Origin of the sequence: Candidatus Kurthia intestinigallinarum, from assembly GCF_003991225.1 — a bacterium.
Taxonomy (GTDB): Bacteria; Bacillota; Bacilli; order Bacillales_A; family Planococcaceae; genus Kurthia; species Kurthia populi.
Genome location: NZ_JTFC01000006.1, coordinates 1 through 57,671, shown reverse-complemented (window position 1 = coordinate 57,671; position 57,671 = coordinate 1). Strand labels below are relative to the sequence as shown.

Annotated in this window: 54 protein-coding genes, 1 rRNA gene, 1 pseudogene and 2 riboswitches (1 of these 58 running past the window's edge); of the genes and pseudogenes, 11 read left to right on the top strand and 45 right to left on the bottom strand. The window is 40.2% G+C overall.

The genetic code is table 11. The annotated features are described in order from the left end of the window. Both QI30_RS01455 and QI30_RS01450 read right to left on the bottom strand, forming a co-directional pair. On the bottom strand, window positions 1-812 hold the 5' portion of the coding sequence (locus tag QI30_RS01455) for a YihY/virulence factor BrkB family protein (protein ID WP_126989175.1). The gene continues 163 nt to the left of window position 1, outside the view; the window shows 812 of its 975 coding nt (coding positions 1-812); its start codon is at window positions 810-812; its stop codon lies beyond the left edge, outside the window. A gap of 52 nt (window positions 813-864) precedes the next feature. Continuing rightward, window positions 865-1,212: a YtxH domain-containing protein gene (locus QI30_RS01450; protein ID WP_126989174.1), complete on the bottom strand. Its 348-nt coding sequence runs from the start codon at window positions 1,210-1,212 to the stop codon at window positions 865-867. Window positions 1,213-1,401: 189 nt separating this feature from the next. On the opposite strand from QI30_RS01450, the gene QI30_RS01445 reads away from it, so the two are divergent. From QI30_RS01445 to dhaM, 4 genes are all read left to right on the top strand, one after another. Further along, on the top strand, window positions 1,402-1,623 hold the full coding sequence (locus tag QI30_RS01445; protein WP_126989173.1) for a DUF1128 domain-containing protein: 222 nt from the start codon (window positions 1,402-1,404) through the stop codon (window positions 1,621-1,623). Between the two features lie 126 nt (window positions 1,624-1,749). After that, the gene (dhaK, locus tag QI30_RS01440; RefSeq protein WP_126989172.1) at window positions 1,750-2,733 is read left to right on the top strand and encodes a dihydroxyacetone kinase subunit DhaK; all 984 of its coding nucleotides are present in this window, start codon (window positions 1,750-1,752) and stop codon (window positions 2,731-2,733) included. Window positions 2,734-2,744: 11 nt separating this feature from the next. Beyond that, the gene (gene dhaL, locus QI30_RS01435; RefSeq protein WP_126989171.1) at window positions 2,745-3,317 is read left to right on the top strand and encodes a dihydroxyacetone kinase subunit DhaL; all 573 of its coding nucleotides are present in this window, start codon (window positions 2,745-2,747) and stop codon (window positions 3,315-3,317) included. Then, window positions 3,314-3,676 carry a dihydroxyacetone kinase phosphoryl donor subunit DhaM gene (dhaM, locus tag QI30_RS01430; RefSeq protein WP_126989170.1) on the top strand — a complete coding sequence of 121 codons (363 nt, stop codon included), beginning with the start codon at window positions 3,314-3,316 and terminating at the stop codon, window positions 3,674-3,676. Before dhaL ends, dhaM begins: the two co-directional genes overlap by 4 nt. 44 nt (window positions 3,677-3,720) lie before the next feature. Here the strand turns inward: dhaM and motB are convergent, their stop codons facing one another. Further along, window positions 3,721-4,506, bottom strand: a complete 786-nt coding sequence (gene motB / locus QI30_RS01425; RefSeq protein ID WP_126989169.1) for a flagellar motor protein MotB — start codon at window positions 4,504-4,506, stop codon at window positions 3,721-3,723. Beyond that, window positions 4,490-5,293, bottom strand: coding sequence for a flagellar motor stator protein MotA (motA, locus tag QI30_RS01420; protein WP_126989168.1), 804 nt, complete (start codon window positions 5,291-5,293; stop codon window positions 4,490-4,492). The genes motB and motA overlap by 17 nt, the downstream gene beginning before the upstream one ends. A gap of 217 nt (window positions 5,294-5,510) precedes the next feature. On the opposite strand from motA, the gene QI30_RS01415 reads away from it, so the two are divergent. The 3 genes from QI30_RS01415 (at window position 5,511) to QI30_RS01405 (ending at window position 8,815) form a co-directional block, all read left to right on the top strand. After that, entirely contained in the window at window positions 5,511-6,743 is a 1,233-nt protein-coding gene (locus tag QI30_RS01415) for an aminopeptidase (protein ID WP_126989167.1), read from the top strand. Window positions 6,744-7,024: 281 nt separating this feature from the next. Beyond that, a complete protein-coding gene (gene mreBH, locus QI30_RS01410) occupies window positions 7,025-8,032 on the top strand; it encodes a rod-share determining protein MreBH (RefSeq protein ID WP_126989166.1) in 1,008 nt (335 codons plus the stop codon). A 219-nt stretch (window positions 8,033-8,251) separates the two neighbouring features. Next, window positions 8,252-8,815 carry a beta-class carbonic anhydrase gene (locus QI30_RS01405; RefSeq protein WP_126989165.1) on the top strand — a complete coding sequence of 188 codons (564 nt, stop codon included), beginning with the start codon at window positions 8,252-8,254 and terminating at the stop codon, window positions 8,813-8,815. A 231-nt stretch (window positions 8,816-9,046) separates the two neighbouring features. On the opposite strand, the gene QI30_RS01400 is transcribed toward QI30_RS01405, so the two are convergent. Beyond that, window positions 9,047-9,592, bottom strand: a complete 546-nt coding sequence (locus QI30_RS01400; protein WP_126989164.1) for a GNAT family N-acetyltransferase — start codon at window positions 9,590-9,592, stop codon at window positions 9,047-9,049. 34 nt (window positions 9,593-9,626) lie between these two features. Beyond that, window positions 9,627-10,403, bottom strand: coding sequence for a polyphosphate kinase 2 family protein (locus QI30_RS01395; RefSeq protein ID WP_126989163.1), 777 nt, complete (start codon window positions 10,401-10,403; stop codon window positions 9,627-9,629). Window positions 10,404-10,562: 159 nt separating this feature from the next. On the opposite strand from QI30_RS01395, the gene QI30_RS01390 reads away from it, so the two are divergent. Then, window positions 10,563-11,309, top strand: a complete 747-nt coding sequence (locus QI30_RS01390) for a tryptophan-rich sensory protein (RefSeq protein WP_126989162.1) — start codon at window positions 10,563-10,565, stop codon at window positions 11,307-11,309. A 39-nt stretch (window positions 11,310-11,348) separates the two neighbouring features. On the opposite strand, the gene map is transcribed toward QI30_RS01390, so the two are convergent. Further along, window positions 11,349-12,101 (bottom strand): type I methionyl aminopeptidase, encoded by a 753-nt coding sequence (gene map, locus QI30_RS01385; RefSeq protein WP_126989161.1) that lies wholly within the window; start codon window positions 12,099-12,101, stop codon window positions 11,349-11,351. A 95-nt stretch (window positions 12,102-12,196) separates the two neighbouring features. After that, window positions 12,197-12,751 carry an energy-coupled thiamine transporter ThiT gene (thiT, locus tag QI30_RS01380; protein ID WP_126989160.1) on the bottom strand — a complete coding sequence of 185 codons (555 nt, stop codon included), beginning with the start codon at window positions 12,749-12,751 and terminating at the stop codon, window positions 12,197-12,199. Window positions 12,752-12,850: 99 nt separating this feature from the next. Beyond that, a riboswitch (TPP riboswitch) is annotated at window positions 12,851-12,955 on the bottom strand. A 199-nt stretch (window positions 12,956-13,154) separates the two neighbouring features. Between thiT and QI30_RS20880 the strand changes: the two genes are divergently transcribed. Then, on the top strand, window positions 13,155-13,268 hold the full coding sequence (locus QI30_RS20880) for a hypothetical protein (protein ID WP_233600500.1): 114 nt from the start codon (window positions 13,155-13,157) through the stop codon (window positions 13,266-13,268). Between the two features lie 141 nt (window positions 13,269-13,409). Here the strand turns inward: QI30_RS20880 and QI30_RS01375 are convergent, their stop codons facing one another. The 4 genes and pseudogenes from QI30_RS01375 to QI30_RS01360 form a co-directional block, all read right to left on the bottom strand. Then, a complete protein-coding gene (locus tag QI30_RS01375) occupies window positions 13,410-14,639 on the bottom strand; it encodes an aminopeptidase (protein WP_126989193.1) in 1,230 nt (409 codons plus the stop codon). A 353-nt stretch (window positions 14,640-14,992) separates the two neighbouring features. Then, window positions 14,993-16,105 (bottom strand): annotated as a pseudogene (locus QI30_RS01370) (DEAD/DEAH box helicase); the annotation flags it as partial. Between the two features lie 152 nt (window positions 16,106-16,257). Then, complete coding sequence (locus QI30_RS01365) at window positions 16,258-16,422, bottom strand: Fur-regulated basic protein FbpA (RefSeq protein ID WP_126989158.1); 165 nt, start codon at window positions 16,420-16,422, stop codon at window positions 16,258-16,260. A 251-nt stretch (window positions 16,423-16,673) separates the two neighbouring features. After that, complete coding sequence (locus tag QI30_RS01360; protein WP_126989157.1) at window positions 16,674-18,428, bottom strand: methyl-accepting chemotaxis protein; 1,755 nt, start codon at window positions 18,426-18,428, stop codon at window positions 16,674-16,676. Between the two features lie 175 nt (window positions 18,429-18,603). Between QI30_RS01360 and QI30_RS01355 the strand changes: the two genes are divergently transcribed. Continuing rightward, complete coding sequence (locus QI30_RS01355) at window positions 18,604-19,464, top strand: YncE family protein (protein ID WP_126989156.1); 861 nt, start codon at window positions 18,604-18,606, stop codon at window positions 19,462-19,464. Between the two features lie 128 nt (window positions 19,465-19,592). Here QI30_RS01355 and QI30_RS01350 read toward each other — a convergent pair whose 3' ends face one another. The 9 genes from QI30_RS01350 to QI30_RS01310 all read right to left on the bottom strand — a co-directional run bounded on the left by QI30_RS01350 (window position 19,593) and on the right by QI30_RS01310 (window position 28,583). Beyond that, on the bottom strand, window positions 19,593-20,078 hold the full coding sequence (locus QI30_RS01350; protein WP_126989155.1) for a DUF1456 family protein: 486 nt from the start codon (window positions 20,076-20,078) through the stop codon (window positions 19,593-19,595). A gap of 136 nt (window positions 20,079-20,214) precedes the next feature. Continuing rightward, entirely contained in the window at window positions 20,215-20,586 is a 372-nt protein-coding gene (locus QI30_RS01345; protein WP_126989154.1) for a hypothetical protein, read from the bottom strand. Window positions 20,587-20,829: 243 nt separating this feature from the next. Next, window positions 20,830-21,339 carry a YfiT family bacillithiol transferase gene (locus tag QI30_RS01340; protein WP_126989153.1) on the bottom strand — a complete coding sequence of 170 codons (510 nt, stop codon included), beginning with the start codon at window positions 21,337-21,339 and terminating at the stop codon, window positions 20,830-20,832. 289 nt (window positions 21,340-21,628) lie between these two features. After that, complete coding sequence (locus tag QI30_RS01335) at window positions 21,629-23,554, bottom strand: PTS fructose transporter subunit IIABC (protein WP_126989152.1); 1,926 nt, start codon at window positions 23,552-23,554, stop codon at window positions 21,629-21,631. A 12-nt stretch (window positions 23,555-23,566) separates the two neighbouring features. After that, entirely contained in the window at window positions 23,567-24,469 is a 903-nt protein-coding gene (pfkB, locus tag QI30_RS01330; RefSeq protein WP_126989151.1) for a 1-phosphofructokinase, read from the bottom strand. Then, window positions 24,466-25,212, bottom strand: coding sequence for a DeoR/GlpR family DNA-binding transcription regulator (locus QI30_RS01325; protein WP_126989150.1), 747 nt, complete (start codon window positions 25,210-25,212; stop codon window positions 24,466-24,468). Before QI30_RS01325 ends, pfkB begins: the two co-directional genes overlap by 4 nt. Window positions 25,213-25,490: 278 nt before the next feature. Then, entirely contained in the window at window positions 25,491-26,852 is a 1,362-nt protein-coding gene (gene rlmD, locus QI30_RS01320; RefSeq protein WP_126989149.1) for a 23S rRNA (uracil(1939)-C(5))-methyltransferase RlmD, read from the bottom strand. A gap of 91 nt (window positions 26,853-26,943) precedes the next feature. Further along, complete coding sequence (locus tag QI30_RS01315) at window positions 26,944-27,870, bottom strand: diacylglycerol kinase (protein WP_126989148.1); 927 nt, start codon at window positions 27,868-27,870, stop codon at window positions 26,944-26,946. Between the two features lie 155 nt (window positions 27,871-28,025). Next, a complete protein-coding gene (locus QI30_RS01310; RefSeq protein ID WP_126989147.1) occupies window positions 28,026-28,583 on the bottom strand; it encodes a thioredoxin family protein in 558 nt (185 codons plus the stop codon). A 113-nt stretch (window positions 28,584-28,696) separates the two neighbouring features. Here QI30_RS01310 and QI30_RS01305 point away from each other — a divergent pair, with 113 nt between their 5' ends. After that, window positions 28,697-29,851 (top strand): MFS transporter, encoded by a 1,155-nt coding sequence (locus QI30_RS01305; RefSeq protein WP_233600501.1) that lies wholly within the window; start codon window positions 28,697-28,699, stop codon window positions 29,849-29,851. A 362-nt stretch (window positions 29,852-30,213) separates the two neighbouring features. Here the strand turns inward: QI30_RS01305 and gatB are convergent, their stop codons facing one another. From gatB to rrf, 24 genes are all read right to left on the bottom strand, one after another. Then, window positions 30,214-31,650, bottom strand: a complete 1,437-nt coding sequence (gatB, locus tag QI30_RS01300; protein ID WP_126989145.1) for an Asp-tRNA(Asn)/Glu-tRNA(Gln) amidotransferase subunit GatB — start codon at window positions 31,648-31,650, stop codon at window positions 30,214-30,216. Between the two features lie 2 nt (window positions 31,651-31,652). Beyond that, a complete protein-coding gene (gene gatA, locus QI30_RS01295; protein WP_126989144.1) occupies window positions 31,653-33,113 on the bottom strand; it encodes an Asp-tRNA(Asn)/Glu-tRNA(Gln) amidotransferase subunit GatA in 1,461 nt (486 codons plus the stop codon). A 20-nt stretch (window positions 33,114-33,133) separates the two neighbouring features. After that, on the bottom strand, window positions 33,134-33,427 hold the full coding sequence (gene gatC, locus QI30_RS01290) for an Asp-tRNA(Asn)/Glu-tRNA(Gln) amidotransferase subunit GatC (RefSeq protein ID WP_029500785.1): 294 nt from the start codon (window positions 33,425-33,427) through the stop codon (window positions 33,134-33,136). 302 nt (window positions 33,428-33,729) lie between these two features. Further along, window positions 33,730-34,878 (bottom strand): CamS family sex pheromone protein, encoded by a 1,149-nt coding sequence (locus tag QI30_RS01285; RefSeq protein WP_126989143.1) that lies wholly within the window; start codon window positions 34,876-34,878, stop codon window positions 33,730-33,732. Window positions 34,879-34,893: 15 nt separating this feature from the next. After that, a complete protein-coding gene (gene ligA / locus QI30_RS01280; protein WP_126989142.1) occupies window positions 34,894-36,900 on the bottom strand; it encodes an NAD-dependent DNA ligase LigA in 2,007 nt (668 codons plus the stop codon). Window positions 36,901-36,912: 12 nt separating this feature from the next. Further along, window positions 36,913-39,165, bottom strand: coding sequence for a DNA helicase PcrA (gene pcrA / locus QI30_RS01275; RefSeq protein ID WP_126989141.1), 2,253 nt, complete (start codon window positions 39,163-39,165; stop codon window positions 36,913-36,915). Window positions 39,166-39,199: 34 nt separating this feature from the next. Beyond that, complete coding sequence (locus QI30_RS01270) at window positions 39,200-39,889, bottom strand: heptaprenylglyceryl phosphate synthase (RefSeq protein ID WP_126989140.1); 690 nt, start codon at window positions 39,887-39,889, stop codon at window positions 39,200-39,202. Between the two features lie 119 nt (window positions 39,890-40,008). Beyond that, window positions 40,009-40,332: a YerC/YecD family TrpR-related protein gene (locus QI30_RS01265; RefSeq protein ID WP_126989139.1), complete on the bottom strand. Its 324-nt coding sequence runs from the start codon at window positions 40,330-40,332 to the stop codon at window positions 40,009-40,011. Between the two features lie 134 nt (window positions 40,333-40,466). Beyond that, window positions 40,467-42,200 carry an adenine deaminase C-terminal domain-containing protein gene (locus QI30_RS01260; protein ID WP_126989138.1) on the bottom strand — a complete coding sequence of 578 codons (1,734 nt, stop codon included), beginning with the start codon at window positions 42,198-42,200 and terminating at the stop codon, window positions 40,467-40,469. Between the two features lie 240 nt (window positions 42,201-42,440). After that, a complete protein-coding gene (purD, locus tag QI30_RS01255) occupies window positions 42,441-43,697 on the bottom strand; it encodes a phosphoribosylamine--glycine ligase (RefSeq protein ID WP_126989137.1) in 1,257 nt (418 codons plus the stop codon). Between the two features lie 96 nt (window positions 43,698-43,793). Continuing rightward, the gene (purH, locus tag QI30_RS01250) at window positions 43,794-45,329 is read right to left on the bottom strand and encodes a bifunctional phosphoribosylaminoimidazolecarboxamide formyltransferase/IMP cyclohydrolase (protein ID WP_126989136.1); all 1,536 of its coding nucleotides are present in this window, start codon (window positions 45,327-45,329) and stop codon (window positions 43,794-43,796) included. Window positions 45,330-45,428: 99 nt separating this feature from the next. After that, on the bottom strand, window positions 45,429-46,010 hold the full coding sequence (gene purN, locus QI30_RS01245) for a phosphoribosylglycinamide formyltransferase (RefSeq protein ID WP_126989135.1): 582 nt from the start codon (window positions 46,008-46,010) through the stop codon (window positions 45,429-45,431). Further along, window positions 46,010-47,065 (bottom strand): phosphoribosylformylglycinamidine cyclo-ligase, encoded by a 1,056-nt coding sequence (purM, locus tag QI30_RS01240; RefSeq protein WP_126989134.1) that lies wholly within the window; start codon window positions 47,063-47,065, stop codon window positions 46,010-46,012. The genes purN and purM overlap by 1 nt, the downstream gene beginning before the upstream one ends. 13 nt (window positions 47,066-47,078) lie before the next feature. Further along, on the bottom strand, window positions 47,079-48,503 hold the full coding sequence (gene purF, locus QI30_RS01235; RefSeq protein WP_126989133.1) for an amidophosphoribosyltransferase: 1,425 nt from the start codon (window positions 48,501-48,503) through the stop codon (window positions 47,079-47,081). Then, on the bottom strand, window positions 48,479-50,713 hold the full coding sequence (purL, locus tag QI30_RS01230; protein ID WP_126989132.1) for a phosphoribosylformylglycinamidine synthase subunit PurL: 2,235 nt from the start codon (window positions 50,711-50,713) through the stop codon (window positions 48,479-48,481). The genes purF and purL overlap by 25 nt, the downstream gene beginning before the upstream one ends. Beyond that, complete coding sequence (purQ, locus tag QI30_RS01225) at window positions 50,703-51,383, bottom strand: phosphoribosylformylglycinamidine synthase subunit PurQ (RefSeq protein WP_126989131.1); 681 nt, start codon at window positions 51,381-51,383, stop codon at window positions 50,703-50,705. The genes purL and purQ overlap by 11 nt, the downstream gene beginning before the upstream one ends. Before the next feature lies 1 nt (window position 51,384). Next, on the bottom strand, window positions 51,385-51,633 hold the full coding sequence (gene purS / locus QI30_RS01220; RefSeq protein ID WP_126989130.1) for a phosphoribosylformylglycinamidine synthase subunit PurS: 249 nt from the start codon (window positions 51,631-51,633) through the stop codon (window positions 51,385-51,387). Window position 51,634: 1 nt separating this feature from the next. Further along, window positions 51,635-52,348 (bottom strand): phosphoribosylaminoimidazolesuccinocarboxamide synthase, encoded by a 714-nt coding sequence (purC, locus tag QI30_RS01215; protein ID WP_126989129.1) that lies wholly within the window; start codon window positions 52,346-52,348, stop codon window positions 51,635-51,637. Between the two features lie 99 nt (window positions 52,349-52,447). Then, entirely contained in the window at window positions 52,448-53,746 is a 1,299-nt protein-coding gene (purB, locus tag QI30_RS01210) for an adenylosuccinate lyase (protein ID WP_126989128.1), read from the bottom strand. A gap of 18 nt (window positions 53,747-53,764) precedes the next feature. After that, entirely contained in the window at window positions 53,765-54,889 is a 1,125-nt protein-coding gene (gene purK, locus QI30_RS01205) for a 5-(carboxyamino)imidazole ribonucleotide synthase (RefSeq protein ID WP_126989127.1), read from the bottom strand. Further along, entirely contained in the window at window positions 54,886-55,374 is a 489-nt protein-coding gene (purE, locus tag QI30_RS01200) for a 5-(carboxyamino)imidazole ribonucleotide mutase (protein ID WP_126989126.1), read from the bottom strand. The genes purK and purE overlap by 4 nt, the downstream gene beginning before the upstream one ends. 134 nt (window positions 55,375-55,508) lie before the next feature. Then, window positions 55,509-55,607: riboswitch (purine riboswitch) on the bottom strand. 82 nt (window positions 55,608-55,689) lie between these two features. Beyond that, a complete protein-coding gene (locus QI30_RS01195; RefSeq protein ID WP_126989125.1) occupies window positions 55,690-55,887 on the bottom strand; it encodes an NETI motif-containing protein in 198 nt (65 codons plus the stop codon). 114 nt (window positions 55,888-56,001) lie between these two features. Beyond that, entirely contained in the window at window positions 56,002-57,207 is a 1,206-nt protein-coding gene (locus QI30_RS01190) for an NAD(P)-dependent malic enzyme (RefSeq protein ID WP_126989124.1), read from the bottom strand. Between the two features lie 264 nt (window positions 57,208-57,471). Next, window positions 57,472-57,587: ribosomal RNA gene (gene rrf / locus QI30_RS01185) — 5S ribosomal RNA — on the bottom strand. Window positions 57,588-57,671 lie beyond the last annotated feature (84 nt).

Genomic DNA, 57,671 nt, shown 5'->3' with positions numbered 1-57,671 from the left:
GAGAAGTTATTAATATAAATTGAGAAGACATATGAAATGACTAACCAGCAAACCGTCGAAACGATAGCTCCTGGAATAGCACTACGTAAGTACATCTTCACATTCGGTCCTAACCAATACATAAATACAAGACCACAGAAAATGACAAGTGGTGGTAGTAAAATACGGAACTTATCAAAGATAGCGCCGAACTGTTCACCAAGGCCGATTGTATTTGCTAGGAAATGACCGATTTGTGAACCAAACACTGGTAAAATTAACGCAACAACGACTAATAGAATAAGTACGAGTGTAAACACAACCGACATCGAACGAGCGATGATAAATGGTCGTGTTTCTGCCTTACCATAAGATTGATTCAATGATTTAATTAATGCATTCACACCGTTTGAAGCAGACCATAATGTCGCTAAAATACCGACTGATAATAAGCCACCATTACGGTTTTCAAGTACATCTTTTAATGTATCACCAATGAGCGAATACACTTGCTCTGGTAATAACTCTTTCATCATCGTATACACTTGCTCTTGTGGTAAATTTAAAAACGGCACAAGTGTCATGACGAAAATCAATAATGGAAAAAGCGATAATAAGAAGAAGTATGCGAGCTGCGCACCCATGCCAGATAAATCGGCTTGCGTGACTTTTTGAATAAAGCCCTGTATAAATCCTTTCCATGTGGTTAGGTCGTATTGAGGCTTATGCACATCTTGTAGATGTTTTTTTTCAATTTGCAGCATTTTTACTTTATCGAATACTTCAGATGATGGTCCTTTACGCTTTTTCACGTTTTTCTTTTTCTTCCCCACCGGCACTCCTCCTTCTATTCAGAATGACAGGTGAATCGCATTATTCGCTACATTATTTCGCTGTGTCATCTGAAGTGACCGTTGGTGCCTCTTCAGCAAAAGCTTCTTTCGTGTCCGAAACAAACGCTTTTACTTGTGGCGTCAGCGCCTTCACTTCTTCGATTTTTTCTAAGTAGTAATCTTTATCTTCTGCAATGCGGTTGTACACTGTTTGCACAGCATCCACCTTCGCTAAAAGATTGTCTTTCAGTTCATCACGGTTAGCAGCGTAATGTTGAATAGTTGCTGAAGCACTTTTCAGCTTTTGTGTAGTTTCTTGTCGTGTTTGACGGTCCAGTAAGCTGATTACTGCTCCTGCTACTGCTCCTAATGCAATACCTGCTACAAATTTGTTCGCCATAATTGCTTCCTCCAAACTTTTCCAAAATATTCTACTATGTAGTAGTTTACCCTTCTACTTTACCAATAAAACGCTTGCTCTGTCCTCTGAAAGTCATATTTCACGCAAGAAAGATTTGCGTTAAGACGTTGACATTCTTTTTCGAGCGTGAAATGATACATATAGCTAAAATGAAAGGATGAGATTCGAGTGAATTTAAACGAACCATCAGTGGAAAATATCCATCATATTATTGATGCATTAAAAGACAAATTACGTATGGTAAATGCCGATGCAATGCGTCCTGAAAGCTTTGACCAATCAAACTACGAGGATTTATTAGATTTATACAATCTAGTTATGAAACGTGACTCATTCAGCTTAAGCGAAATGCACGCCATCGTATCTGAACTAGGCTCACTTCGTAAATAATCGTTCACTATATGTCAAAAAAGAGACAGCCCAAATTGGGCTGTCTCTTTTTTGTATGGCTATTTTTTGCATCAAAGCGTGCAAGCGCATACTATAAAGATAAGACAAATTCTAGGAGGTTAGATGATGAAAAAGATTTTGAATAACCCAAGTGATGTCGTAACAGAAATGTTAGCAGGCTTTGTGCAAATTCATGAGGATGTGCAACTACTTAAAGACACACACGTCATTGCACGTCGTACGCCACAGGATGGTAAAGTCGCGATTATTTCCGGCGGTGGTAGTGGACATGAGCCGGCACACGCAGGGTTTGTTGGTGATGGCTTACTAGATGCAGCGGTTTGTGGACAAGTATTCACATCGCCGACACCAGATCAGATTTTAGCCGCAATTAAAGCTGTACACACAGGCGCCGGTGTTTTTCTTGTCATTAAAAACTACAGTGGTGACTGTATGAATTTTGAAATGGCGAAGGATTTAGCCGAAATGGAAGGCATTGACGTTGATTTTGTGATTGTAAATGATGATGTCGCTGTATTTGATAGTAGCTTTACAGAGGGACGCCGCGGCGTTGCCGGTACATTATTCATGCATAAGGTGCTCGGTGCAGCAGCAAAAAATGGTGCTCGTCTTACCGACATTAAAGCACTCGCTGACAATGTTGTGACACATCTAGCCTCTGTTGGCTTTGCGATTTCTCCAGCGACAGTACCTGAAGTTGGCAAGCCAGGATTTGAATTGAGTGCGACAGAAATGGAGTTTGGCATCGGTATTCATGGCGAGCCAGGATATCGCCGCGAGGAATTAAAATCATCTCGTGAAATTGCTGTGGAACTCCTAGATAAATTAGAAGAAGAAACATCATGGTCATCGAAAAAAGTTGCCGTCTTATTTAATGGCATGGGTGCTACACCACTAATGGAGCAATATATTTTCGCAAATGACGTACTAACGTTACTAGAAGAACGTGGTTATGAAGTGGTCTATAAAAAACTTGGCAATTATATGACGGCTATTGATATGGCTGGCATGTCACTTACATTATTTGAACTAGCAGATGCACAGTGGCTGGATTACTTAAATCAACACACTGATGCACCTGCATGGTAAGGAGGAGTTTTATGTTAACAGTAGATCGTACCGTCGCGTGGCTAAATGATTTTTGTGATGCCCTTATCGAACACAAAGCGGCACTGAGTGAATATGACCGCATTATCGGGGACGGGGACCATGGTAATAATATGGCCCGTGGTGCAGAACAGTTGAAAAATGCGTTACTTGATACACCTCCTAAAACGCTTGGTGAGGCATTTAAGACAGCAGCAATGAAATGGATTAGTACCGTTGGAGGCGCATCTGGTCCGCTTTATGGCACAGCCTTTATGGAAATGGCGAAGGCAGCTGGTGATGCGACAGAGTTTGATGTACAGCCGCTAATTAAAGCGGGTGTTGCGGGTATTCAAAAACGCGGTAAAGCTGTGGCAGGTGAAAAAACGATGCTGGATGTGTGGATACCACTTTCAGAAAAATTTGATGCACAGCAGCTCGCAGAAGCCTTTAATGCGACAACAAACATGCAGGCTACAAAAGGGCGTGCCTCATTCGTTGGTGAGCGCTCAATTGGTGAAATTGATCCTGGCGCGGCCTCGTCAAAATTATTATTTGAAGCTCTACTAAAGGACGTGGTGGAATGATTGGATTAATTATTGTCTCACATAGTGCCGACGTTGCACGCGGTGTTCCGAAAATTATCGCCCAGGTCGCACCTGATGTACCTGTGACATTTGCTGGTGGTACAGCAGATGGTATTGGCACAAACTTTGAAGATATTTTAGCCGCTATTGAAGCCAATGCTGCGGATGAATTGCTTGCATTTTATGACTTAGGCAGCGCAAAAATGAACTTAGACATGGCCGATGAAATGACGACAAAGGAAATTACAATTATCGATGCCCCTCTTGTCGAAGGAAGCTACGGCGCAGCAACGTTATTACAAATTGATACATCAAAAGAAGATGTACTCGCACAGCTTGCGCCTATTACGTTTAAATAACATAAAAAAAGGAATCGCCAAGGCGGTTCCTTTTTTTATGTCGCTTATTTTGTTGCGTCTGCTTCAATATTTACTTCTTTTTTTGTACCATCTTTTTCAACTAACGGTTGAATTAACACTTCTACACGACGATTTTTCTCGCGCCCTGCTTCCGTTTTATTTGAAGCAATTGGATTGTTTTCGCCATATCCTTTGGCACTAAAATATTTCGGATCTAGTTTATCATTCGTATTAATTAATACACTTAAGAAATTAACTGCACGCATAACGCTTAGCTCCCAGTTGCTATCATACTTACCACCCTGTGCTGGTATATTATCGGTATAACCCGTTACCATCACCGGACGTTGCTTATCGAAAATTAACAGTTTCGATAAATCCTTTGCAACCTTAAGATTTTTGTCGCCGATTTCAGCAGCTCCTGATTCAAACAGTACGCTATCACGAATTGTAATGAGTAAGCCATCATCGGTCATTTCCGTTGAAAACTGATTTTCGAGCTCGTTGACAGCTATATAGTTCTCGACATCATCTTGAATATTACTCAACTCCGCCTGATCTTTCATATAAGCTTGTACTTGCTCTGTTACTTCGGTTGTCTTTGTAGTCATTGGTTCGGTAGGAGAAGGATTATCCATCACGCCTTGTCCACCATCAAATACTTCATTAAAGACTTGCGATAATGCGGCCATCTTTTGTGCATCGACTGAACTCATCGCAAACAATACGATAAAAAGTGCTAATAATAGCGTTAATAAATCCGAATATGGCAAGAGCCATGCTTCTGGAATTTCTTCCTCTTCTTTTTTCTTCTTAGTCTTCTTTGCCAAGGCCACCCGCCTCGCTTTCATTCATAATTTTAGCACGCTCATCTTTCGTTAAGAATGATGCTAATTTTTGTTCAATGACGCGAGGAGCCTCCCCTTCTAGCACTGACAGAATTCCTTCAATCATCATATTTTTTTGTTTTGCTTCTATAGCAGATTTACGTTTTAATTTATTCGCAAATGGGTGCCATAGTACATAACCTGTAAAAATACCAAGTAATGTAGCAATAAACGCCGCCGAAATGGCATGACCTAGCTTTTCAATATCGGTCATATCTTTCAGTGCAGCAATTAATCCGACAACGGCTCCAAGTACCCCTAGAGTCGGCGCATATGTACCAGCTTGCGTGAAAATATGTGCTCCAGCGTGGTGACGCTCTTCCATTGCTTCTACTTCTTCCGTTAACACATCGCGAATGTAATCTGCATTTTGACCATCAATTGCTAATGTTAAGCCATTTTTCAAAAATGGATCATCAATTTCATTTGTTTTACTTTCAAGTGCTAGTAACCCTTCGCGACGTGCTAAGTCTGCCCAACTAGAAAACATTTTAATTAGCTCTACATCATTTGCTAATTTATTATTTGTGAAAATAATTTTTAATAGTTTCGGAATTCGTTTTAATTCATTTCCTGGGAATGCAATGACAACTGTAGCAATTGTTCCTAAGATGATGATTAAAATTGCTGCTGGGTTTAATAACGCATCCGGTGTTACACCCTTCATTGTCATACCGACAAGTAAAGCAACAAAGCCGAGTACAATCCCAAATACTGATGATATGTCCATATCCGTACCTCCAAGTTCTCGTTCTTTTGTTTATTTCGGTAGCTAATGATAGATATTAAGAAAGTTTCACATTCGAAATATTAAATTTATCTTTATACCCAATATTATTACTTTATTTTACATAAAGCGACAAAGAAGACAAAGATTCTTTAATTCGCTATCCGAAATTGTTACAATGAAACTGTAACTCAATTATATATGAAGAGGATGATTTTGCATGAACGATTTTCGACAAAAACTTGAAAATTATGCTGAATTAGGCATTAAAATCGGCGCAAATTTACAGAAAAATCAATATTTATTTTTAAATATCTCCGTAGAAAATGTACCACTTGCTCGTGCACTAACAAAAAAAGCATATGAGGTCGGCGCAAAAAATGTTTTCGTTAACTATTATGATGATGCACTTACACGTATGCGCTACGACTATGCACCAGAAGATTCGTTTGATTTCTTCCCGGAATGGCAAGCAGCAGAAAAAGAATGGCTAGCAGACCACGGCGCGGCCTTCATTACCGTAAAATCACAAAGCCCTGACTTACTAAAAGGGGTCAATCCGGACTACGTAGCTCGCGCTAATAAAGCGATGGGCCAAGCATTAAGTAAATACCGTGAATATTCACAAGCAAACAAAATCAGCTGGACGGTCATGGCAGCGCCAACTGACGCATGGGCAGCAAAAGTATTCCCTGACCTACCCGAAGATGAACAAGTGAATGCATTATGGGATGCGATGTTTAAAGCAACACGAGCAGACTTACAAGATCCTGTTGCTGCATGGAAACAGCATGATGCGACATTATCTGAAAAAGTAGCATTTTTAAATGATAAGCACTACAAAGCATTACACTATACAGCACCCGGTACAGACTTAACAATCGAGCTTCCAAAAACACATGTATGGAGTGGCGGTGGTGCCGTAAATGAAAAAGGCTTTGACTTCATGGCCAATATCCCAACAGAAGAAGTATTTACAGCACCACAATGGGATGGTGTTAATGGCTATGTAACATCGAAAAAGCCACTTAACTATAGCGGTAACTTAATCGATAACTTTACAGTAACCTTTGAAAATGGTCGTATCGTCGATGTAAAAGCTGAAGAAGGCGAAGACATTTTGAAAAATTTAGTTGCTACAGATGAAGGCTCACATTATTTAGGTGAGGTTGCATTAGTGCCACATGATTCACCTATTTCAAATTCAGGCATTCTTTTTTACAACACATTATTCGACGAAAATGCATCAAACCATATTGCGATTGGTAGCGCATATGCATTTTGTATCGAAGGTGGAACAACGATGTCACAAGAAGAATTAAAAGCAAACGGCTTAAATCGTAGTCTTGTGCATGTAGACTTTATGATTGGCTGTGCAGATATGGATATCGATGGTGTACTAGAAGATGGCACAACAGAGCCTGTTTTCCGTAAGGGTAACTGGGCCTTTTAATAAGGAATAAACTTCAAAACAGCAAACGCGGATAGTTGCGTTTGCTGTTTTTTTAGTCTTTTTGAATCAATATGACCTTTTTTAAGTTTGTATTACATTTTAGTATCATTCATTATTTTAAAAGGATTAATAGTATGAAATAGACCCATTTAAAGGGATTTAAAAGATATTTTCGACCTAGTAAAATCCGTTCTATGAGGATTGGCGTATACAAAAATATCTGGTTATGCTTTATACTTTAATCTACAATGGATTTGTATTGCCTTAGGAGGGGTTTAAACATGTTTTCTAGCACAGCAATCGGCATCGATTTAGGTACAGCAAACACACTCGTTTACACAAAAAACAACGGCATCATTATTAATGAGCCTTCAGTTATAGCAATGAATAAAAACACGAAAGAAGTTATTGCGATTGGCACAGAAGCCCAAGCAATGATTGGCAAAACGCCACCTGCAATCGTGGTATCTCGTCCACTACGCGATGGCGTCATTGCAGATTTTGATATGACTGTAGCCATGTTAAAAACAGTTCTAGATCGTGCAATTAAAAACGGCACATCATTTCGCAAACCAAATGTCGTAATTTGTGCGCCATCTGGAGCAACATCTGTAGAGCGCCTAGCGATTAAAGATGCTGCAACACAATGCGGTGCAAAGGACGTCTTTTTAATTGACGAGCCTGTCGCAGCGGCTATCGGTGCAGATTTACCTATTCAAGAACCAATTGCTAGTGTAATCGTCGATATCGGCGGTGGCACAACAGAAGTTGGCATCATTTCATTTGGTGGTATCGTGACATCCAATACATTAAAAATTGGTGGCGACCGCTTTAATGAAGAAATCGTTCACTATATACGTCAAAAATATAGCGTTCTTATCGGTATTCCGACTGCAGAGCGTCTAAAAAAAGAGATTGGCTATGCGCCAGTTGAGCACACAGAAGAAGAAATGACTGTTAGTGGTCGCGATATCGTACGTGGCTTACCACAAGCAGTGACAATCACTTCTACTGAAATTCAAGAATGCTTAAAAGAATCAATGCTTTCTATTTTAGAAATGATTCGTCGCTCTCTTGAAAACTGTCCACCAGAACTAGCCGGGGACATTGTCGAGGAAGGCGTTGTTCTTACAGGTGGCGGTTCATTACTTAAAGGCATGACAGAATGGTTACGTGAAGTATTATTAGTTCCTGTTCATCTTGCCCCGTCTCCACTTGAATCTGTTGCCATCGGTACAGGTCGCTCAATCGACTCACTTGATTTAGTATCAAAATCAAAAATCAAATAGTCCAGCAAAAAAAACATGCCGAAGCATGTTTTTTTATTTCTGTTATATAGCACTTTATTTTTCAAACTTTCTGATAAATACACAAAATTTTATAGTCCAACGCCATTATTGTCTAATTTGTGTCAAAGTAATATATTTTTATACTAATTTTCGATACAATAAAAAATGTGTACTAACACAAATTCAGATTTTTTCTGACATAAAGGGGGAAATATCATAATGGCAGTATTAGATGATATTTTAGATTTTAACGGTACGTTCGTAGAAGAAAAAGAATATGAACCTTACATCACAAGCAAATATCCAGACAAGCACTATGTAATCTTAACGTGTATGGATACGCGCCTTGTAGAACTTTTACCAAAAGCAATGAACATTCATAATGGGGATGTAAAAATGGTTAAAAGTGCTGGCGCAACAGTGAGTCACCCATTCGGTGGTATCATGCGTAGTCTTCTTGTTGCAATCTATGCTCTACAAGCAGATGAAATCTTCGTTGTTGGTCACTATGACTGCGGTATGAGTGCCGTAGATCCAGCAGTTGTCCTAGAAAATATGAAACAACGTGGCATCAGCGCAGAAACAATTAAAAACGTTCAATATTCTGGCGTTGACTTAAACCAATGGCTAAAAGGCTTTGGCGATGTAACGAAAAACGTTGAACATAGTGTAGACGTTATCCGTAACCACCCATTAGTATCAAAAGAAATTCCTGTACATGGCTTAGTAATTGATCCTGAAACAGGAAAACTTGATTTAGTAACAAGTGGTTACACAGACTAATTTAAATTTTTGATTGAGTTAGACTCAACTAAAAAGAGGCTTTGACATACGTGTAAAAACAACCTCTCATATGAACATAAGAAAAACCGGAATCGCGCCAAAGTGCGGTTCCGGTTTTTTGTTATGAACGCTAAAAAAGGAACATGACGTGTTTTGTACCAGTCTCTTCTTTTATTGATTCAACAGCGCTTTATAGCGTTTCCACCAGCGTCTAAAGGTGGCCTTACCCTTTCAATAAACGTCTTCAAGTAATGCGTACATATAATGGTCTTCCCACTCTCCATTCACATATAGCAGTTGCTTCAAGAGGCCCTCTTGGTCAAATTTTGCCTTTTCTAGCACACGCACAGAGCCGACATTTTTCGGTGATACATAAGCTTCTAAACGGTGAATCCCAATATCCTCAAACGCAAAGCGACAAATAAGCTCCAGTGCCTCTGTCGCAATCCCTTTTCCCGTCTGGGCCTCATCCAATGAATACCCAACAAACGCACTCGAGAAAGGCAAGCGTTTAATAGCATAAATCGAAATATGACCAATGAGCTCCTGCGAACCGCGTAAAAAAATACCAAAACTAAATTCTCTACGCATCTGCATTTGACGAATGGATTCTTGAATTTTACGCAATTGAATTTTCTCCGTGTAATACTCCGAAGGATGCCTCGGCTCATAAATAGACCAATACACTTTATTGCGGCGTACAAGTTCCGTCATCTGACGAACATCCTCTTCTTGTAACGTCCGTAAAAAACATTGTTCTCCGTTTAAAACGACCATCGCTACACCTTCTCTTTATCTACGGCGTGTCAGGTTAAACTTCTTTTGAAACTGCCTCTGCAGGGTCTGTGATTGTGAGACCACGTTTTTCACATTCTGCTGTGACATGTTTAATAACTTGTTTCAACACTTCAATACGCGCGTATTTTTTATCATTACCCTCTACTAATACCCACGGTGCATTCTTTTTATCCGTTTTTTCAAACATTTCATCAGCAGCTTCTACGTATAAAGGCCATTTTTCACGATTGCGCCAATCCTCATCTGTTAATTTCCATTGCTTATACGGATCTTCTTTACGGTCTTTAAAACGTTGAAGTTGCTCTTCCTCTGAAATCTGCACCCAAAATTTTAACACAATATAATTATCATCTGTTAGCACTTTTTCAAAATGATTTAATTCTTCGTAGGCACGTTTCCATTCTTTTTTCTTCGCAAAGCCCTCAATACGTTCAACGAGCACACGACCATACCATGTGCGGTCAAAAATACCGATTTGACCTCTTGCAGGTAGTCGATTCCAAAAACGTTGTAAATGATTGTATTTCAATTCCTCTGGTGTTGGTGCAGCAATCGGATGTACGATATAACCACGTGGGTCAAGACGCTCTGTTAGTCGTTTGATGGCGCCACCTTTACCAGCTGCATCCATTCCTTCAAAGCCTAAAATTAAGCCAATATCATGCTTAAATAAAAACTGTTGAATGTTCAACATTTCATATTGTAGCTTCTTTAATTCCTTTTTATACGAAATTTGGTCACTCAACTTTTTCGATAAATCTAGCTTGTCAATTTTTTGTACCAACTTCATCGCTCCCTTTAGTAAAAGATTACATATATTTTACAGCTATGTAGTGCTAAAGCGCAATATATGCGTATGTTCGAAGAATGTTCACAGAAATGAAAATTGTTGCACGCGATTCATGAGGTATACTAATACGTATATCTTTATTTTTAGGAGGGGTTATCATTGGGCAGATTTTTAATTGTTCTGTTGGCGTTCATCGCTTTATTTATCGCCAGCTTATCTGCTTATGCACTACCACTCAACAATCATACGGCACTTGAACTGGCCTACAGTTATAAAATATTAATGTTTCCAGCTCTATACGTTTATTGGCTATTCCCAGGCGCTTTGATATTACTCGCTTATTGGGTTTTTGCGCAATGGCAAAAGCGCCATACAGCTTCTGCACTAACACTCACGCAAGCCATTTTATTTGCGATAAGCTCGATTGTATTTATCGTTTGGATTAATTTATGGCACTATGAGCAATTTATTCTTGCACTTGCGGCACTAGCTGTGATCTCTATCTGCTTATTCATACTGTATTTAACCTACCCGTTAACAGAGAATAAAATGAGTGGACGCCTGCCAATTTCAATTGCATTTGCTGCTATAGCATTCCTCACTTTTTTAACTATCGGCTTCCTGTTTATTTCGAATAACCTCATTGATTTTGGCCTTAGTCGTCAGCTATGGGCTGTTGTATTGTTAACGTGTGCAGCCGCACTTGCACTCGCAATCCGCTTCCATCTTTATGACGCCGCCTTTCCCGCTGTATTCATTTGGTTTTTAATTGGCGTAGCCATTGCTAATAATTTCAATGAATTGCTTGTCACAACAGCTGCATTATTTTTAAGCGGCGTCTTGATTGTTGGGATCATTTTCATACGCAAACGTTTGCCATCTAACGCAAATAAAAAAAGACTGTAACAGAAGAAACGCTTCCGCTACAGTCTTTTTTTATTGAAATTAATCGATTTTTGTTGTTAATACAGGACCATTTTTCGTTACGATAACTGTATGTTCTAATTGTGCAACAAATGATTTATCTGGTGTTAAGAATGCCCAGCCATCTGTGCCCTCTACGATGTTTTCAGCAGCTTGAGAAATGAATGGTTCTACAGCGAAAACCATGCCTTCTTTCATCATTGTTGCATCCCATGCATCATAGTAGTTTAAAACGTATTGAGGTTCTTCATGTAATGAATGACCTACACCATGGCCTGTTAAGTTCATGATTACTTTTAAACCTTTATCATGTGCTTCACGTTCTACAGCTTTACCGATTTGGTTCAAGCGCGCACCTGGTTTAATTTTTGCCATTGCGCGGTCAAATGAGCTTTGAGCCACATCGCAAAGGATTTGAAGTTCTGGTTTTTCAACATCGCCTACAACAAATGATACACCTGTATCTGCATAGAAACCGTCTACATGACCTGATACATCAATGTTAATCATATCGCCTTCTTGTAGTTTACGGTTGTCCGGAATACCATGGGCAACACATTCATTTACACTAATACATGTATAACCTGGGAAGTCATATTCTGCTTTAGGGCCTGATACAGCACCTTTTTCTTCGAATAATTTACCAGCTAATTCATCTAATTCTTTTGTTGTCACACCAGGTTTTGTCGCATTTTTAAGGGCGTCACGAATTTCAGCCATTGCACGGCCTGCTTTCATTAACGCATCAAATTCTTCTTGCGTTTTCACAATCATCGTTCAAGATCTCCTTTATATTGAATCTTCTTCTACTATATCACACTTTTTTCATGACGAAAAAGGAACTGAATTAATTCAGTTCCTTCGTTTCTTTATCGTTTTTTAGGCTCCAATAGTTTCGGTGCCTTTGTCATGAGTAGACTAACAATCGCTGCCGTTAAAATAATGGCTGGCACCATGTACGAACCATTATAGACAATCGTATAAATTAGTGGATTTTGGTCACCCGCATATTCAGAGAAGAATACATAGCCAGCTGTTGCATGAGCTACATAGCGAATTAAACCGCCGATAATCGTCCCAATTGTAATGTACAAAGCTTTCTCACTCGCTGTTTGTGCACGTATAACAAGTGGACGTAAAAGCCCTGCAAGTCCTACTACAGTAAACGCAAAGAAGTAATCAATAAAGCCTTGTAGCGGTGTTAAAATAAAGCCGCCAAACATCGCATTCATCGTACCGATTAATAAGCCCGTCACAAGCCCTGCCACTGTGCCCCAGCGAAACGCCATAATGACGATTGGCACCATCACAAGACTAATCGAGCCGCCCTGTGGCCATAAGCTAAATGTCAGCTTATCTAAAATAATACCGATGGCCGCAAAAATGGCGATTTCGACCATCATTAATAAATTTTTACTGTTCAATCCCTTCAACCTCCAATGTTGATGTACAAATCAAACCAGTGGGATTAGATAGATATGAAAAAAGCGATGCCAGGGAAAGATCCCTGACATCGCATAGCGTCAGCTGTCTATCCACATTCCTTCGCAAGCATTAACTTACAGGTTCTAAGGGTTAGAAGTCGCACTTCACTCTCAGCTATTTTAATAGCTCCCCTTGTGGTTGTTACATCTCGTTTATTGAACAACCCTATTGTACGGAAAAATGCTCAAGCTTTCAACCTTTTTGAAACTTTTCACACGCGCTTCCGTAAATAAGATGAACCGTTTATTCACAATATTGTACAAGCAATTAAAGTACTGTACGTTTAAAGAAATTCAACAACGGTAATACTATACTAACTACTAAAAAGTGAGGTTATGCATAATGAACTTAAAAAAAGTAATTAGCACAGCTATTAAATTAGCACCTGTCGTTTATCCAATCGTGAAAAAAGTGTTAAATAATAAAAAAGCGTCACAATCTACAAATCGCCGTTAAGAACATTTAAAAAGAGACTGGGACAAAACACGTCATGCTCCCAACGAAAAACCGGAACAGCGCCATAGCGCGGTTCCGGTTTTTCTTACGCTCATAGGAGCGGTTATTTTTAGATGTATGTCAAAGTCTATTTTCTTTTTATTAAAATGCCCAAGCACCTTTACGGAATACAGCTTCTACTGTCCCGTCTGCATGGATGCCATCGATGTCCATTTCCGCACTACCGACCATAAAGTCTTCATGTGTAATTGAAACATTGATGCCTGCTTTATCCATTTCCTCTTCAGATAGCTCGCTACCGCCCTCATAACAAGTTGGATATGCTGCACCAATTGCGATATGATTGGATGCATTTTCATCAAATAATGTGTTGTAATAAAGTAAGCCAGATGCTGAAATTGGTGATTCATGTGGTACAAGTGCGATTTCACCAATGTATTTAGAGCCTTCATCCGCTTTAATCAACTCATTTAATAATTCCTCACCTTGCTGTGCCTCTGCTTTCACAATCACGCCATTTTCAAAAGTTAATTTGAAGTTGTCGATAATATTCCCTTGATAGACAAGTGGTTTTGTTGATGACACATAGCCGTTTACATCGTATTTAGATGGCAATGTAAAGACTTCCTCTGTTGGCATATTTGCCACGAATTCAGTGCCTTGTGGTGTTTTACTAGAGCCAGTTGCCCAAATGTGTTTGTCTGGTAAGCCAACAATTAAATCCGTACCTGGCGCTGTGTAATGTAATTTAGCAAAATGCTTTTCATTCATTAAATCACCGCGCACATGTAAGTTTTTCAAGTGAGCTTGCCAGTTTTCAACGGCGCTACCTTCACCGATACGTACCGTTTTGAAGATTGCTTCCCACATTGCAGGAACTTGTTCTTCTTCAGGTAATTCAGGGAATACTTTCGCTGCCCATTTTTTCGACGGAATCGCAATGATTGACCATGCGATTTTATCATTCATTACAGCATCACGATAGTTTTCTAATGCTTTACCTGACGCTTTTTGGTTTGCTGAAATTTTTTCAACAGGGATGCCAGCCATTAAGTCTGGATCTGCTGCATCAATCCAAAGAAGTGCGCCACCACGTTCAATCAACTCATCACGTTGCTCTGTAATCCAACGAGGGAATTTTTCAAACTCTTCTACTGATGCATTTTCAAATAATTGTCGTGCGACTACATCATCTGAGTAGTTCACGGTTACGCGTGCTGCGCCAGCTTTATATGCTTCTTTCACAACTAAACGAGTAAACTCGATTGTATCCACGGTTGTGTTAATTAAAAGCGTTTGACCTTGCTGAATGTTTGTCCCTACTTTTACAGCAAGCTCAGCAAATTGAGCTAATTTTTCTTCGAATGTCATCATTAATCGACCCCTTAGCGTTTTTTATATGGACGTTTGCTGCCATCATTCTTTTTGTATGAGCCGCTACGAGTACCTTCGTTATCATACTTTTTGAATGAGCGATTTTCTTCGCCGTTCTTTTTATATGAGCGTTTACCTTCATCATTTTTTTTATATGAATTTTCATCATACTTTTCGAATGGGCGTTTGCCTTCGTCCTTACGAGTAGTGTCACCGTCATAACGTTTTTTGTACGGTTTATCGTCATATTTACGTTCTGAACGGTTATCATACTGCTTATTATAGTCTTTCTTTTTAGAATTGTCAGAGTTTCTGCCTTTTTTCGCAGGACCAGCTGAATAAAAACCTTTCCCTTTTACGAGACCGCCTTTATCCCAAATCTTTTCAGTCGGTTTTTCATCTAATGAACGGGTGATTTGTTTATATTGTTTTTCAGAAGGACCTACTAATAATGTTAGCACTTCACCGCTTTTTCCTGCACGACCTGTACGACCTGAACGGTGTGTGTATTGCTCTTGTGAAACCGGTACATCCACATGAATAACATGCGTTAAGCCTTCTACATCTAATCCACGCGCTGCAACATCTGTCGCGATTAGCACGCGTGCCTCACCTTTACGGAATGCATCAAGTGCTCTTTTGCGCTCTTCTTTTTTCATATCTGCATGAAGTGTCACGATTGGTGCTTGGCGGTAATGTAACTTCGTTTCTTTCATTAATAATTGATCTAAATTATTAACAAAAGCTATCGCACGTAGGCCTTCTTGGTTTGATAGACGGCGCAGCATATCTGTTTTTTCACGTTCTTGCATTTTAATAAATGAATGCGTCACAATACCTTGGTCTGGCATGTCTTCTAAGCTTACTTTGAAGCGTTTTGGCGTTTTCATTAATTGCTCTGCTACTAATTTAATTTCATCGGTAATTGTTGCAGAGACAACGACTACTTGACGGTCATGATTGGCCCCATCAATAAACTGTTTTACGATAACACGTGATTCACGGCCTAATAATTGGTCCCCTTCATCAAGAACGATGTGATGTAGTTCGTGTAATTTTAATTTTTTCGCACGCACTAATTCATTTAAGCGACCTGGTGTCCCAATCGCAATCGTCGGTTTTTTCTTTAATTTTTCAATTTGACGTTGTGTATTTGCGCCACCAATCAATGGGACAACAGTAATATCTGTACCGGCAATCCATTGACGTGCTACTTCGGTAATTTGCATACAAAGCTCTTGTGACGGAGCAACGATTAATGCTTGTGTATTTTTTTTCGTACCATCCACACGCTCTAAAATCGGTAATAAATACGCTAATGTTTTCCCTGTTCCTGTTGGTGATTCTGCTACTACATCATCCCCATTTAACATTGCCGGAATCATTTGATCCTGAATCGGCGTCGCCACATTAAACTTCCACTTTGATTGTAAATCTTCATTTAATAAATTAATTACTGACATATTTGTCTCCTTCTATGTTCGTACTTTCTACATATCTTTCTATTATACAAAAAAATAAGGTTTTGATATACTGCTTTCTCTTTTAAGCATTTCAACAAAAAAGCAGGAAGTGCGATTGTTTCACACTTCCTGCTTTTTATTAAACCGTTATATTATGCATGAACGGGCTTTATCGTATACTGCTGATACGCTTGAATTAATTCTTGTAATGTAGCTTGATATAATTGTTTACCATTAATTTTAAAAATACCTAAATCTAATAAATGATCGACTAAGTGATTTTTATTACATTCTTGGTCTTGTAATGTTTTTTTCATTATAATTTCCCCTTAAAACAGTTAATGTTCCTGTTATTTTTATTCCCATTTTCCAAATAAATTAACCACAAAACGCCTGTTTTATTTAAAATCTTTTATCGCACTCGTCAGAAAATAGGACGATTACTTATTGTTTAAGTTCCATACCCAACTCTATTTTAGAATGCTTTTATTGGAAAAACAATACAAAAGATGGGCATGCTATCCATGCCCATCTTTTATAGTTACGCATTTATCTATAATATTTTTAGTTATCTCTCAAATGGCTTTTTACGCGATACAATTTCATTACGTAAAATATTTAAGTTCTCAATAACTTCAGTAGAATTTTGTTCTACTTCTTTTAAATAGCTCTCTGCTTTTAATTTATCGCCATTATAATAAGCGCGCACCGCAAGCTTCGCCACCTCATGCACACGTGTAAATGGTTTCTCAAGCGCCTTAAATGCCGCATGATCACCTAAGATGTCTCGTCCTTGACCGTAATACCAATCGCCAAGACGTGTTTCACGCGTTGATTGAATTTCAGATTCCTTCATTGTCTCAAAACCAAGCAACAAGTTATAAATACGCCATCTCCATAATAAATGATCTGTAATCGCAAGCTCAATAATATCTTCCTGGCTAATAATAAAGTTTTTCGAAATCGTATCAACACGATATGTGTCAATCATCTTACTTAGCTTATAAATGGCATCCCCTGTTTGATTGACAATTTCTTTACTTTCTTCGGTGCTACGCGCAATATCGCGATTGCTTGCTGTAATCGTCTGTGCCGCCTGTGCTTGTTGCTGTGTTGTCGATGCAATCGTTTCAAAGCTTGAACCTTGCTGCTGCAGCGTTGTATTTAATTCAACAAGTGCTTTTGTAATGCTCGATGTATCATTTACTGTTTCATGTAAATCATGAGCCGATTTTTTCGTTAAATCATTAATATTTGTCGTAATTAATAATAAATGATTAATATCGCCTTGAATTTGCTGAATGGATTGCTTTGTATTGTCAGCAAGCTTACGCACCTCTTCTGCTACAACCGCAAAGCCTTTCCCTGCTTCCCCTGCACGTGCCGCTTCAATCGAGGCATTCAATGCTAATAAATTTGTTTGCTCCGCAATACCTTGAATAAAGCGCATTAATTCATTAACGGATTCTACGCGTTCTACTAGCTCCCCAACATGCTCTTGCACCTTCACCTGCTCTCGGTCCGTCGTCTGTAGCGAAGACGTAATGTTTTCAAGCGTTGAAATATCAGCGTTTAATTTTTGCAGTGATGTTTGCGTATCTTTTGCGACATCAACAACGGACATGGATACTTCATCAATCGATGACTCGAGCTGGTCCATCGAAGCATTTGCCGCAAGTACTGCTTGCTGCTGCGTATCTTGGAACTGGATTAGGTTTTTAATTTGGTCAAGCTGCGTATTATATTTAATAATATTTCCTAAGCCATTTACAATCGAACCTGCTTGAATTTCAATATATGTCTCAACAATGATTTGTTGGTCAATCGTCACTAAGCTATCGTACGCAAGTAAAACATCTAGCATCTTTTTACGATTTCGGCTATATTTATCCGTAATTAATGGAATAATTAGTTGATTCATTAATGTGTACGCTGAAATCATCCAGTTCGGTAATACCCCAATGCGCGCATGTGTATACGCAATTTTTCGACGCTTGAAAACATAGTCTAATGTTAAATCTTCCTCGAAGAGACTACGGAAATGTGCATCGAACACTTTTTTCAAATGATCGACAGTAGAATGCTCTTCAATCACCGTTCTAAAATCATCAATCGACATTAAATGAACATAAAATTGGTCTAATAGTTCAACGTTTTTTTCCAAATAAAGCTCTAGCAATTCATGAACATACTCTCGGCGCACTTTATTAAAACCTAGAAAGTCTAACTTCCCCTGGAAACGCTCACTCACAATAATGTCTGATTCTGACACTTTATTGAAATACTCATACTGCTCACTCGGACTTTTTGATTTAAATAACATACTTTTTCCTCCCGCATACCAAATTATATTTCCTTAAAAACATGCTATCTCGTCCCTTTTTCAAAAGACAATTCTTTACTGCAAATATACAAATAACGGTCATAAAATGATACTTTTTATATAAAATATTATATAATGGATGAGACAAAAAAACTATAATAATTGAGGTGCTCTTATGAAATTTATTACACGTTTTAATTTATTAATTAGTATTCTATTGTTATTTATCACAATATTTAACATTAACATGCCTATTACTAGCGCAAAAGAACAGAAAAATACGCTCACTTTCAGTAATGGTACAAAAGTATCAACGCTCTTTTTTCCATATCGAGATAAAGTAAACCAAAAAATCGGGACAGAACGCTCCCTTCAAGGAATGACAATTGATGCAAAGGGTAATTATTATTTAATGTATGCATTAGGTGATAAAACGACCTATGGCTATATTTATAAGTACAATAAGAAATTTAAGCTCGTAAAGATTAGTAAAAAATTACGCGTAGGTCATGGGCAGGCAATGGATTATCATAAAGGCTATCTATATCAAATCGTCGATGTTGTTGGCTCAAAAAATTATATACTACAGCGCATTGATGCGAACACGTTAAAAGTAATTAAAAAGTGGACGATTCCTGCTGAAATCCATCCAAATGTACTTGCGATGGAAAGCGACACAACAGCTATTGTCGTCTCAAAAACAACTTCTTCTAACGCCTTAGGTGAGGGCTATGAACTCAATCGATTACATATCGGTGAAAGCTTTAAGTATACAATTCGTCATCCACGTGAAAAACTACGCGTCGACGGCTTAATTGGTACAACAAAAGGAAAGGAAATCCAGGGTTTTGAGCGTACAAAAGACCGCTACTATATCCTTTCAAATGGTGAGTATACAAGCTTTAAACACGATGGTAGCGACCAGCAGACCGTTTCACTTCAAACAACTCGTGAGCCAGAGGGGTTACTATTTAACAGTAAAGGAAAGATGCTTGTACTCTTTAATAAAGTAAATGAAGTGTTTATCGAAAAATAAAAAAGAGGCTTTAAAACGACCGCTCCTATAAGCATAAAAAAACCGGAATCGCGCTGTGGCGCGGTGCCGGTTTTTCGTTTGGAAAGCTAAAAAGGAACATGACGTGTTTTGTCCCAGTCTCTTTTTATTTATTTACGATAACGTGCTGTTAAGCCGTTTAAGAATTTACGTGCGAATTTGTCACCACATTCTTTATAGTTACGGTGACTTGGGTTACGTAAAATCGCGCCAAGCTCGCCTTTTGATACGTTGATGCCACCATCATAAAAAACATCTAACACATCTTCTGTTGTCATTTGAAGTGCGATTTTCACTTTTTTAATCAACATATTATTCGCTGGTTCGCGTTGAGATTTCACCGCTTCTTGCCCTGGTTTTTTCTCTTGTGGACCCCGTTTTGTTGTGATTAAGCCATTTAAAAATGCTTCAAACATTTCGTTTGTGCATACTTTATAATTTTCTGGACGCGGCTCGTCATCTTTCACCTTTTGAAGCATGTTTGATACGTCTAAAGCCGTTAATGGTACGCCACCTAGTTTGAACATTTCAGCCACATCGCTATTTTTAATATTTAATGCATAGCGCAGGCGAATTAATAAATCGTTTGTTACCATATGATTGGTCTCCTTTATTGTACATCTTATTTATAAGAAGGATTATTTTTTACATAACTAGCTTATTGTAACACACTCTAAGCTTGCATTCCTTACGAAAGAAAAACAGACATCTTATCAATGCCTGTTTTATCATCTAATCATTTTTTTGAATAGTAGGCGAAACAACGGTTCCTTTAAAATCAACATCTTTCAATGCTTCTGCTACTTGTGCGCTCGAAATTTTCGAAATCGGCATGACAACAACCACTTCTTTAAATCCGAAAGTCTGATAGTAAAGGAGGGCTGATGTTAATGCCGATACGACATCTGATGCAAGAGCAGCTTGCATCGTTGCATCGATAATTAATTTGTAGTCTTCGACGACCACTTTATCAGCTGCATCATCAAGATCCTCAAAATACTCCAACACTACTTGCTGTTTAAAAAAACCGTTGAGTTGAGCAACTATTTCACATGCCTCTTCATCAATTGATATTTTATATTTTGGTTTATTTACAACAATCATGCCAAACTCCTTTTTAATACTTGTATAAGTTTTTCTTATTTTATTAGTTTTCTAGTATACGGAATTTGTCTCATTTTGTCGAATGCCATTTTTATATTTCGCTAACTATATAGGCATTTTCTTCTACTTCATGGCATTTTTTTCGACTAAAATACATTTATTACTCATTTTAAAAATAATTCGCTATTTCAAACGTTTTTTTAGTCACATTTTACTTTAAATCCATCAATACCCATTTATTTTTTAATTTTCAAGTGCAAGTCGTATATGAGCTAAATGATGATTCTCATGCCAGCTTAATTTAGCGATTTTTTTCCCTACCGTAATCTCACCATTTTCCGCATGTGTAAATTTACGCTGCAATTGTGCATCATTTAATGTGTGACCAAGTGCTACAATACGCTCATTTAGTCCTTCAAGAATCTTAATAGAACTTTCTACGGGTAGTTCAGTATCTGGCTCTACTGCCCATTTTTCTTGATTAAATGATGGTACGGTCGGATTGTCATCTGTTAGTGCGAGTTTTAAACGTTGATACATATTGAGCTGAGAATCCGCAATATGATGCACAAGCTGGCGCACATTCCACGCACCTTCCCGATATGTTTTGCTTAATTTCTCGTCACTCAAGCCATCGACAACTGCCCGTAAACGTGTCGTATACGTCGAAATATCCGCTAACCACTGCTCTACTTCATTCATCGTAATATGCTCCGGAACCTGCAATTCACCTATTGGAAACCTTACATCCATTATGAAAACCTCTCTTCTCAATGTATTTAACCTTATTCATATTCAATACCTTTGAGAGATGGCATGTAAACATGAAAAAGCCTCAACGCATACATCTTCACTTATCAATTTGCTTTTTATCTTTTCTTAAAAAACTGGAAGTACTTGAGATAATATAGTCATATTCTAAAAAAATGACCTCATTGGCAATTGTTTTACACGTATCAGAGGAATGCATTCAACGTAGAAAAGCAGCATGTTTGCATTGTGCAAACATGCTGCTTTTCATACGTACCACTTATATAATGATTTACTGCACAGAAGTATTTTTTTGAATCGTTACTTTTTTCTTTAGCAAGCCAATCGATACTGCTGATACTGCGGAGCCAATTAAAATGGCTAATAAATAAAGAAGTGCTTTTGGTAAGCCTCCATCCACAAGACCCATAACGAATATACCACCATGCGGCGCGCGTAATGCGATATCAAATAGCATCGTTAATGCACCTGCTATTGCAGATCCTAGCACGAAGGATGGAATAACTCGAATCGGATCTGCGGCAGCAAAAGGAATAGCTCCTTCAGAGATAAAACAAGCGCCAAGCACATATGCTGTTTTTCCTGCTTCGCGTTCTTGCTTTGTGAAGCGATTTTTAAAGAACGTTGTTGCTAGCCCTACTGCTAATGGTGGCACCATACCACCAGCCATTACCGCAGCCATCATATTGAAATTGCCACTCGATAACATTGCAATCCCAAATGTATAGGCTGCTTTATTAATAGGACCACCCATATCAACGGCCATCATTCCACCTAAAATCAAACCAAGAAGCAGCACATTTGTACCGCTTAATCCTTCTAGAAATCCTGTCAATCCAGTATATAACTTCGTCAATTGTGGATTGACGAGCATCATAATGATTCCTGTTATCCCAATGCCAAACAGTGGGAAGAATAAGACAGGCTTTAATCCTTCAAGCTGTGAAGGTAGTTTTTCAAATATTTTTTTGAGTCCTAATACGATATATCCCGCTAAGAAACCGGCTAGCAGACCACCTAAAAATCCTGAATTTGCACCAGCATCATTCGTCACTGTAATCGCTAGCAAGCCACCAACCATCCCAGGTGCAAAACCTGGACGATCTGCAATACTCATCGCGATAAAGCCGGCCAGTACAGGTACCATTAAGAAGAATGCATTTCCTCCCCCAATTGTGTTGAGCATTGCTGCAAATTCATTGTAGGAAGGATCATCCGGATTTGCTGAATTAATACCCCAAAAAAATGAAAGGGCAATTAAAATACCTCCACCAACGACAAATGGTAGCATATTAGAAACACCATTCATTAAGTGCTTATAAAATTGAAATCCACTTTTCCCCTCTGTTTGTGCCTCCACGTCACTACCGCCATCATGTGAATAAATTGGTGCCTCTCCAGCAATTGCCGCATCGAGCAACGCATCTACTTCATAAATAGCTTTGCTTACTTTCGTTTGAATAACCTTTTTACCGTTAAAACGGGCCATTTCAACTTTCGTATCAGCTGCTACAATGATGATATCTGCATCGGCAATTTCTTGCTCAGTCAACCGATTTTTCACACCGCCGGAACCATTTGTTTCTACTTTAATAGATACATTTTTCTCTGCAGCTGTTGTTTGTAGTTTTTCCGCTGCCATAAAGGTATGCGCAATCCCAGTCGGACAAGCTGTAACCGCTAAAATATGTTTACCTGCTGTAGGTACTCTTTGTGCATTAGACATTGGCTCTTCAACATCTACGCCTTCCTTTTCCTCAATTGCTGCTAAAATTTCCTCTTTCGTCGAAGCAGTCATCATTTTTTCTGTAAATTGCGGATCCATTAGAAATGTAGCAAGCTTTGAGAGCGTTTCTAAATGATCGTTATTTGCGCCATCATTTGCTGCAATCATAAAAAATAGCTTTGCTGGCTGACCATCTAAGGAATCATAATCAATGCCTGCTAACTGACGACCAAATGCGATAGCTGGTACTGCAACACCTGCTGATTTTGCGTGTGGAATGGCAATACCTTCCCCAATTCCTGTTGAGCTTTGTGCCTCGCGCGCTTGTAAATCTGCGATATAAGTTTCTTGATCACTCACCTTACCTGCATCCACGAGTACTTGTGCTAATTCTTCAATCAATTGATTCTTAGATGTTGCTTGTACGTTTAATTGAATCGTACTTGCTGTTAATAATTCGGTAATTCGCATAAAACTCACCCCTTAAAGTTTTTTTACAATTACTTTATTGACTAAATCTAAAATATCTTGCTCCTGACATAAATCTAATTGAAATGCTGTTGCACTACCGGCTGCAACGCCATATTGAAACGCTTTAAGCCATTCCTCAGTTTGGCAATATGTTGCAATCGTCGCTGCAACGACAGAATCTCCTGCACCCACCGTATTTACAACCTCTCCAACTGGTGCCGCCGCATAATATACTTGCTCTTCACTAACAAATAAAGCGCCTGCACCGCCGAGTGACACAATAACATTTTGGACGCCTAATGCCACAAGTCGTTTAGCATAAGGAATTGCCTCTTCTACAGTGACCAATGTCGTCCCAAAAAGTGCACCAAGCTCTTCTAAATTTGGCTTCACAAGTACCGGTTTATACGGTGCGATTTCATGTAGCACTTGACCTGCAATATCCGCGACAAGCTTTACATTTTTTTGTGCAAGCATATCTAACAATGCTTTTAAATCCAAGCCCTCCGGTACAGTACCTGATAAAACGAACCAATCATCGCTTTCTAAGAGCGCAATCTTATGTAGCAGTTGCTCATACATAGCAGTTGTAATCGTAGGTGATGGTCCATTTAATTCAGTCTCTACATCCGATTTAATTTTCACGTTAATTCGTGTCATGTCATTCGTTTGAATAAAATCTGTTTGAATATGTTGCTCATGTAACATCTGCGTTAAATAATTACCCGTAAAGCCACCCACATACCCTAAAGCGGTTGAGGCTGTATGAAGCGTCGTTAATACGCGGGAAACATTAATACCTTTGCCACCTGGTAAATAATTTACTGATGTTGCGCGGTTTAGTTTTCCGGTTTCAAACCGCGCCACATATGGTGTGTAATCAATAGCTGGTGAAAAAGTACATGTATAAATCACGCACGTAACACCTCCGTCCTTTTCTCAAGTTGTTCGTATTGCGCATCTGTTAGTCCACTTGTAATTAAAATAGCATCTTCTAAATCACCAAACTTAGCAAATTGACTGAGGCCAAATTTAGAGTGGTCGGCTACGATATACGCCTGTTTTGACTGCTTAATAGCTAATTGCTTCAGCGTCGCTTCCTCAGAGTCAGCGGTCGTATAGCCTTGTAGCTCTGAAAAGCCATTCGCTCCGATAAAGGCACGGTCAAAATAGTACTGCTGAAACTGTGTGATTGCTTTGGCACCAATGACTGCCTGCGTTTTCGCCTTCACTTTACCCCCAATGATAACGGTTTCAATATTTTGCTCCATTAAGAGCGGCACATGCATTAAGCCATTTGTGACGACGGTAACATTTTTATTGACGATATGTGGAATCAAGTGAATAATCGTCGACCCTGCATCTAAATAAATGCATTCACCATATCGAATATGCTGAGCGGCCAGCTTCATAATCTCTTGTTTTTCAGTTAATGATTCATCCGACTTTTCTAATAAGCTTTTTTCACTAAGTAGTGGCTGATTTAAAGTCGCGCCTCCGTGAAAGCGGTCGATTAGCTGCTGTTTATCAAGCTCTGTTAAGTCACGGCGTATCGAAGACTCTGACGAATTTGTAAATTCCATGAGTTGCTGTAAAGACGCAGAGCCATATTGTCTTAAATAGGCTAAAATCTGCTGTTGGCGTTCTGTAAAATTCACGGTCTTCACCTCTTCTATTTATTTGTACTTGATTTTAAACGAAATATTCTGTAAAATCAATCAATTTTCTTTCAAAAACATTCATTTTTATAATTATTTCTTTCAAAAACATTCATAAATCACTCAAAAATGATGATACACGTAGGATTACATCTCTTCTAGAAGTGCATAGTAGCCAGTCCTTTAACATTTCTTACAACGGTTAGCCAAGCACTTCATTTAATTGACATAAAAAAACCGCGTTAAATGCCTAATAGACATTTAACGCGGTTTTTATCTTACGCCAATTCCAACCAAGCAACTGCTTCACAGTGTGCTGTGTGTGGGAACATATCAACTGGCTGTACTTCTTGTGTTTTGTAGCCACCGTCTTCTAGTACGCGTAGGTCACGTGCAAGTGTTGCAGGGTTACATGACACGTAGACGATGCGTTTTGGACGCTCGCTTAAAATCGTTTCAAGTAAGGCATTGTCGCAGCCTTTACGTGGTGGATCGACCATTAGGACGTCCGCTTCCTTGCCTTCTTTAAACCAGCGTGGGATGACTTCCTCTGCTGGGCCAGCTTCAAAATACGTGTTCGTAAAGCCGTTTAATGCGGCATTACGTTTCGCATCCTCAATGGCTTGTGGCACGATTTCTACACCCATTACATGCTTCGCTTGTTTCGCTAGGAATAATGAAATTGTCCCGATACCACAGTAAGCATCGATCACTGTTTCTTCGCCTGTTAGCGCCGCATAATCAAGTGCTTGCTTGTATAATACTTCCGTTTGGATTGGGTTCACTTGATAGAATGAACGCGCTGAAATTTCAAAGCGTACATCGCCAATATGGTCCTCAATCGTTGTGTCACCCCATAGGCAAATGGTGTCGTCACCGAAAATGACATTCGTATTATTCGGATTGACGTTTTGCATAATTGATTTCACATTTGGAACTAATTTACGGATGGCCTCAATGACAACATCCTTTTGTGGGAATTTACGTTTTTTCGTTACAAGTACAACCATTACTTCATTTGTAGCACGCGCTTTACGTACGACAACATGGCGCAGCTGCCCTTGCTTTGTTTCTTCGTTATATGGTGTTAGCCCAAGTGCCCAAAGCTGTGGTTTTAAGCCTTCTAAAATCGCATCTGCCTCATCTGTTTGGATTAAGCAGCGATTCGTATCGACAATCGCATGTGATTTCGTACGGTAAAAGCCTGCAACTGGCACATCTCCATTCATACCAAATGGAATTTGTGCTTTATTGCGGTAGTTCCACGGCTCTGACATCCCTTTCGTTGGATGGACAGGCACGTCGATTTTAGCGATACGCTGCATGACATCACGGACCATTTTGCGCTTCCACTCAAGCTGACCTTCGTAAGATAAATGCTGAAGCTGACAGCCGCCACACATGTTAAATACAGGACATGGTGGCTCTACGCGATTTGGCGATGGCTCCGTAATGTCTACTACTTTCGCAAAGCCATAGTTTTTAAGCGTCTTCATCACATGGACCTCGCATGTTTCATCCGGTAGCGCGCCTTGGATAAATAATGGATAGCCATCTACTTTCGCGACGCCCGCTCCGTCATGCGTTAAATCTTCTATATAAACAGTTAATCGATCATTCTTTTTCACTGGTGCAGTCATTCAATTCGTTCCTCCATTTCAATTTCTCTATTGTATCACGAATCCCAATGAAAAAGGAGGTATCCAAACTCAGTTGAATACCTCCTGCTTTTTATTCTTCTATTTCAAGTACACGGTCTTGCTCACGAATTTCATCAATCGGTACGAATAGCTCAACATGACGTTTTAAGTTTCTAAATTCTGTCGGCGCATCGCCACCATATTCACCGTCTAAGTTGATTAACACACGAGCATCCGATGATACTTTTACATGGTCCGCTTTCGTATAAATCACATGCGGGTCTTTTAAATGCTCCCCGCGTACAGCAAGTGTCACAAGACGTACGAACTCGGCAATATTACATTTTTTCAAAATAAATACCGTAAACTGTCCATCATTGATGCTTGCGTCGGGTGCAAGTTTCTCAAAACCACCTACTGAATTGGATAAACCGATAAGGAACATCATCGCATCGTCGTCAAATACCTCGTCATTGTATTCAATGCGCATTTTTGTAGCCTTTACTGACGGCAACATTTCAATTCCTTTTAAGTAATAGGCAAGCTGTCCAAGCATCGTTTTAAGCTTGCTTGGCACTTCATATGTTAGTTCGGTAATGCGTCCACCAGCGGCAATATTAATAAAGTAACGGTCATTCGCCACACCGACATCGACTGGAATCGAATCGCCTTTAATAATAATATCGACAGCGGCATTAATATCGCGTGGAATATGCACAGCACGTGCAAAGTCATTTGTCGTGCCCATTGGAATAAGACCTAGTTTCGGGCGCTCCTCAAATTCACTAACGCCAGCAACCACTTCGTTTAATGTACCATCGCCACCAACCGCAATAATAATATCAAAGCCGCGCTCTACCGCATGTTTGGCGGCAACTGTCGCGTCTCCTGCACAAGTAGTGGCGTGACAAGATGTTTCATATCCTGCCACTTCAAGTTTTTGTAGAACTTCGGGCAAATGTTTTTTAAATAACTCTCGACCTGATGTTGGGTTATAAATGATGCGTGCTCTTTTCATAACTGTACCTTCCTGTTTCTAAAAATTCTGTCCAAAATCACGAAAACAGGCCCCCACTTCTTGCTACGTGCACAAAAAAGAGTCAGCCTGACCTTTTAACAATCTTTATCATTCTATACCTAAATGTTTTGTTTCTGCAAATCTACTACTTCACTTCACAATATATTCAATAAAGTCGTCCTTAAATCCTCATACACATACTGCCAAAACTGTTCATTCGATGCATACTCTTCACTTAGTGTCATAAATAATTCGCGCTGTTTCATCGAAAATTCATCATCTGTTTTTGGTGGTAAAAGTGCCCATTTCGCCATAACAAATGCCTGTAGCTCTGGTGCACGTGGCCCCCATTGTCCGATAACTTCTCCCGCTTCGTTTAAAAATAAATAAAGTGGAATCGACCGACTACCATTCGTCAAATACGCGTCCATTAATTCGATATACTGATCGCGCATCACACAGCGTACATCGAGCTCGGCAGCTTCTGCGATATTACGCAAGATGGCATTATTCATCATAGCATCGCCGCACCAATCTTCTGTGATGACTAAAATATGTATGTTTGCTCGTTTTACTGCTTCGATAAACTCAGGGTCTTCTGGTAAGTCAAATGCATTGTAGACGCGGTAACTATCGTTTTTAAGTGTTGCCATATTACTCATATACGTAGCCAAATCGACGCCCTGCTCAAAATAATGTTGTTCATTTAACATTGTGAACCCCCCTTTGTCATTTTTATTCATTATAACAAATTTCCACACGGCATATAAGCATGCTGTATACATGACGGTTTTTGTTCGGTACAATGATTTGTTGAAAGGGTATGGTGACCTGCTTGAAAAAAACAACAGTTCTTTTAAAAGGCTATAATTTTTTATTCTTCGGTATGCTGGCAATGTTTATTCCATTTTTACCGGTCTATTTACAATCTGCCGGCTTAAATACGAGCGAAATCGGTCTAATTATTGCGCTCGGCGGGATTGTGACTGTCATCGCACAACCATTATGGGGCATGATTAGCGATAAGCTCAAAACGGTTCGTAAAATCTTATTAATTCTTGTCGCGATGACAGCCGTTTTTGGCTACTTTTTATATCAGGTGGATAGCTTCCTATTGCTTGTACTCCTAGCAATGTTCGTCTATTTCTTCTTAATGCCACTTGATCCATTAACGGAATCATTAACGTTCACTACAACTGAGACGAATGGTATCAGTTATGGTTCCGTCCGGACATATGGTTCTCTAGGCTATGCGGTGTTATCACTGGTTATCGGTTATTTAACAGATTGGTTTGGCATGGGTGTAATTGGCTTATCATTTGTCGTCATCGGCATTATCTGCTTTGCCATCGTGTGGAATATTCCAGACGTCCCGGCATCGTCTGCACCTGTAACGCTAAGTAGCTTAAAACAAGTTTTAACAAACAAAGAAATGATTTTATTTTTAGTATTAATTTTTATTAGCTCGATTCCTGCACGAATGAACGATACGTTTTTAGGAATTCATATTACGACGCTTGGTGGCGCCAATAATCTAGTCGGCATCGCCTTCTTTATTTCTGGTGCAAGTGAGATTGTCGTCTTTGCGCTAAGCTATATGTGGCTCAAGCAAGGCAAGGAGCTGCAATTAATTACTGCAGCGATTTTCTTCTATGCCCTACGCTTTTTCCTAACGGGCTTTATTGATGACCCAAAAATGATTGTCATGCTACAAGTACTTCAAATGCTGACATTCCCTGTATACTATACTGCGGCGATTCAGTATTTATACCGTATTATGCCTCGTGAATGGCGTTCGACAGGACAAACCGTTCTCGCGCTCCTATTCTTCGGTGTATCCGGCATTATTTCCTCCTATATCGGAGGAATTATGTACAATGACTTCGGTGGTACAACATTTTATTATGTTATCGCGATCATTTCATTTATTGCCGCAATCTACGGCACTGTGCTTGTCCTACGTAGTCGTAAAACTGCATAAACAGAATAGAAAAAAGCCCACAGTCTCAAATGAGATTGTGGGCTTTTTAGACGCATTTTGATGGTAAAATTCCGGCCATCGAGTACTAGAGAAATCATTGATTTCATGCCGTCATAAGGATAGATGGTCCTCTAACATGTCATCTATCTTTCAAAAACAAGTGTGTTCAACACTGCAAGGAAGTCAAGCTAAGTTCGCCGTCGTCCTGACGGCAACGCTTGCCGACTACTCATCCTGAGTAGTCTATCCGGTTTCACACACTAGCACTTCGGGTCATTTCTTTCCTTCCGACGTGACGAAAAACGTCACTTGTCAGGAAATCAAAATGCCCTTCAGTGCTGAACAAGTGTGTTCAACACTTATTATCGTTTTTGGATTTCTTCTAATAAGATTTTATTAACCATTTGTGGGTTGGCTTTACCGCGAGTAGCTTTCATAATTTGACCAACTAAGAAGCCAATCGCACGATCTTTACCGTTTTTGAAGTCGATGATAGATTGTTCGTTGTTATCAAGGATTTCCGTAATCATTGGTACAAGCGCGCCTGCATCAGAGATTTGAACTAACCCTTTTTCTTCAACGATTTTCTTCGCATCGCCACCGTTTTCGATTAATTCTTTAAATACTTTCTTCGCAATTTTAGAAGAAATCGTACCGTCAGAAATTAATTTAATCATGCTAGCAAGGCCAGCTGGTGTTAATGCCGTATCATGTAATTCTTTTTGTTCTGCATTTAGGTATGCACTTACTTCACCCATTAACCAGTTAGAAGCAAGTTTCGCATCTGCACCTTCAGAAACTGTGCCTTCAAAGAAGTCAGCCATTTCTTTAGAAAGTGTTAATACGCCGGCATCATAAGCTGGTAAGCCCATTTCTGCTACGTAGCGTGCTTGACGAGCATCTGGTAATTCAGGAATCATAGCGCGTTCTTGTTCTAACCATGCATCATCGATTACGATGTCTACTAAGTCAGGTTCTGGGAAGTAACGGTAATCGTCCGTACCTTCTTTGACACGCATAAGAATTGTTTTACCTGTTTTCTCATCGAAACGACGAGTTTCTTGCTTGATTTCGCCACCAGCGTTTAATACCGCTTCTTGACGTTGTGCTTCATACTCAATCCCTTTACGAACAAAGTTGAATGAGTTTAAGTTTTTAAGTTCTGTACGTGTACCGAATTCATCTTGACCGTAAGGACGGATTGAGATGTTGGCATCACAACGTAGAGAACCCTCTTCCATACGTACGTCTGAAACGCCTGTGTATTGGATGATTGCTTTTAGTTTTTCAAGGTATGCATACGCTTCTTCCGGTGTACGGATATCTGGCTCAGATACGATTTCAACTAAAGGCGTACCTTGACGGTTGTAATCGACTAATGATGAGTTTGCACCATGCGTTAATTTACCAGCATCTTCTTCCATGTGGATACGCGTGATACCGATACGTTTTTTCTCACCGTTTACTTCGATTTCTAACCAGCCGTTTTCACCGATTGGTTTATCAAATTGTGAAATTTGGTAAGCTTTCGGATTATCAGGGTAGAAATAGTTTTTACGGTCGAATTTTGTATGTTGGTTGATGTCCATGTTAAGAGCTAGTGCTGCGCGCATTGCGTAGTTTACTACTTCTTTGTTTACAACTGGTAAAACACCTGGGTAACCTAAGTCGATTACAGATGTGTTTGTATTTGGTTCAGAGCCGAATTGGTTAGGAGATGGAGAGAAAATTTTAGATTTCGTTTTTAACTCAACGTGTACTTCTAAACCAACGACTGTTTCATAATTAGTTGATGCCATTGTTATTTTACCTCCCAAGTTTGAGGTTTTGCGTTGTGGAAGTCAGTAGCTTTCTCGAACGCATCTGCTACGCGGTAAATTGTGCCTTCTTCGAAGTATTTACCGATGATTTGTAAACCTACAGGCATGTTGTTATCGAAACCACAAGGGATTGAGATAGCAGGTACGCCAGCTAAGTTAATAGGAACAGTTAAGATATCGTTTGCATAGACAGTCATTGGATCGTCTAAGTTTTCGCCTAGTTTGAATGCAGTTGTTGGTGTTGTTGGTCCAACGATTACATCATACTCTTCGAATACTTTATCGAAATCTTGTTTGATTAATGTACGAACTTGTTGTGCTTTTTTGTAGTAAGCATCATACGTACCAGCTGATAATGAATACGTACCAAGCATGATACGACGTTTTACTTCATCACCAAAGCCTTGTGCACGCGTTTGTAGGTATAAATCTTCTAAGTTATCTGCTTCAGCACGGAAACCGTAACGGATACCGTCAAAACGAGAAAGGTTAGATGATGCTTCAGAAGAAGAAATGATATAGTAAGCAGCTAATGCATATTTAGAGTGTGGAAGTGACACAGTATCAACTGTTGCGCCAAGTTCTTTTAATTTTTCAATTGCAGCAAGAACTTGTGCTTTCACGCCTTCTGATACACCTTCTGCTAAGTATTCTTGAGGTACAGCAACTTTAAGACCTTTGATGTCACCAGTTAATTGGTCAACATAGCTTGGTACTTCTACGTTTGCTGAAGTTGAATCGTGCTCATCCACGCCAGCGATTGCTTCAAGTAATAAAGCGTTGTCGCGTACGTTGCGTGTGATTGGTCCGATTTGGTCTAATGAAGACGCGAATGCTACTAAACCGTAACGAGATACGCGGCCATATGTTGGTTTCATACCGACTACACCACAGAATGCTGCTGGTTGACGAATAGAACCACCTGTATCAGAACCTAATGTGAATGGTACTTCGCCAGCTGCTACTGCTGCTGCAGAACCACCTGAAGAACCACCAGGAGCACGGTCAAAGTCCCAAGGGTTATGAACTTTTTTGATTGCTGAGTTTTCGTTGGCAGAACCCATCGCAAATTCATCCATGTTTACTTTACCAACTGTAACCATGCCTGCTTCACGTAGTTTTTCCACAACTGTTGCGCTGTAGATTGGGTTGAAGCCTTCTAAGATTTTTGAAGCACATGTTGTTTCAATGCCTTCAGTTACGATATTATCTTTCACACCGATAGGCAAACCAAATAGTGGTCCACGTTCTTCAAATGGTACTTGATCTTTTTCTGCAGCTTCTTGTTCTGCAGCTTCTTTGTTTAAAGCTAAAAATGCGCCTACTTCGCCGTCTAAAGCGTCGATGCGTGCATATGCTTCTTTTGTTAAATCAGCGATTGTAATCTCTTTATTTAAAAGAGCTTGTTGTAATTCAGCTGATGTTTTATCAAACAATGACATCATTGTGCCTCCTTGTAAAATTATTGAGCGATGATTGGTGGTACTTTAACTAAACCATCTTGTTGTTCTTTAACGTTTTTCATCATTAAATCGCGATCAAGACCTTTAGCAGGAATATCTTCGCGGAATACGTTGTGAACTGGTAGAACGTGCGTAGTTGGTACGACGTCTGTTGTATCTAATTCTTGTAATTCGTTCGCAAAGTCAGTGATTGCGCCTAATTGCGTCGCAAACTTTTCTGCCTCTTCGTCCGTAATCGCAAGACGAGCTAATTTCGCTACGTGTTTTACTTCCTCTACTGAAAGTTTTGCCATGTTGTACACCTCCAAATTCGATAACCATACCGATAATAATATCATTTCTATGATTGTTTAATCAAGACACTCTAATTCACTAAAGTGTCGGCCAATCCTTGTAAATAAAGGGTTTAAAGCTTTTTTATGCCAATTAGGCAGGAATGCACTTTAAACGACACTATCAAATTATACAATGAATTGTCTGAAAAAAATCATTCTTTTCAAAAACGATTGTTGCAGTTTAATGAAAAGTTGTCTAGTCATTTCCAAAAAAAAATAAGAATCACGCCTTCGCGCAATTCTCATTGTCATGTTACAAGCTAGTCATTGTAAATATGCACATATGGCTCAGCTTCGCCAGAATCTTTTACAACGAGCGCTTCTGGTTTATTGGACGATGTGATACTAATTTCTACTTGTAAATCTTTTTTAAATTGTGATGATACAGCGCTTGAAACATATTGTACGAAGCCAATCATTTCCCCTGTACCATTAAATTTAACTGGAATCTCAATTGATAAACGTTGGATTTTGCCATCTTTGAAGAAGCCACGACCAATTACATTGGTGTTGTTTGTAAAGTACGTATCAATGTCATCTTTAAATGTATTAAAGTTGTCATTTGTTTCGCTGTACTTGTCATCTGTGCTATCCGTTGGGAAACGCACATACTCCTCATCAACGGTTTCCCATTTTTGAAGAGAGGACGAACCTTCCCCAGCTGTGGCAGTTGCAAAATAAGTGCCTGGCACAATGTCTTTATGGCTCAATTGTTTATATAAACCAACTGTAATCGGCACATTCCCTAAGCCGTCCATACTACGTAGACGCTTCACCATTTTTTGTGCGATTTTTTTACCATTCTCTAAAAGTTGTGCTTGTGGAATTGCTTCCTCATATGTCGCACCGTACGCTTCTTTTTGATAATAGTAAACGGAGTTCATAGCTAGACCAATTGAAATACCGCCTAGTTTCACTTTTTTGTCGCCAGTTTTTGTTAAATAATTTTGTTCGATTACATGCGCTACATAAATAGGAGCTTTTGTGGCGCTTTCTTCAGGATTCATTCCTTTATTACTTGGGTTTAAGCCTAATTTGTCTACATTGCTGCGAGAAAGCCAGCTCTTCATTGTTTTTGCATCTAAATATTGGCCTTCTTGGAAGTAATATTTATCCGTCGGGAATTGGTTTAATGATAAACGCATTAAACCGGTTTCCGCTTCCTGAATATCGTAGCGAGAATAAATATTTGATACGATTAATCCACGTGACGCACTCTCTTTATATGGTAGTAGCGTACGGTAATATTGGTCATCAATTTGCATGCTCGGAATGATTGTTGATTCTGAACTTTTAGAAGTTGTTTCAGTCGTTGTTACTTCGGAGTTTTTGTTAAACGAAGGTAGACTACAACCTGCTAATAAGGCAGTCGCAACCATCGCCGGAATCCAGCGAAGATGTCGTTTCATAGTATGCGATCTCCTTTACTCTGATAATTCTTCGATTAGGCGTTCTTCGTCCCATACGACAATGCCTAATTTTTCGGCCTTGTCGAGTTTTGAGCCAGCTTCCGCACCAGCAATGACCAGATCTGTCTTTTTGCTGACGCTCCCTGTTACATTTCCACCTAATGCTTCTATTTTCGCCTTTGCTTCGGAACGTGTCAATCGTTCAAGTTTCCCTGTTAGGACGATTGTTTTGCCGTTAAAGTTGCTATCGGTTTCAGATGTATCTACTTTTTTGCCAGTATACGACATATTGATCCCTGCATCGCGTAAACGTGATAGCAATTCTTGCACCTCTTCATTCGCAAAATATGTCACAAGAGAGGATGCCATTTTTTCACCAATTTCAAATACTTCTGTTAGCTGTTCCTCTGTCGCAGCCATTAGTGCATCCATCGTTTCAAAATGCGCTGCTAAAATTTTCGCTGCCTTTGAGCCGACATGGCGGATGCCTAACCCAAACAATAAATGCTCTAGTGAATTTGCTTTCGATGCTTCCACTGCATCGATTAATTTTGTCGCAGATTTTTCACCCATACGCTCTAGCTGAATTAGTTCGTCCATCTTTAAATGATATAAATCCGAAACATCCTTCACTAAGCCTTCACGTAAAAGTTGTGCGACCACTTTCTCACCACAGCCATCAATATTCATCGCATTACGTGATACAAAATGCGCTAAGCCCTCTGCAATTTGTGCGAAGCATTGTGGGTTCACACAGCGCAGTGCTACTTCATCTTCAAGGCGCACAAGCTCGCTATCACATGCCGGACAGTGTGTCGGCATCGCGTATGGTGCCGCATCCTCTGCACGTTGGTCAAAGAGTACCTGCTTCACCTCTGGAATAATGTCGCCCGCTTTGCGGATAATCACATGGTCTCCAATGCGAATATCTTTTTCGCGAATAATATCTTCATTATGCAGTGATGCACGTTGTACTGTCGTCCCTGCAACAAGCACAGGCTCAAGAACAGCTGTTGGTGTTACAACCCCTGTACGACCAACCGTTAAATCGATATCGAGTACCTTCGTGACAACTTCTTCTGCTGGGAATTTGTACGCAATCGACCAGCGAGGAACTTTTACAGTGTTGCCAAGCTCTTGTTGTTGGTCATAGTCATCAACCTTAATTACGATACCATCGATTTCATATGGCAATGTCGGACGTTTCTCCGTCCATTCCTCGATATATGCAAATACCTCATCTAATGATGTACAAATACGGCGCTCGTGATTTGAACGGAAACCTAATTCTTCTAAGAAATCAAGTGCATCACTATGACATGTAAGACCAAACTCCTCGCCATTTGTACCAAGTGCATACATAAATGTTGAGAGATTACGGCTTGCTGCGATTTTAGGATCTAGCTGACGTAACGAGCCAGCCGCCGCATTACGTGGGTTGGCGAATAAGTTTTCTTCGCGCTCGGCACGCTCTTTATTTAAATTATTAAATGAACGTTTCGGCATGTAGCACTCACCGCGCGCCTCAAGCGTTACAGGTTTCGTTAAACGAAGTGGTACGGAACGAACGGTTTTTAAGTTTTCGGTAATATTTTCACCGATTGTCCCGTTTCCGCGTGTAGCGCCTTGTACGAAAACGCCATCGACATATTTTAATGAAATCGCTAAACCATCAATTTTGAGCTCACAGACGTAGCGGAAGTTATCACCGATATTTTGGCGTACACGCTCATCAAAGGCACGTACATCTTCCTCGCTAAATGTATCACCAAGGCTTAGCATCGGATGGTCATGTGTGACTTTTTCAAACGCTGTTAATGTTTGCCCACCGACACGTTGCGTTGGAGAGTCTGGAAAACGTAAATCTGGATATTCCTCTTCAATCTCGATGAGTTCCTTCATTAATTGATCATAAATTGCATCCGGAACAGTTGGCGCATCCAAATCATAATATTCGTGACCGTATTGTGTTAATACTTTATTTAATTCAGCCGCGCGTTGCTCTAGCTGTACTTTTTCCACATGAATTCCTCCTTATTGCTTCGTAATTGGCGCAAATTTAGCCATCAGACGTTTGATACCTGTTGGTGCTGGGAACGCAATATCAAGTTCCATACCATCGCCCTCACCGCGAAGGGATACGACCGTACCGACACCCCATTTACCATGAGCTGCTTTGTCCCCCACTTGCCAAGCTACCTTACTACCGCCTGTATCTTTTAATGCTGATTTCGACGCTAATGCTTTCCCGCGTGTTTGGCCTGTTGACTGACGATAGCCTGACTGACGACGAGGCGCACTATATGCCCCACTTTGCGATGAACGTTTTGTCATCGTTTCTTCAATTAAATCCGAATCAATTTCATTTAAGAAACGAGAAGGTGTATTGAAACTTGAGCGACCATACAGCGTACGCATTTGCGCACAGCTTAAATAGAGCTGTTTCTCTGCACGCGTAATTCCTACATAAGCAAGACGTCGCTCTTCTTCCATTTCATCATTGTCCATTAATGAACGTGAGTGCGGGAAGATATTTTCCTCCATACCGATAATAAAGACGATTGGGAATTCAAGACCCTTTGCAGAGTGCATTGTCATTAATACAACGCCACCTGTTTTTTGCTCTTCTTCCTCTTTGCCAAGCTGGTCAATATCTGCGACAAGCGCTAAATCCGTTAGGAAGGCAATCAATGTTTTGTCATCACTGCTTTCCTCGAACGCTTTCGTTACAGATAAAAACTCTTCAATATTTTCTAATCGGCTTTCCGCTTCAATGGTTTTTTCCGCTTTTAACATTTCGCGGTAGCCTGATTTATCAAGCACTTCCTCTACAAGTTCCGTTACCGACATATAATCTTGCATTTGTGTAAAACGCTCAATCATCGCACGGAAACCTACTGCTGAATTTGTAGCACGCATTGATAACCCCATAAAATCAACTTCACGTAGTGCATCAAAAATCGAACGATCCTGCTCAAATGCAAACTGCATCATGCGCTCAAATGACGTCGCTCCAATACTACGCTTCGGTTCATTGATGATACGCGCAAGTGCTAGGTCATCATCATTATTCGCAATCAATCGTAAGTAAGCTAATAAATCTTTAATCTCTTTACGGTCATAGAACTTCGTGCCGCCAACGATTGTGTACGTCATATTTGATTTCACAAGCATTTCTTCCATTACACGTGACTGTGCATTTGTACGGTAAAGAATTGCAAAATCATCCGCGTTATAGCCATCACGCATCGCCTCTTGAATCGTTTTCACGACAAATTGTGCTTCGGCTTTTTCATCGTATGAACGATTTAATGTAATTTTTGCGCCTTCCTCATTTTCCGTACGTAATTCTTTTGGAAAACGACTTGAGTTATTTTTAATAACGCTATTGGCCGCCGCTAAAATCGTTTTGGTCGAACGATAGTTTTGCTCTAACATAATTGTTTTAGCTGTTGGATAATCTTTTTCAAACGATAAAATATTCGTAATATCCGCACCACGCCAGCGGTAAATTGATTGATCTGAATCCCCTACAACACAAATGTTTTGGAATTTAGACGCCATCATTTTTACGAGCTTGTACTGCGAGTGGTTCGTATCTTGATATTCATCAACGTGAATATACTGGAATTTATCTTGATAAAACGCTAATACTTCTGGTACTTCTTCAAATAAACGAATGGTCATCATAATTAAATCATCGAAATCAAGACTTTGGTTTTTCTCTAATCGACGTTGATAACCTTCATAGACATTGGCAACCGTTTTTTCATGTGGATTATTTTCACTTGCCGCTGCCTTATACTCACGATGCGAAATGCATTCATTTTTTGAAGAACTAATCGCATTTAATAGCATGCGCGGGTCATATTGTTTTGGGTCAATATTTTGTTCTTTTAATACATTTTTGATAACTGTTAATTGGTCTGTCGTATCTAAAATCGTGAAGTTTTTACTAAAGCCAATCCGGTCGATATCGCGACGTAAAATACGCACACACATCGAGTGGAATGTAGACACCCACATTTGCTGACCTGTACCATTACCTAGTAGACCATCAATACGTTCACGCATTTCACGTGCCGCTTTATTCGTAAAGGTAATCGCTAAAATATTCCATGGATTCACCATTTTTTCAATTACTAAATACGCAATACGATGTGTTAGCACGCGTGTTTTACCAGAACCGGCACCTGCCATAATTAGCAGGGGTCCTTCCGTTGCTTGGACTGCCTGTGCTTGTTCTTTATTCATACCGTTCAATAAATTTTTCGTTAGTTGGTCCATTTTGCACCATCCTTTACAAACATTTGTTCTTATTTTAACACATTTCCTGAACAGCTTTCACTGTTTTCAATGCGGTTTTCAAGTCATCATAAATTACATTTCCTACAACGACGATATCTGCATAACTAGCCATTGCCTTCGCCTGCTCAACCGATGTAATGCCACCGCCATAAACTAACTTCGTCTTCGTTAGCACACGACTCACTTCATAGACAAGATCCGGGTCGCCATATGTGCCGCTATATTCCATGTAGAAAATCGGCAAATGAAATAACTCCTCTGCCATTTGTGCATACGCTACAACATCTTCATCCTCTAAATCTGTCTTGGCTTCTGTTAACTTCGCCACTTTACAGTCAGGATTTAATACACAGTAGCCTTCTGCAACAATTTCATCCCAGTTCATAAACATGCCGTATTCTTTAATCGCAGCATGATGTAAATCTTTCACAAACGTCGTATTTGTACTATTTAAGACCGTTGGAATGAAATAGAAGTCATAGCCAGGTGTAATTGATTCTAAATCTGAAACCTCTAATACGACTGGCACAGAAAAACGGCGCACACGAGCTAATAAGTCGAGTACACCATCGATTGTAATGTTATCCGTACCGCCAACTAAAATAGCGTCTGTCCCTGACTCACATAGCCTCTCTAGTGCCTCGTCATCGATGTCCTTTGCAGGATCTAGCTTGAAGACATGCTTCCACTGTTGAAATTCCATCGTTCTCCACCTTTATCAATTTTCTATTCTCTTAGTATACCTTGTCTAACGTCTTACTGCGAATAGAAAAAGGCCTCATCCTACTTTTGTAAATGTGTAGGACAGGCCTTTTCTTGTGTCTATTTTCGTGTTGCTTCTGCGTAGCTTTTTTCGTCTGGATAAAGACGACCCAACATTTCATCATACGTATCATTTCCATAATCGAAGCAGCGACGTACGCGTGAAATTGTCGCAGTAGATGCGCCAGTTTCATTTTTAATCGCTTCGTATGTTTTTTTCAAACGTAGTAAATGAGCTACTTCAAAACGTTGTGATAGTGATTGAATTTCACTAATTGTGCATAAGTCATCAAAAAATTGATAGCATTCTTCAATATCTTTTAATTCTAAAATGGCTTTAAAAAGTTGTTCTGTTTGATGACCACGAATTTTCTCAATTTGCATAAGAATCCTCCTCCCACAGTCCGGGCAAGATTTTTACTATAATTCCTCTTTATTTTAGCACGTTAAAGTGTGAGAGAAAAGTAAAATTACTTTCACCTGTGAAAGTGTCGCACTTCAACGTGTGAAAGGGAAAGTTAGCGCATAACTGAAGGGAATAGTACCTGTTTTTTCATAACGTCAAAAATGCCGCGCTGTGTAATGCGAATATACGGTAAATGCGTCGCCTGTAGGAACAATAAAGTATAGATTAAATCCCCATGTTTATAGCCACGTTCTTTTACGGCATTCACGATACGTGCTTCCTCAACGATGAGGTCATCCATTGACTTATCTGACATAATACCATCGAGTTTCAGCTCCATTTTTTCAATAACTTCATTGCCTTCTACAACAACGATACCGCCTTGCATAGTACGGACTTCACGGAACGCGCGCATCATCGATGTTGTATTTTTCCCGATTAAAATAATATCGCCCGTAATTGAATAGCTTGAAGCAAAGCCATCTAAATGCGTCGCAAAACCTTTTAACATCGTATTAACACGCCATTTACCATAGCGGTCAACGAGCACAAGGAAACATTCATCATGACCTTTTTCAAGGTCCCCTTCATTCACATGTAAGTTAATGCTGTAGGGCTTCGTAATGACATCATTAACCATCTCAATTCCAAATGGCATCGAGAACTGGAAATCATCCTCGGTCAGATCAAAATCAAGCGTCAATGGCTGATGATAGTCTTTGAGTGAGAAATCATTCAGTGAACGCACCTGTTTATTATCACGCTTTAACCACTGACCCTTTGATAATACACTGACGGGCGTTGGATGGAATTCATCCTCTAACACATTGATATTTGCTAAGCGGCCCGTCGCGATAAAGCCCTGGTATTTATCAAGATTATAATAGCGTGCTGTATTGTAAGATGCCATTTGGTACGCTTCAATCGGCGGTACACCCGCTTCAAGTGCGACGCGAATACATTTGTCCATTAATCCATCTACATGGAAGTGAGGCATCGAACCATCTGTTGTTAGCATTAAGTGGTCATAAGCTGTCCATTGCTCTGCCACCATATCGCGTAAAATGTCTGGTAAGTCCGGGCGAATCGATGAATAACGTAATGTCACATCATAACCATGCAATAAACGACGCTTCACTTCATCAAATGTCATCGATTCATGGTCCCCATCAATGCCAAACAATTTCATTTTCGCTAATGTTTTTTCAGAAGCACCCGGTAAATGCCCCTCGATTTTTTTACCGTATGTGCTCGCAAGTTGTAGCCAGTAAAGTAGCTGGTCATCCCCGTCTACTAAACGCGGCCATGACGTCAGTTCTCCCGCCATTAATACATCTGGTCGCTTCCCCCATTCTTTAAGTGCATGCCCTGAGAATAAGTTATGCTCACGAATCATTTGTGTTTGGGAATCTAAGCGTACCCACCAATAAAACGTAAACGGTAATTTTTTCAATTCATCCAGCAGGTGAAATGCTGTATCATTTTTCATATTCAAATAAAACGTTAAGTTATCACAAAGCATCGTTGTCGTTCCTGTTTGCGCTGCAAAGTCTGCAAATGTGACGGCATTGTATAGCTGGAATGGATGAACATGTGGTTCGATATAGCCCGGTACAAGTGTTTTCCCTGACATCTCTACCACTTCTGTACCCTCTAGATTTTTTGGCATATCTGGACCCGCGTAAACAATGCGCTCTCCCTCAATCCAAATATTCCCCTGTACCCATTGTTTTAGTGTGCTATGTAAATAGCGTGCATTCATTAAGAGTATTGACGGCCCTTTTTTACCGTCCAATACGTCTGCCTGTTGATGTAAATCCTGTAGTTTCCAAGTTGGCTCAAGCATTTCTCCCACCTCTTTCTTTATTATTTTTGTGCATAGATTATGTTCGATTCATACTTTTTAGACATCATATGGTGTATCGTATCATATGGCCTATAAATTAAACATGCCTTCACTCATTCGTTAACAAGGTGTTCACAAAATAAGTAAGTTAATGTAAGCGTTATCATTAATAGGTATAATTATGCCATATATGCATAAAAAAAAGCTATCCCTAGTACTCGGATAGCTTAAATATTTACATTACTGAAATGTTCGCCAACCAATATCATGACGATAGAAGAAGTTCGGCCACTGTATGTCCTGAATCGCTGCATACACTTCTGCCTGTGCTTCTTTTAAACTATCTGCCTGTGCAGCCACTAAAAGAACACGTCCACCATTCCCAACAAATTGTTCGCCTTCTTGCTTCGTACCCGCATGAAATACTGGATACTTCGCTGCTAATGCTGTCAAATCTGGTAGTGCATTCCCTTTTTCCACTGTACCCGGATAACCCTCAGATGCAATAACGACACCTAGCATTGCCTTATCCGACCATTGTAAATCAAACGGTTTTTTATCAAGCAGTGCCATCATAAATTCACCAAAATCAGAGGCCATACGCGGTAGCACAACCTGTGTTTCAGGATCACCAAAGCGTGCGTTAAACTCGATTACTTTTGGTCCGTCCTCTGTTAAAATTAAGCCCGCATATAAAATACCGGTAAAGGATTTTCCTTCTTGTTCCATTGCCGCAACAGTCGGTACGACAATTTCATCATACGCACGTTTTACGACTTCATCAGAGATTTGAGGTACGGGTGAATAAGCCCCCATACCGCCTGTATTTGGCCCTTTATCGCCGTCATACGCACGTTTATGATCCTGCGCAATCACCATCGGATAAATCTGTCCATCATGTACAAAGGACATATATGAGAATTCTTCACCGTCTAAAAATTCTTCGATTACGACACGTGATGAAGATTCACCAAAGCGTTGATTGCCAATCATATCACGTACCGCTTCAATAGCTTCACGTTCTGTCATCGCTACAATAACGCCCTTACCAGCCGCAAGACCATCCGCTTTTACGACGATTGGCGCGCCCTGTTTTTGAATATATAACGCTGCTTCCTCTGCATCCGTAAATGTCGCATAAGCGGCTGTTGGGATATCGTATTTTTCCATTAATTCCTTTGCAAAGGATTTAGAGCCCTCGATTTGTGCGGCTGCCTGTGTTGGACCAAAAATACGTAAGTCCTCTGCTGTAAATGCGTCCACAATTCCTTCTGCAAGTGGTTGTTCTGGACCAACAAATGTTAGCGCCACATCATTTGCCTTCACAAACTCAATCAATGCTTTGAAATCATTTTGTGCAATACCAACAACTGTTGCATCATTTTTCATTCCATCATTCCCTGGTGCTACAAATACTTCCTCAACTGATGGTGAATCATTAAATTGTTTTGCAATGGCATGCTCGCGGCCACCGCTTCCGATTACAAGAACTTTCACGTGTCATTTCCTCCTTTGATTTAAAAAAGAGGCCGGAACACCTTCCTTAGATTAGTAAGTGTATCCTAGCCTCTCAGTTGTGTCATACCGTAAATTCTAGTGTTTAAAGTGACGTACGCCAGTCGTTACCATTGTGATACCTGCGGCGTTTGCTACGTCGATTGAATCTTGATCACGTTTTGAACCACCTGGGTGGATAATCGCTGTAATGCCTGCTTTAATCGCTTCTTCTACTGTGTCAGGCATTGGGAAGAATGCATCCGATGCTAATGCAGCACCTTTTGCTTTTTCGCCTGCTTGCTCTAAAGCAATTTTCGCAGAGCCTACGCGGTTCATTTGACCAGCACCTACACCTAATGTCATTTTATCGTCAGTTACAACGATTGCATTTGATTTCACATGCTTCACAACAGACCAGCCCAGTTTTAGTGCTGCCCATTCTGCTTCTGTTGGTTCGCGGTCTGTCACTACTTGAATATCTGCTTCGTCAAAGCCGTTACGGTCTGGCTCTTGTACTAGTAAGCCACCTTCAACAGATACTGTGTTGAATTTGTCTTTTGTATTTTGGTCGAATGAAATAGTTAGTAAGCGAATGTTTTTCTTCACTGTTAGCTTTTCAATCGCTTCTTGTGAGAATGAAGGGGCAATGATAATTTCTAAGAAAATACCCGCAAGTTTTTCAGCTGTTTGTGCATCCACTTCACGGTTAAGCGCGACAATACCACCGAAGATTGATGTTGAATCTGCTTCGTATGCTTCGTTGAATGCTTCCGCAATTGTTTCACCTACACCTACGCCACACGGGTTCATATGTTTCACAGCAACTGCTGCTGGTTGTGTAAATTCTTTTACAATTTGAAGTGCTGCATTGGCATCTTGAATATTGTTATAAGAAAGTTCTTTACCATGCAATTGCTCCGCATATGCTACTGAGAAATCAGAAGCTAGACGTTTTTGATAGAATGCCGCTTTTTGGTGAGGATTTTCACCGTAGCGTAATGTTTGTTTTAATTCGTATGTTAGTGTTAATTGATCTGGGAACTCTTCGCCTACGTAGTCTGTTAGGTAGTTTGAGATGTATGAATCGTAAGCCGCTGTGTGACGGAATACTTTTGCAGCTAAACGACGGCGTGTTTCAAGTGTTGTTTGACCGTCTGCTTTTAATTCCGCTAATACTGCCGGATAATCTGTTGCATCAACGATTACAGACACATATTTTTGGTTTTTCGCTGCTGAGCGTAGCATTGTAGGACCACCGATATCGATATTTTCGATTGCATCAGCAAATTCTACGTTTGGTTTTGAAATCGTTTCAACGAATGGATAAAGATTTACACAAACGATTTCGATTGGCGCGATGCCATGTTCGTCCATTTGTGCTTGGTGTTCTGGGTCATCAAATTTTGCAAGAAGACCGCCATGGATTAATGGGTTCAGTGTTTTTACACGACCGCCAAGAATTTCTGGGAAGTTTGTTACTTCGTCGACAGCCGTTACTGCTACACCATTTTCTTGTAAATGTTTTTTTGTACCACCAGTTGATAAAATTTCATAGCCTAATGTTTCTAATTCCTTCGCAAATTCTAAAATGCCTGTTTTATCAGAAACACTGATTAATGCTCTTTTCGTCACAATAAGTTCCTCCTTAGATTATGTACAGCAATTTAGCATCATAAAGTGCCTGTACGCACAAACACTTTACTCTACTAATATAATAAATTTTTGATAATTCTATCTTACACGATTTTCACTAGAATTGAACAAATATTTTAACACTTCTGGATATAATTGATGCTCAATCGCATGAATCGCCGCTTCCGTTTCCTCGCGGTTGCCTTCTACTACATCAACGGCACGCTGCATAATGATGCGTCCTGTATCCATTCCTGCATCTACATAGTGCACGGTCACACCAGTGATTTTGACACCATGTGCTAGCGCCTGCCCGATCGCATCTTTCCCTGGGAATGAAGGAAGAAGTGATGGATGAATATTAATAATATGATTAGGATAGGCTTCAAGTAATGTAGCGCCAATCAGACGCATATAGCCAGCTAGCACTAAAAACTCCACTTCATTTTTACGAAGCTCGGCTAAAATCGCCTGCTCATACGCTTCCTTTGAGTCATATGCTTTTGGACTAAGTGCTAATACAGGGATATTTTTCGCTGCTGCTCGCTCTGTCACGTAGGCACCTGGCTTATCTGTCACAACGACCTTAATCGTCGCATCGATGTCACCACGCTCAATCCCCTCTTGAATCGCCTGAAAGTTTGAGCCGCTACCTGATGCAAAAACTGCGATGCTCTTCATTACGCAAGACTCCCATCATGCTCGCCTTTGAAGACAACGCCTTCGCCTGCAACCACTTGACCGATTTTGTATGCTTTTTCGCCATGACGCGCTGCTACAGCAATTACTTTTTCAACGTCCGCTGCAGGAACTGCTAACACATAGCCAATCCCCATATTAAATACGTTGAACAAATCTTTTTGTTTTAGCTCGCCTTGCTCCGCTAAGAAATCAAAAATCGGTAACACAGGCCATGAACCAAGCTCTACTTCTGTCGCAAGACCTTCTGGCATCATACGTGGAAGATTTTCATAGAAGCCGCCACCTGTTACGTGTGCCATACCATGCACATCCGCCTCTTTTAACATATCAAGAACCGGTTTCGCGTAAATTTTCGTTGGTGTTAATAATGCTTCACCAATTGGACCAAGATCTTCGTAGCCTTCTACGATTTGCTCCGGTGTATAGCCTTTATCCGCAAAAACAATTTTACGCACTAATGAATAACCGTTTGAATGAACACCGCTTGATGCAAGCCCAACTAAGACATCACCTTCAGCAATACGCTCACCTGTTACAATATCCTTCTTCTCACAAGCACCTACTGCAAAACCAGCTAAATCATACTCATCCTCATCGTATAGACCTGGCATCTCAGCCGTTTCACCACCGATTAATGCAGCACCCGATTGTACACAACCATCGGCTACACCTTTAACGATTTGTTCGATTTTTGCAGGAACTGCCTTACCTACCGCTACATAGTCTAAGAAATAAAGAGGCTCTGCACCTTGTGCAACGATGTCATTGACGCACATCGCCACAGCGTCTACACCAATTGTGTCATGTTTATCGACCATAAATGCGAGCTTTAATTTCGTACCAACACCGTCAGTACCTGAAATTAAGACAGGTTCTTTTAAGTTTAACGAAGATAAATCAAACATACCTCCGAATCCCCCAAATATTCCCATAATGCCTTTACGTTCTGTGCGGGCTACATGTGATTTCATACGTTGTACTGCTTCATAACCAGCTTCGATATTTACGCCAGCTTGTTCATATGCTTTTGACACAATAAGTTCCTCCTTAGTTTTGTAACTCTTTTTCGTGTGGTAGTACGGTATCTGCAAAGATTTGTGTTGGATATTCACCTGTGAAGCAAGCAAGACATAGGCCACGATTTTGTTCATCAAATGGACGCTCTGTCGCTTCAATCATGCCCTCAGGAGATAAAAATGTTAAGGAATCCGCACCAATTGTGTCGCGAATTTCTTCAACTGTTTTTGTCGAAGCAATTAATTCCTCACTTGATGAAGTGTCAATGCCGTAGTAGCAAGGATTCGACATCGGCGGTGAACTGATCACAACATGTACTTCTGCTGCGCCGGCTTCTTTTAACATCGTTACAATACGACGAGACGTTGTGCCACGTACGATGGAGTCATCGACCATGACGACACGTTTGCCTTTAACAACTTGCACAACGGGTGATAGTTTCATTTTTACACCGCGTTCGCGTAGCTCCTGTGTTGGTTGAATAAATGTACGACCAACATAGCGGTTTTTAATTAAACCTAGCTCATATGGCAGACCACTTTCTTCAGCAAAACCAATCGCTGCGGAAATACTTGAGTCCGGAACACCTGTTACAACATCCGCTTCGATATGTGCACATTCACGTGCTAATTGACGCCCCATACGTTTACGCGCCATATGCACGTTAATGCCATCAATATCTGAGTCCGGACGTGCTAAGTAGACATATTCCATCGCACACATCGCACGATTCGTTTCGACTGCAAAGCGCTCCGACTTAATACCGTCATCATTAATGACTAATAATTCACCCGGCTCGACATCACGCACATACGATGCACCGATTAAATCAAAGGCGCATGTTTCAGATGCGACAACATAGCCTTCACCTAGCTTGCCTAATGCTAGTGGACGTAAGCCTTGCGGGTCACGTGCCACAATCATTTCGTCCTTTGTCATCACTAAAAATGAATAGGCACCGATTAATAAATTCAATGCACTTTTCACTTTTTCTTTAAATGGTAGTAATGTTGAGCGCTTAATTAAATGCGCGACAACTTCTGTATCCGAACTAGAATGGAAAATGCTTCCTTGACGCTCAAGATGCTTTTTTAAACGATTCGCGTTTACTAAGTTCCCGTTATGAGCAATCGACAAGCTACCTGTCGAAGAGTGGAATAATAACGGTTGAACATTTTCGATACCATTGCCACCAGCTGTCGCATAGCGAACATGTGCAATGGCAGCAGTACCTTCAACAGCGCGTAATTTTTCTTCGTCAAAAACATCGTTAACTAACCCTTCACCCTTTACAGCACGTAAGCGTTCACGGTCTGATACGACAATACCAGCGCCCTCTTGCCCACGATGTTGTAAAGCATGGAGCCCATAATAACTTAATTGTGCCGGATCTGGATTATTCCAAATACCAAACACACCACATTCTTCGTTTAAGCCTCTGAGTTCAGCAAGCATGTGATAGCTCCTCTCCAAGCGTCATGGAATTCTGCTACGGCGCCCTCTACATAAGTTGTTCCATCTGTTCCTTTAATCACAAGATCAGCATTTGGCGTAATGATCCCCACTTTATTTGCAGCAGGAACGATTTCTTCAAATCGTGCTGCTTTTTCTTGTGCAACTGTTACAACAAAGCGTGATTGTGATTCAGCGAATAAAGCAGTCGTTGCAGAGCCTGTAAGTTCTACTTCTGCACCAAGTTGTGTACCGAATACTGTTTCAGCAAACGCTACTGCTAAACCGCCCTCTGCTACATCATGTGCAGATTGAACAACGCCCGCTTTGATTGCTTGTAATAATGATTGTTGATGTGCATGTTCTACATCTAAATCAATCGCAGGTGCTAAGCCAAATACTTTACCATCATTTGTTAATTTTTGAAGCTCTGAGCCACCGAATTCCGTTGCTGTTTCACCGATAACGTATACAACATCGCCCGCTTGCTTCGCTTCTTGTGTTGTTACATGTGCAAGGTCCTCTACTAAACCAACCATACCAATTGTTGGTGTTGGGTAGATTGCTTCTGAACTACGTTCGTTGTAAAGAGATACATTCCCACCGATAACTGGTGCGTTTAATGCGCGACAAGCATCTGAGATCCCGTCTGCTGATTTTTCGATTTGCCAGAAGATTTCAGGCTTCTCTGGATTACCGAAGTTTAAGCAGTCTGTAATAGCAAGTGGCTGACCACCTGATGCGATAATATTACGTGCTGCTTCTGCTACAGCGATTTTACCGCCCACTTCAGGGTCTAAATAAATATAGCGAGAGTTACAGTCTGTTGTCATCGCTAATCCTTTATTTGTACCACGTACACGAATAACGGCTGCATCACTACCAGGAGCCACAACAGTTGATGTACGTACTTGATGATCATATTGACCATAAACCCACTCTTTTGAAGCGATTGTTGGTTGTTGTAATAATGCTAGTAATGTTTCTTTATAATCTGCTACTTGAGGTTCCTCATTTTTCATTTGTTGGAATTCCTCGTAGTAAGCTGGAACAGCTGATGGTTTGTGGTAAACAGGTGCATCCTCTGCTAATGCATCAACTGGAACATCTGCTACAACCTCACCATGATGTAATAAGCGGAATTGTTTATCATCTGTTACGACACCAACAGATACTGCATCAAGACCGTATTTTGCGAATAGATCAACGATTGGTTGCTCTTCACCCTTTTTCACGACAACAAGCATACGCTCTTGCGATTCTGATAGCATCATTTCATATGCTGTCATACCTGTTTCACGTTGAGGCACTAAGTCTAAATTCATTTCGATACCAGAGCCGGCTTTTGATGCCATTTCTGATGCAGATGATGTTAGACCAGCGGCACCCATATCTTGAATCCCAACTAAGCTATCAAACTTAACTAATTCAAGACAAGCTTCTAATAGCAGTTTTTCCATGAATGGGTCACCCACTTGAACAGCTGGGCGATTTTCGTCTGATGTTTCTGTTAGTTCTTCCGATGCAAATGTCGCACCGTGGATACCGTCACGACCTGTTTTAGCACCTACGTACATTACCGTATTGCCAACACCCGCTGCGATACCTTTTTGAATATCATCATGGTCGATTAAGCCGACACACATCGCATTAACTAATGGATTTCCTTCGTAGCAAGGGTCGAATTGAATTTCGCCACCTACTGTTGGAATCCCGATACAGTTCCCATAGCCTGCGATACCAGCAACGACCTCTTCAAATAAATATTTCACACGTTTGGATGCGTCTAGTTCACCAAAGCGTAATGAGTTTAACATCGCAACAGGGCGTGCACCCATTGAGAATACGTCACGGATAATACCGCCGACGCCTGTTGCAGCACCTTGGTAAGGCTCGATTGCTGATGGGTGATTATGCGATTCCATTTTGAATACAACCGCTTGGTTATCACCGATATCAACGATTCCGGCACCTTCACCAGGACCTTGTAATACTTGTGGACCTTCCGTTGGGAATTTACGAAGAACCGGCTTAGAGTTTTTGTAAGAGCAGTGTTCTGACCACATTACTGAAAACAGACCAAGTTCTGTCCAGTTTGGTAAGCGTCCTAAAATCTCTTCAACAAGGGCAAACTCGCTGTCGCTCATACCTAAATCTGCATACATTTGTTGTTCTTTGATTTGCTCCGCTGTTGGCTCAAGCTTAGTTGACATTTGATTCCCTCCACTGTTTTACAATTGATTTGAATAAATTAAGACCATCTGCACCGCCGATAAGCTCGTCTACTGCGCGCTCTGGGTGAGGCATCATACCAAGCACATTGCCGCGTTCGTTGACGATACCTGCGATGTTTTCTAAACTACCATTTGGGTTTTCACCATTATACGTGAAGACAATTTGATTATTGTCTTGTAATTGTTTTAATGTGGCGTCGTCACAGTAGTAATTTCCTTCACCGTGAGCGATTGGAATAGAGATAACTTCATCGCTATTATAACCATTTGTAAATAATGTATGGTTATTTTCTACTTTGAGTTCCACTGTTTTGCAGATGAATTTCAAGTCGCGGTTACGTAGAAGTGCACCTGGTAAAAGACCCGCTTCCGTTAAGATTTGGAATCCGTTACAAACGCCTAGTACTGGCTTACCAGCTTCAGCGGCTTTTTTTACTTCTTTCATAACATTTGATTGGTTCGCCATTGCGCCGCAGCGTAAGTAGTCACCGTAAGAGAAACCACCTGGTACTAAAATGCCATCATATGCGCTTAAATCTGTTTCGTCATGCCAAACATATTCTGCTTCTTCGCCAAGTTCGTCCTTGATTGCGTGATACATGTCTAAATCACAGTTCGACCCAGGGAATACGAGTACTGCGAATTTCATGTTAGTTAGCCTCCTCGACTTCGTAACGGTAGTCTTCGATGACTGTATTCGTTAGTAATTTTTCACACATTTCTTTGACTGCAGTATCAACATCGCGTTCTACGTCAGCAAGCTGTAATTCTAAGAATTTACCGATGCGTACATCTTGTACTTCATCGTACCCCATGTTGTGTAGTGAGCCCATTACTGCTGAGCCTTGTGGATCTAAAACACTTTCGCGTAATGTTACGTATACTTTGACCTTTTTCATGTTAAGCTTGTCCTCCTAGACGAGAAAGAATAATTTTATAAACCTCTGTTAAGTCACCTAAACCACGGCGGAATACATCTTTATCTAAATGCTGATTCGTTTCCGTATCCCAAAGACGGCAAGTGTCAGGTGAAATTTCATCTGCTAATAATACGTTACCTTGTGCATCACGACCAAACTCTAATTTGAAGTCGACTAATGTTACGCCGATTTCCTTGAAGAATGGGGCCATGACATCATTCACTTGTTGTGCTTTTTCATATAAGGCTTGAACTTCTTCTTCTGATGCGATGCCTAAAATATCAATATGCTCGTTGTTGATGATTGGGTCACCTAAATCATCATCTTTGTAGTAGTATTCGACAATGGTGCGAGGAAGGACGGTACCCTCTTCGATGCCTAAACGTTTTGACAGGCTACCCGCTACAATGTTACGGACTACAACTTCAATTGGAATAATGTCGACTTTTTTAACTAATTGATCATTATCGTTTAGTTTCTCGATAAAGTGAGACTCAATGCCAGCTGCTTTTAATTTGTCGAAAATCAATGATGTAATGCTATTGTTTAGTACGCCCTTACCAGCAATTTCGGCTTTCTTTTCACCGTTAAATGCTGTTGCGCTATCTTTGTACTCAACGTATAAAACGTCTTCTGTATCTGTTGCATATAATCGTTTTGCTTTACCTTCGTATAAAAGTTGACCTTTTTCCACTTTGAATTCCCCCGTAGGATAATAATTTATTGAATAATCAAAATTTTGAAAATAGAATGTCAGCGCACTCACTGTGTGCTGACATTATTAAAGCAAGTATTAATCGTTAAGACCAAGACGATCGAAAATCATATCCACATTTTTTAGGTGGTAATTATAATCGAAGCAATCGTCAATTTCTTCTGCAGAAAGTAGAGAAGAGATTTTTTCGTTTTCTTCTACTAATGGACGGAACTGAATTTGCTCATCCCAAGAACGTGCAGTAAGCGGTTGTACTGTATCGTAAGCTTCTTCACGAGAAAGACCTTTTTCGATAAGTGCTAATAATACACGTTGAGAGTAGATTAGACCGAATGTACGTGTCATATTGCGTTTCATATTTTCTGGGAACACAGTTAAGTTTTTCACGATGTTACCGAAACGGTTTAACATGTAGTTGATTGCAATTGTTGTATCTGGAATGATTACGCGCTCTGCTGAAGAGTGAGAGATATCGCGCTCATGCCATAATGGAACATTTTCGTAAGCAGTAAGCATGTGACCGCGTACTAGGCGAGCCATCCCTACCATGTTTTCAGAACCGATTGGGTTACGTTTATGAGGCATTGCTGAAGAGCCTTTTTGACCTTTAGCGAAGCCTTCTTCTACTTCACGAGTTTCTGATTTTTGTAAACCACGAACCTCCGTAGCGAATTTTTCAATTGATGTTGCGATTAATGCTAACACTGAGAAGTATTCAGCATGACGATCACGTTGAAGTGTTTGTGTAGAAATTGGCGCTGCTGTTAGGCCTAATTTTTCACATACGAATTTTTCAACGAACGGATCGATATTTGCGTATGTACCTACCGCACCTGAAATTTTACCAGCTTCGATTGTTTTAGCAGCCGCTTCAAAGCGCGCTTGGTTACGAAGCATTTCTTCATGCCATAAAGCTAGTTTTAAACCGAAAGTTGTTGGCTCTGCATGAACACCGTGTGTACGGCCCATACAAACAGTCATCTTATGCTCTTTTGCTTTAGCAGCAATGATGTCGATGAAGTTTTGGATGTCTTTACGGATAATTTCATTTGCTTGTTTAATTTGATAAGAAAGAGCTGTATCAACTACGTCTGTAGAAGTTAAGCCGTAGTGTACCCATTTACGTTCGTCGCCTAATGTTTCAGAAACGGCACGAGTGAATGCTACAACGTCATGACGTGTTTCTTTTTCGATTTCTAAAATACGTTCGATATCGAATGAAGCATTCTCACGTAATTTTTGAACGTCTTCTTTAGGAATAACGCCTAGCTCTGACCATGCTTCACAAGCTAAGATTTCAACTTCAAGCCATGCTTGATAACGGTTTTGTTCTGTCCAAATGGCGCCCATTTCAGGACGAGTATAACGTGCGATCATTGTATAATGTTCTCCCTTTTATTCTGCCCAAATAGCAGATTGATTAATTTCCTCTAAGGTATGATTAATATCATCCGTCATTATTGTAACATGTCCCATTTTACGATTGTTCTTTGCTTCTGATTTTCCGTATAAATGAATCGACCAATCAGGATACTTCCCAATCGAATTAATCACCGGTACGACATGTTGACCTAACACATTGACCATAATCGATGGTGCATGTAACTTCGGCTTACGAAGTGGCCAGCCACATACCGCGCGAATATGTTGATGGAACTGTGAAATGTTGCAAGCTTCAATTGAATAATGCCCTGAGTTATGAGGACGTGGCGCTAATTCGTTAATGACAATCGAGCCATCTTCTAGCACGAACATTTCAACTGCTAGTGTACCGATTAAGTTCAGTGCATCCGCAATTTTAATGGCTTCCTCTTCTGCTTGCTGAAGTGTTTTTGCCTCAACACGCGCCGGTACAATCGTTTCGTGTAAGATGTGATTGACATGTATATTTTCACCCATTGGTAAGCAATACGTTTCGCCTTGCGGATTACGCTGTACGATAACAGATACTTCCATTACAAACGGTACGAAAGCTTCAGCAACACAGGCAGAGTGTTCAAATAATACTTCTGCTCCAACAAGATCTGCTGCTGATTTCAATGTTTGCTGCCCTTTACCATCATAGCCACCACGCGCTGTTTTCACTACACATGGATACCCAACTTCTTGGACTTTCGCTAAAAGTTCTTGGTAATCATTAGCGACAATATACGGTGCGACAGGACTGCCTGCTTCCGTAATTGCAGCCTTCTCTAAAATACGATCTTGTGTCGTGCGTACAAGCTCTGCACCTTGTGGAACATAAGCAATTTCAGTTAAACGTTTTAATCCTTCGTAATCGATGTTTTCAAATTCGTATGTGATCACATCACTTACTTCTGCTAATTCTTCAAGTGCCGCCTCATCATCATATGGTGCGACGATGCGGATGTCTGCGACTTGGCCACATGGAGAATCCATTGAAGGTTCAAGTACAGCAATTTTAAATCCTGCTTCCTTTGCAGCTAATGCCATCATACGACCTAGCTGACCTCCACCGATAATGCCGATTGTTTGTCCTGGATAGATTGTTGCCGTCACTGTAGGTCACCTGTACTTTCCATTGCTTTTGCTTTCATTTCTAAACGACGTGCTTCAAGTTTTTCTGTGATGTCTTTGTCTGTCGTTGATAAAATTTGTGCTGCTAGCAAGCCGGCATTTGTCGCTCCAGCTTTCCCAATTGCTACTGTTGCTACCGGTACACCACCAGGCATTTGAACAATTGAAAGTAATGAATCTAAACCGTTTAATGCGCGAGATTGAACCGGTACACCAATGACCGGTAATGTTGTTTTCGCAGCAACCATACCTGGTAAATGCGCTGCACCACCTGCACCTGCAATGATTACTTCGATACCACGTTCGCGTGCTCTCTCAGCATACTCAAACATTAAATCAGGAGTACGATGTGCGGATACTACTCGTTTTTCATAAGGAATTGCTAGCTCATCAAGAATGTCACACGCATGCTTCATTGTTTCCCAATCACTAGAACTTCCCATAATGACACCAATTTTCGGATTCATGTTATATACGCTCCTTTAGACAAATAAAAAATCCCCAAATAACGTCAGCTCTACACACATATGTGGAAAAGCTAGTTACTCAAGGATCAACGAAAGCGACAAGTCCCCCTCTGTGAACTCGAGCGCAATATTCCTAAGTGCTTGCTTTCCCGCATAGTCCAACATTTACGGTGTCGGGTAGAGACACTAGAGCCAATCCTCTAGCATATATGTGGGATATATTGTTTTCATTGCCATTCTAACAACGCTACGTAAAGAAGTCAATAAAAAACGAACAATTAAATTTTAAAAAATTCAATCGTTCGTATTTTTTATCTATTTTTCGTCACTTTCAATCAAAATACCTTTGAATTTAATCAATTGGCGAACTGGTACTGGATTCCCGTCAATCATTTCAAATAACGGTTCCTCTTTTCGTCCTGCAGGCATATAGCCATCTTTCTGCATTCTATCCAAACATTCGCTAATTGTTTCATTTTCTTCTACTTCATACCATACGGTTTTCTTTGCCAAGCTTGTACACTTCCTTATAACTCTTTGCCATTACCTTACCTTTTATTGTACCGAAAAACAACTAAAAGAGCGTCAGTTTCACATAACTGACGCTCTTTTTGCGAAAACCATTTATTATTTTGTAAATACCGGAATTTTCGTCTTGGCAATGCCTGTTTCATACGCACAATGGCGAACAGCATGTGCTACAGCTTCCGTTACATCGATTTCAAAAACATTTGGAACAACAGTGCCTTCTACTAACTGGTCACTCGTTACAAGATTTGCAATGGCTTCAATTGTTGCAAGTTTCATTTCTTCTGTAATAGCGGTTGCATGCACATCCAATGCCCCTCGGAAAATACCTGGGAATGCAAGCATATTATTAATCTGATTCGGATAATCAGAACGTCCTGTCGCAATCACTTTCGCTCCCCAAGCAAGCGCATTTTCATAGGTCACCTCTGGATCTGGATTTGCCAGAGCAAAGATAATTGGATCCACATTCATCGTCGAAATCATTTTCTCTGTTAACACATTTGGGGCTGAAACACCGATAAAGATATCTGTATTCACAACTGCCTCTTCTAATGATCCTGTTAGATTCGCTGTATTACTCCAAAGCGCCACATATTCCTTCTCTGAATTCATGCCCTCTTTGCGCCCTTCATAAATAATGCCTTTTGAGTCACAAACAACGATATTCGATCCTTGATAACCAAGAGATAATAAAATCTTTAAAATTGCGACACCCGCTGCACCAGCACCGTTAATTACAACACGAACTTGTTCTTTTTGCTTTCCTACAATTTTCAGAGCATTAATCAGTCCTGCCCCTACAACGATTGCCGTCCCATGTTGGTCATCATGGAATACTGGAATTCCTAAATCCTGTAGACGTGCTTCAATTTCAAAGCAACGCGGAGCTGAAATATCCTCTAGATTAATCGCACCAAACGTTGGTGCCAATGCACGTACGATTTGTACAATTTCATCCGTATCCTTTGTATCTAAACAAATTGGTACGGCATTAATTCCTGCAAACTGCTTTAAAAGAAGCGCCTTTCCTTCCATCACCGGCATCGCAGCTTCGGGGCCAATATCTCCTAATCCTAATACCGCTGTACCATCGGATACAACACCCACAAGATTACCTTTCATTGTATACGTGTAGGCCTTCGTTACATTCTGTTGAATTTCTAAACATGGTGCTGCTACGCCAGGTGAATAAACTAAACTCAGCTCTTCAATACCTTTTACGGGAATACTTGCCTCAACTGACAACTTCCCTTTGTATTGCTCATGCAATGCTAATGCTTCTCTCTTCAACGCTTCCTTCATGCTCATCCCTCATTCCAATTTTTCGTTTTCTGTTGATAGCTCAATATATTACGAGAGGATGTTTTTACTGTCAATAGCAACTTTTAGAATTTTCAGATAAATTACACTCATGTGAAAAAACGCACAAACTGGATATATAATAGAAGAAAGTCAAAATTTTCTAAAAATAAATGTTTCTAAATCTTTTTTAGAAAAAAATTTTTAGTACACTTAAAAATATTTTAAACACAAAAAAAGCACTGACTTCTGTCAGTACTTCGGTGTGCCTAGCAACGTCCTACTCTCGCAGGGGGAAACCCCCAACTACCATCGGCGCTAAAGAGCTTAACTTCTGTGTTCGGCATGGGAACAGGTGTGACCTCTTTGCCATCATTACTAGACTTTCGTACAAGGATGTACGTACTTACGCGTTACAACACGGATGTTGTGAACTTAGCGTAAGTTCATTGAAAGATTGTTCTTTC

Excerpts from the sequence above, each read along its gene's own strand:
- QI30_RS01270 (WP_126989140.1), bottom strand. The coding sequence starts at position 39,889 with ATGGAATTTCAACAGTGGAAGCATGTCTTCAAGCTAGATCCTGCAAAG.
- dhaM (WP_126989170.1), top strand. The coding sequence starts at position 3,314 with ATGATTGGATTAATTATTGTCTCACATAGTGCCGACGTTGCACGCGGT.
- gatC (WP_029500785.1), bottom strand. The coding sequence starts at position 33,427 with ATGGCAAAACTTTCAGTAGAGGAAGTAAAACACGTAGCGAAATTAGCT.
- purB (WP_126989128.1), bottom strand. The coding sequence starts at position 53,746 with ATGATCGCACGTTATACTCGTCCTGAAATGGGCGCCATTTGGACAGAA.
- QI30_RS01375 (WP_126989193.1), bottom strand. The coding sequence starts at position 14,639 with ATGACATTCGAAGAAAAATTAGCTCAATTTGCTGAGCTTGCTGTAAAA.
- purF (WP_126989133.1), bottom strand. The coding sequence starts at position 48,503 with ATGCTTGCTGAACTCAGAGGCTTAAACGAAGAATGTGGTGTGTTTGGT.
- purS (WP_126989130.1), bottom strand. The coding sequence starts at position 51,633 with ATGAAAAAGGTCAAAGTATACGTAACATTACGCGAAAGTGTTTTAGAT.
- QI30_RS01340 (WP_126989153.1), bottom strand. The coding sequence starts at position 21,339 with ATGGATGTAAGGTTTCCAATAGGTGAATTGCAGGTTCCGGAGCATATT.
- QI30_RS01315 (WP_126989148.1), bottom strand. The coding sequence starts at position 27,870 with ATGAAAAGAGCACGCATCATTTATAACCCAACATCAGGTCGAGAGTTA.
- mreBH (WP_126989166.1), top strand. The coding sequence starts at position 7,025 with ATGTTTTCTAGCACAGCAATCGGCATCGATTTAGGTACAGCAAACACA.
- QI30_RS01450 (WP_126989174.1), bottom strand. The coding sequence starts at position 1,212 with ATGGCGAACAAATTTGTAGCAGGTATTGCATTAGGAGCAGTAGCAGGA.
- dhaL (WP_126989171.1), top strand. The coding sequence starts at position 2,745 with ATGTTAACAGTAGATCGTACCGTCGCGTGGCTAAATGATTTTTGTGAT.
- QI30_RS01400 (WP_126989164.1), bottom strand. The coding sequence starts at position 9,592 with ATGGTCGTTTTAAACGGAGAACAATGTTTTTTACGGACGTTACAAGAA.
- gatA (WP_126989144.1), bottom strand. The coding sequence starts at position 33,113 with ATGTCATTGTTTGATAAAACATCAGCTGAATTACAACAAGCTCTTTTA.
- purQ (WP_126989131.1), bottom strand. The coding sequence starts at position 51,383 with ATGAAATTCGCAGTACTCGTATTCCCTGGGTCGAACTGTGATTTAGAC.
- purE (WP_126989126.1), bottom strand. The coding sequence starts at position 55,374 with ATGAATCCGAAAATTGGTGTCATTATGGGAAGTTCTAGTGATTGGGAA.
- QI30_RS20880 (WP_233600500.1), top strand. The coding sequence starts at position 13,155 with ATGAACTTAAAAAAAGTAATTAGCACAGCTATTAAATTAGCACCTGTC.
- QI30_RS01190 (WP_126989124.1), bottom strand. The coding sequence starts at position 57,207 with ATGAAGGAAGCGTTGAAGAGAGAAGCATTAGCATTGCATGAGCAATAC.
- QI30_RS01365 (WP_126989158.1), bottom strand. The coding sequence starts at position 16,422 with ATGAAAAAAACATTACAAGACCAAGAATGTAATAAAAATCACTTAGTC.
- QI30_RS01405 (WP_126989165.1), top strand. The coding sequence starts at position 8,252 with ATGGCAGTATTAGATGATATTTTAGATTTTAACGGTACGTTCGTAGAA.
- purN (WP_126989135.1), bottom strand. The coding sequence starts at position 46,010 with ATGAAGAGCATCGCAGTTTTTGCATCAGGTAGCGGCTCAAACTTTCAG.
- motA (WP_126989168.1), bottom strand. The coding sequence starts at position 5,293 with ATGGACATATCATCAGTATTTGGGATTGTACTCGGCTTTGTTGCTTTA.
- map (WP_126989161.1), bottom strand. The coding sequence starts at position 12,101 with ATGATTGTGAAAACGCAAGAAGAATTTGATGCGTTAATGAAAGCAGGC.
- purL (WP_126989132.1), bottom strand. The coding sequence starts at position 50,713 with ATGTCAACTAAGCTTGAGCCAACAGCGGAGCAAATCAAAGAACAACAA.
- QI30_RS01350 (WP_126989155.1), bottom strand. The coding sequence starts at position 20,078 with ATGGTAACAAACGATTTATTAATTCGCCTGCGCTATGCATTAAATATT.
- QI30_RS01395 (WP_126989163.1), bottom strand. The coding sequence starts at position 10,403 with ATGAAGTTGGTACAAAAAATTGACAAGCTAGATTTATCGAAAAAGTTG.
- QI30_RS01285 (WP_126989143.1), bottom strand. The coding sequence starts at position 34,878 with ATGAAACGACATCTTCGCTGGATTCCGGCGATGGTTGCGACTGCCTTA.
- QI30_RS01335 (WP_126989152.1), bottom strand. The coding sequence starts at position 23,554 with ATGCGAATTACCGAATTATTAACAGCAAGTACGATTCAATTAAACGTA.
- QI30_RS01415 (WP_126989167.1), top strand. The coding sequence starts at position 5,511 with ATGAACGATTTTCGACAAAAACTTGAAAATTATGCTGAATTAGGCATT.
- dhaK (WP_126989172.1), top strand. The coding sequence starts at position 1,750 with ATGAAAAAGATTTTGAATAACCCAAGTGATGTCGTAACAGAAATGTTA.
- rlmD (WP_126989149.1), bottom strand. The coding sequence starts at position 26,852 with ATGACTGCACCAGTGAAAAAGAATGATCGATTAACTGTTTATATAGAA.
- pcrA (WP_126989141.1), bottom strand. The coding sequence starts at position 39,165 with ATGGACCAACTAACGAAAAATTTATTGAACGGTATGAATAAAGAACAA.
- QI30_RS01260 (WP_126989138.1), bottom strand. The coding sequence starts at position 42,200 with ATGCTTGAGCCAACTTGGAAACTACAGGATTTACATCAACAGGCAGAC.
- QI30_RS01355 (WP_126989156.1), top strand. The coding sequence starts at position 18,604 with ATGAAATTTATTACACGTTTTAATTTATTAATTAGTATTCTATTGTTA.
- QI30_RS01310 (WP_126989147.1), bottom strand. The coding sequence starts at position 28,583 with ATGTTAAATGAACAACATTATTTTGAGCAGGGCGTCGATTTGGCTACG.
- QI30_RS01265 (WP_126989139.1), bottom strand. The coding sequence starts at position 40,332 with ATGCAAATTGAGAAAATTCGTGGTCATCAAACAGAACAACTTTTTAAA.
- QI30_RS01360 (WP_126989157.1), bottom strand. The coding sequence starts at position 18,428 with ATGTTATTTAAATCAAAAAGTCCGAGTGAGCAGTATGAGTATTTCAAT.
- QI30_RS01345 (WP_126989154.1), bottom strand. The coding sequence starts at position 20,586 with ATGATTGTTGTAAATAAACCAAAATATAAAATATCAATTGATGAAGAG.
- gatB (WP_126989145.1), bottom strand. The coding sequence starts at position 31,650 with ATGGCATCAACTAATTATGAAACAGTCGTTGGTTTAGAAGTACACGTT.